Origin of the sequence: Methylobacterium sp. WL9, from assembly GCF_008040035.1 — a bacterium.
GTDB classification, from domain to species: Bacteria; Pseudomonadota; Alphaproteobacteria; order Rhizobiales; family Beijerinckiaceae; genus Methylobacterium; species Methylobacterium thuringiense.
In genome coordinates, this window is record NZ_VRVE01000025.1 from 1 (window position 1) to 46,668 (window position 46,668).

The following is a 46,668-nucleotide window of genomic DNA, read 5'->3' on the forward strand; positions in this document are numbered from 1 at the left end:
GTGCGCACGTTTCGCGGGGCCTTGCGGGCGCTGCCGCGGCGGGCGTCTCGGCCCTAGGCGCAGCACCCGGCACCACCGTGAACGGCAGATCGCCCTGCGCCACCCGGCCACCGAGGGTGTCCCGGAGGAAGAAGGTCAGCACGTAGGAGCCCGGCGCCAGATCGCGGAACGTCATGGCGCTCGTCACGTAGACCGGCGGCGGCTCGGCCCCCTGGAAGGAGACGGCCTCGTCGAGCTCGGTCTTGCGGGGGTAGACGCTCTGGCGCGCCCAGGTCCGGACCTCGTAATCGAGGCCGACGCCGACGCGGCTCTTGCCGGCCTCGCCCGGGGCGACGGTCAGGCCGGCCGCCTCGATATAGACCAGCAGCGTGTCGCCCTGCGGAAAGGCGTTGGAGGACCGCGCCGCGACGTCGCCGAAATCCTTGGCCTTGCGCGACACGAACAGCAGTCGCGGCAGGGCGAGGGGCCGCGCGGCCTGGGCCACCGGGGCCGACGGGGGAGGGGCCGAGGCCACCGGAGGCGCGGGCTTCGCAGGCAGAGGCTTCGTCGGCTCGGACTTGGCGCCCGTGCTCTCCGCGACCCACTTGTCGACGTTCCAGATCTCCTCGTTGCCGTCGACGGTTTCGACGAACTGTTCGAGGGCCTTGCGCAGCATCGTCTTGGAGATCAGCGAACTGTCGTAGGTCGCCTCGATGTTCAGCGACAGCTCGCCTTCGTCGTCCACCATCGCGAACACGAAGTAGCCGTAGCTGTTGGCCGCCAGCATCTTGAGGGCCGGAATGGCCTTCTGTTTCTCGGCCGGGATGTCCCAGTTGGTCGAGATCATGAAGGTCGACTTGTCGTCGGCCAGCCCGATCGCGGCTTGGCTGTCGAAGCGGCCGAGCCCGTCGACGAGGACGAGGCTGTCCTCGACGCGGGCGTCCTTGAAGCCCGCCTCCACCAGCATCGACTTGATCCGGTTCAGCGTCAGGCCCTGCGCCTGCGCGAAGGCCGGCTGGAGCACGAGGAAGAACCCCAGAAGAAGGGAAGCGATCTTCAGCACCGTCGACACTCTTCCTAGGGAGACCGCCCGAGGCGGCTGCTGGCAGATCCAACCCGTGGCGCGAAGCGATCGCGAACGCCCCGGCAGCCATCTGTCACCGACTCGCGAAGCGGGACAATTGGCGCGCGATACTTATGCACGGGCGCGGCCGGACCGCCCGGCCGGAGATTTGTCCGTACGTCCCAAATTTCGTCACGGGACCGTCGACGACGGGATGCCACCCGGAAGAAGCCGCGGCCCGTTAACCGATCTTTAACCGAATGATTGCCGCGGAGAGGCAGCTGTGAGACGTTCGTTAACAGAAGCTTAACGGGGTTCACCGAAGCCATGCGTACCGGCGTTTCGAAGCGGATGACGGCCCCGGTCCGCAGCCTGATCGCAGGTCTCGCGGCGCTCGCCGCCCTCGCGTCCGGCTCCGCCGCCCAGGCGCAGACCCTCGCCTCGCTGCCGTCCTCCGGCCTCGCCGCCTCGATCACCGGAACCGCCCGGCCGATCGCCGCCTGGACCGAGTTCTGCGAGCGCTACGCCAGCGAATGCGCCGTGGATCGCAGCGAGGCCGCGTCGATCACCCTGACCCCGGCGATCTGGCAGACCCTCAACACCATCAACCGCCGGGTGAACAAGGCGATCCACGCCGTCACCGACCAGGACCACTGGAACGTCGCAGACCGCTGGGACCTCGCGGAGGACGGCCAGGGCGATTGCGAGGATTTCCAGCTGCGCAAGCGGGCGCTCCTGGCCGATGCCGGCCTGCCGCGCCGGGCCATGCGCATGACCGTCGTGATCGACGAGAAGGGCGAGGGTCATGCGGTGCTCACCATCCTTACCGATCGCGGCGACCTCGTGCTCGACAACAAGACCAGCGCCGTCCTGCCCTGGCGCCAGACCGGCTACACCTTCATCAAGCGCGAGAGCCAGGACGCGGTCGCCTGGGTCGGCCTCGGCGTCGCCGTCTCGCCGGTGACGACGGCGAACCGCTGATCGCCTGTGGCGCAAGAGTGGCGCGCGGCGGGTCTCCAGCGACATCCTGCGGAGACGGGTTTTCCCGAAACGGGACGGCCGCGCGGCGTCGATCGTAACGAATGCCTTAAGGTTTTGGCCGCAAGGGTTACCGGAGCGTTTCGCAGAAGCCGCGAATGCGCCGTGTCCAGTTCCGCCGCGCCTCCATGCAGGTCCGGCGACGGTCAGGAGCCCCTGCCATGGTCTCGGCTCGCACGATCTCTCGCACTGTGCTGTTCGCCTGCGCGATCGGCTGTGCCGCGCCTGCGCTGGCCCAGGGCGGCGTGAGCGACCGGCACGACGCCTGGCGCACCTGCCTCACCGACGCCTTCACCCTGCGCGCCGCCCTCTCCGGCCGCACATCGGCCGCGGAAGCGGCGCTCGGCGAATGCCGCGCGAGCGAAACAGCCTATCTCTCCGCCTTATCCTCCTCTCCGCTTGTCGACGAGGACGACGTCACGCGCGTCCGTCCGGCGCTTCTGGTGCGCGCGCGGACATGGCTGCTGTCGGGCAAGACGAGCCGGAGCCTGTAGGGCAGGGCCGACCGAGCTGCCGCCGCTGCGGAACGGATCGCCGTCGGATCGGACGGCGCAGGTCGGGTAGGGCGATCCCTACGCCGTCGCGGCGAGCCGAAGCCGAGGCGATCAAGCGCCAACCCTCTGCCGGTCGGGACGTGCCACCCGCAGAACTGTGTTACGGCAGATTTTCGGTGTCGTTTTACTTTCGAGTCCAAATTCGTGCGGCCGCTAGATTTGCAGTTCGACTGGTTTATGAACTGAAAATCGATCCATCTTGGAAGGTGGCAGAAGACTTTCGGTAGAAGAGGCATTTACCCAAAATTAAACTTAACATTCGATAGTCTCGCCCGAGGACGACGTGCGGGGCACGGGCTCGGTAGGGCTTGCGAGTTTGATGACCGATCGAGCCGCGGCGCGAGACGACGTCCGCCGCCAGCATCCCCGGCGCGTCCCGTCTCCGCGTGAGGCCCGGTCCTTCGCGCTCGGCGGCCTGCTCGCCGCCGTCGCCGTCGCGGCTCTGTGCGTGGGTCCCGGACAGGCGGCGCCGGCCGGAACGCTCTACGACGCCTTCCGGGCCGCCTATGCCAACAACCCCACCATCGGCGCGCAGCGCGCCGCCGTCCGGGTCGGCGTACAGGACGTGGCCATCTCCGCCACGGGCTTTGCTCCCGACATCAGCCTGAACTCGGATATCGGCTACCGCGACCGCAACGTCCTATCGCCGGGCTATCCCAGGATAGACCAGGGAAGCCGCCCACGCGGCTACGGGGCCGGCCTGACGCAGAACCTATGGAACGGCTTCAGGACCACGAATAGCGTGGCACGGGACGAGGCCGCCCTGCTGTCGCAACGAGACAGGCTTTCGGAAACCGAGCAATTCATTCTCGCCGACGTCGCGACATCCTATGTGGACGTGCTGCGCGACACCGCCATCCTCGAAATCCGGCAGAAGAACCAGGAACTGCTCGCGGCCCGGCACAGGCAGGCGCTGTATCAATTCGAGGTCGGCCAGATCACCAAGACCGATGCCGAACAGACCGCGGCGAGCCTGGCCCGGAGCAAGGCCGACATCGCCGTCGCCAAGCTGAACCTCGACACGAGCCGCGCGGTCTTCGCCTCGATCGTGGGCTACGATCCGGGACCGCTCGCCCGCACGGGCCTGCCGACGGCCCTGATGCCCAAGAGCCTCGACGGCGCCATCGCGAAGGCGATGAAGCTCAATCCGGCCATTCGCGCCGCCAGGAACGCGATCACGGCGGCCGAGCTGAACATCGCCGTCCAGAAGTCCGGGTACCTGCCCTCGCTCGACCTGTCGGTGTCGGCCGACCGGCGATGGGACCCCGACATCATCCTGCCGAAGAGCCAGCTCGACCAGATGTCGGTGGTCGGGCGGCTCACCGTCCCGATCTTCGACCGCGGCCTGACCCCGGCCGCAGTGCAGCGCGCGGCCGAGATTCGCAGCCAGAAGCTGTCCGAGCTCGACCGGGAGCGCGCCGTCGTGCGCGCGGGCGTCATCCAGAGCTGGGGGCTGTACGTCGCATCCGAGAGCACGATCCGGTCCGCGCAGGCCCAGATCCTCGCCAACGATCGCGCGCTCACCGGAGCCACCCTCGAAGCAAGCGTCGGACAGCGGACCACGCTCGACGTGCTGATCACGCAGCAGGCGCTGCTCGATTCCCGGGTGAGCCTCGAAACCGCCGAGCGCGACCGGATCGTCGCCGGCTTCCGTCTGCTGGCGCTGATGTCGGACATGTCGCTCGACACCATCCGTCCGCAGGATCTCCGCTACACCCCGCCCGCCCGGCCGGTGGCACTGCCGCCGATGGCCAGGAGACTGTCCCTGGGCGACGAGCCGTCCACCCTGCCGACGCTGCGGCCGGCGTTCGATTCCAGCGTCAACTGACAGGGGATTGTCGGTCGGCGTAGGGCACCGAATGCCGGTCCGCCGTCCGCCGCATTGTTGCGGGACAGCAAGAAAAAACCCGCCAAGTCATTGACCTAGCGGGCGAAATTAGATGGCTGGGGGACGAGGATTCGAACCTCGACTAGAGGAGTCAGAGTCCACTGTTCTACCGTTAAACTATCCCCCACCGCCGAGAGCCTGACATCGTCGAAGGATGCGGCTCCCATGATCCGGTACGACGTCAAATGTGTCGGCCGGCGCAGTTCGGGCCGTTTACGGGCTTCACGACCCGTTGTCCAGCCCATGTTTTCGGCGCGCGAAAGCGACCTCACGCGCGGCTTTTCAGAGCGCTTCGCCGGGTCAGTCCGCCAGTTCCGGCATGCGCGGGCGGAGCGAGGAGAGACGGCGTGCGTGCTCGACCACTCGGCGTGCTGCGGCAAGGGCGGTCGCCGATCGCAGGTCGGCCTTCGGCATGCCGTCCCGTTGCGCTGCGCGGGCGAGGGCGCGCAGCTGCCGCGCATCCCCGGCAGCCCGGACACGGATCGCGGCGACGGGTTCGCTGGCCGGCGTGGAAGCCGACGCGCCGAAAGAAGGGGCGGTGATCATGGAGAAGCCCTCAAGACCGGCAGGAGCCGTGTCCCGATGTGATCCGCGCTTCTGACACGCTTTTCAGTGTTCGGCAACAATTCGAGCGATGCGTTTTCTACTGATCCGCCATCGGGATTCGGCGTCGGTTAAGAAAATCAGTATTCGCACACTGCGATTCGGCTCGTCTCGTAACCCTCGGCCGCGATCGGCCACCAGTGCCGAGTCGGGGGGTGCATGGCGCGCGCGCGAATGGCAGAAGGGGGTATGACTCTCGTTCTCGGCATCGCACTGGCCGTCGTCCTTCTGGTGATGGTGTTCTGGCGCCGTCACCTCGGATCATTGATGCAGGTCGCGAGCCTGCTGGGGGGCCTGCTGCTGTTGATCTGGCTGCAGGACAACGGCTACCTCCGCGGCAATGGCGCGCCGCCCCTGCTCGACGGAAGCGCGCTGCCGCAGGATCGGCCGCGTTAGGGCAGGGTCCTGAGGTCGGCCCGACAATATTTTGCTGGATCGGACCGGACGGTCGCCATACCAACCCCATGTGGTATGGATGCGCCGACTGCCTCGAAAATAGGCAGAGGTGCCATTCTCGGGAGATTCGAATGCGAAACCTACTCGTCCTGTTGATCGTGCTCGTCGGCGGCTTCGTGCTCGTCGGAATGTTCGTCGCGCCGAACCAGCCGGAGCTGCGGACCTGGTATCTGGCCAATGCCTGCGAGACCCTCGACAAGGTCAGCCCGCAGATCTGCGATCCGATCCGCAAGGCCGACGGTGCGCCGGCGGACAAGATCTGATCCGGCCGACGACCCCGCCGCCGCGCGTGAACCGCTTTGTGGACTGGTTCTTCCGGGACCGCACCACCGGCACGGTCGTCATCGGGCAATGGCCGAACCCGCCCCTTTGGCTGTTCGGTCTGGCGGCCGGGCTCTCGTGGGTGATCGAGGCGGCGGGGCTTCCCGCGCCGGCCTCGGTGGTCCTGGGGTTGCAGATCGCGTCGGCCGTCTGCCTCGCGTGGTGGGCGCTCGACGAGGTGATCCGCGGCGTCAATCCGTGGCGGAGATGTCTTGGAGGGGGCGTGCTGCTGTTCGGGCTGTGGAAGCTCACGGGCGGCTTGTAGTCCAGTCGTCTCAAGAAAAAGGGCCGCTCGCGCGACCCCTTTCCCCGACGAACGTCAGATCCTCGACGCAGCGTCAGTAGCAGCGCTGAACGAGGACGCGGCGATAGCCGAAAGGCGTCCAGCGCAGGCGCGGAACGGTGTAGCAGCCACCGCCATACCCGTAGTCGTCGTAGCCGACGTTCGAGTAGCCGTAGGGATAACCGTAAGCGCCATACCCGCCGTAGAGACCGCCTGCGGCGAGGCCGAGACCCAGGCCCAACCCGAGGCCGCCATAGCCAAAGCCTCTCCGGCGCCAGCCATAGCCGCCGCCGAAGCCACGACCGCCGTAGAAGCCGGCGCCCCCCGGTATCCACCGAAGCCGCCGCCGCCGAAGCCGCCCGCGACCGGCTGGTCGGCGTGCTGTTCGCCGAGGACGAGCTCGCGCTCGACATGGTGCCGCGGCTCGCCGCGTCCGGCTTTCGCGGCGCGATGATCGACACGCGTGCCAAGACCGGACGCCGCCTGAGCGACCTCCTGGCCCCCGACCGGCTCGCCGCCTTCGTCGCCGCGTGCCGGAGCCATGGGCTGATCTCGGGATTGGCCGGATCGCTGCGCGTGGAGGACGTGCCGGCGCTGGCCGCGCACGAACCCGGCTATCTCGGATTTCGCGGCGGCCTCTGCCAGGACGGCGACCGGCGCAACGCGCTCGATCCCGTGCGGGTGAGCGCCGCGGTGCAGGCTCTGCGCGCCCTCGGGCGGCGCGACGCGGCGTGACCATGGCGGCTCCGGGTCCGGTGAGCGTGGTCAAGGTCGGCGGCAGCCTGCTCGCCGATGCGCCACGGCTGCATAGCGTGCTGGCTCGGCTTGCCGACGGCGCCGAGGGGCGGGCCGTGATCGTGCCCGGCGGCGGACCCTTCGCCGAGGCGGTGCGCACGTCGCAGGCCGCGCTCGGCTATTCGGACGCCCTCGCCCACCGCCTCGCCCTCGACGCCATGGGCCGCATGGCGGAGGTGTTTTGCGAGATCGCGCCGCGGCTCGCCATCGTCCACAGCGTCGAAGCGGCGGCCGCGCACGAGGCCCCCTGCCTCTGGGCTCCCGCCGCGTTGCGCGCCGGTCATCCCGGCATTCCCGAGAGCTGGGACGTGACCTCGGACAGCCTCGCCCTCTGGCTCGCCGCGGCGCTCGGCGCGACGCGTTGCCTGCTGCTGAAATCGGCGCCCTGCCCTGCCGGGGCCTCGCCGGAGGCCCTTGCGCGTCTCGGGCTGGTGGACCGGGCGTTCCCGGACTTCGCGCGGCGCTTCTCCGGCGAGATCTTCCTGCAAGGCCCGGACCTACCGTTGCAGGACGCCGCGGCATGAGCGGCGATTCCTCTTCGAGCAGAGAACATCTCCTCTTCATCACCGGCAAGCTCGCCCACGCCCGGCTGGAAAAGGTCGCGAACACGCTGCCGCCCGAGCGCTTCGCCTGGTCGATCGCCGATGCCGGCGTGAAGGTCGCCGCGCTGATGACGGAAGAGATCATCAAGCGCCGCATCACCATCCCCGAGGGCGCGACGCGCATCGTCCTGCCCGGCCGCTGCCGTGCGAACCCGGAGGTGCTGGCCGAGCACTTCAAGCTGCCGGTCGAGCGTGGTCCGGACGAGATCGTCGACCTGCCGGCCTTCTTGGGTCTTGCCGGACGCAAGGTCGACTTGTCGAAACACGACCTGAGGATCTTCTCGGAGATCGTCGACGCGTCGAAGATGAGCGTCGACCAGATCGTCGCGAAGGGGCTCGACCTCGCCCGCCGCGGCTCGGACGTCATCGACCTCGGCGGCCTGCCCGACACGCCGTTCCCGCATCTCGACGACGCCGTGCGCGCGATGAAGCAGGCCGGCCTGACGGTCAGCGTCGACTCGTTCTCGCTCGACGAACTCACGCGGGGCGCGAAGGCGGGTGCCGACTACCTGCTCAGCCTCAACGAGGAAACCCTCGATCTCGCCTTCGAGATCGGCGCGGTGCCCGTCCTCGTGCCGATGCGGCCGGACGACATGCCCTCCCTCGACCGGGCGATCGAGCGGATGGAGAAGGCCGGCCTGCCCTACATGGCCGACCCGATCCTCGAGCCGATCCATTTCGGCTTCGTCGAGTCGATCGCCCGCTACAACGACGTGCGGAAGCGCTGGCCGGACATCGAGATGATGATGGGCACGGGCAACCTCACGGAGCTGACGGAGGCCGACAGCCTCGGCGTCACGGCGCTCCTCGCGGGAATGTGTTCCGAACTGTCGATCCGCAACGTGCTCATCGTCCAGGTCTCCAATCACACCCGGCGCACGGTGGAGGAGCACGACGCCGCCCGGCGCGTGATGTACGCGGCCAAGGCGGATTCGGCCCTGCCCAAGGGCTACGGCCGGGACCTACTGGCACTTCACGACAAGCGGCCCTTCGTGCAGACACCGGACGAAATCGCAACGCTCGCTGCCGAAGTGCGCGATCCCAACTACCGCATTGCCGTCGCCGAGGACGGCATCCACGTCTACAACCGCGCGATCCACAAGGTCGGCACCGACGCGATGGCTTTCTTCTCGGATCTCGACGTTGCGGCGGACGGCGCCCACGCCTTCTATCTCGGCGGCGAGCTGACCAAGGCGGAGACGGCCCTGCGGCTCGGCAAGCGCTACGTGCAGGACGAGCCGCTCGACTGGGGCTGCGCGGCCGAGCGCGACCGCGAGGACACCACGGCCTTCAAGAAGGCCGGACACACGAAGCACAGCGGCCCCGACGCGCCGCCGCCGGGCACGCGCGATGCGCGGCCCGAGGCGGATGCGGCGAAGCCCGAGACCGTGGACGGCCGCGGATCGAACGCGGTCGACGACGCGTTGAGCACACCGAAATCCGGCCGCATCGTCTGCGGCAAGCTCGTGCCGGACGAGAACTGAGCCTCAGTGCCCTTCATCCTCGAAACCATCGTCACGACCCTGTCGCCGGAGGGCGAACTGCACCTCGTGCCGTTCGGGCTGATCCGCGACGGCGAGGACTATGTGCTGGCGCCGTTCCGGCCCTCGCCGACCATCCTCAACCTCGAGGCCTCGCCGTATTTCGTGGCGTCGTCGCCGACGGACGTGCGCGTCATCGCCGGCGTGGTCACCGGCCGCCGCGACTGGCCGGTGATGGATTGCGACAAGATCCGGGGTAAGCGCCTCGCCTCCTGCTTCGGCCATGCCGAGTTCGAGGTGATTGACAAGGAGGACGACGCACAGCGTCCGCGTTATCGCGGCCGGCTGGTGCATGCGGCGAGCCACAAGCCCTTCCTCGGCTACAACCGGGCGCAGGCAGCGGTGCTGGAGGCCGCGATCCTCTCGACCCGGCTGAAGATGCTGGAACCCGAAAAGATCCTGACCGAGATGGCCTACCACGCCATCGCGATATCCAAGACTGCCGGTCCCGCCGAGCGCGAGGCCTGGGACTGGATCGAGGACAAGGTCGCTGCCGCCCTAGGGCGGACCGACCGCGTCCTCGAACGAACCGAGGCCGGCCGATGACGCGGCATGGGGAGAATACGATGCGCCGGATCGTCTTCGCAGGGATTGCCCTGACGACGCTCGTGGCGGGCGTGGCGCAAGCTCAGCACGCGCCGACGCGCCGCAAGATCGTCGAGGCCATCGAGATCGATGCGGCCGCCGACAAGGTCTGGGCGGTGGTCGGGAACGTGAAGGATTCGAGCTGGGTCGAGCGGGTCGTCGGCACCCGCGAGGACGGCGACGACCCGGCCGTCTCGACGCGGACGCTAACCCTCGGCAGCGGCCGAACCCTCGTGGAGAAGGGCCGCAGATACGACGCCGCCCGCCGCTCCCTCGCCTACTACATTACCAGCAACGACGTTCGCGACCTGCCGGCCGGCGATTACTCGGCCACGATTTCGGTTCAACCGGAGGGCACGGACCGCGCGAAGGTCGAGTGGAACGCCGCGTTCTACCGCGGCTATCCGAACATCAATCCGCCGCCGGAGCTGAACGACGAAAACTCTGAGAAGGCGGTGCGAGCCTGGGTCCATGCCAGCCTTGAGAACCTCAAGGCGCGGGTGGAGAAAGGCGGCTCCTGACGGAGCCTACGAGCACACGAAGATCCGCCGCCCGGATGGCGGCGAAGATGGGAGGAAAGACACGATGCGGTTTCTAACAATGGCCACGGTGGCGGCCCTCGCCACGGTGTCGTTCTCGGCACAGGCCCACGGGCCGAGCCGCCAGAAGGTGTCCGAGTCGATCGAGATCAACGCTCCGGCCGACAAGGTCTGGAAGATCGTCGGCAACTTCCAGGACGGCAGCTGGATCCCGGTGGTCGAGAAGACCGAGGGCAAGGGCGGCAACGAGGTCAAGGCGACCCGCACGCTGACGCTCAAGGGCGGCGCCACGGTGGTGGAAGAGCTCGCCAAGTACGACGACGCGAAGAAGACCTTCATGTACCGGATCGACAAGGTCGACGTGAAGGTGCTGCCGGTGAACGACTATTCCTCGACGATCGAGGTCGAGGATGCCGGCGGCAAGACGAAGCTGACCTGGAAGGGCGCGTTCTACCGCGGCTACATGAACAACGATCCGCCGCCGGACCTGAACGACGAGGCCTCCAAGAAGGCCGTCTCCGACCTCTACAAGGCCAGCCTCACCAACGTGAAGGAAAAGGCCGAGAAGGGCTCGTAGCCTTTTCGTCCCCTCCCCCCTCGGGGAGGGGAATTCTCGCGGTGAATCCGGTCTCCCTATGCTCGCCCTCATCCTGAGGTGCCGCAGGGTAGCGGAGGGCTCCGGCCAGCCGCGCGATCCCCGAAGCCCTCCGTCGAGGCTGGGCTACGCCTCGCACCTGAGGATGAGGTGGTTGGGTGAGATCATGGGTTGCGAACCGTCTACCCAACCCAAGCGACGAGACAGGACCCCGCATGAGCCATCGTCTCGGCCTGCCCCTCTTCTTCTTGACTGTCCTGCTGACCGCGGTGCCCACCTTCGCTCAGGAAGCCTACGTCACCGCCCAGCTCGCCGGTGAGGTTGCCGTGGTCGATCTCGGCCAGGCTAAGGTGATCGCCCACATTCCCCTCGACGGCGCTCCGGCCGGCATCGCCCTCTCGCCGGACCGCCGGACCGCCTACGTCACGCGCCCCGAGGGCCAGTCGGTCGCGGTGCTCGATCTCGACGCGCGCAAGGTGACGGCGAGCCTCGCGGTCCCCGGCGGCCCCCTCGGCATCTGCGTCGACCCGCAGACCGGCACGGTCTACGTCGCCGACTGGTATGCCAGCCGCGTCTTCGTGCTGGCGCCCGCCCCCGAGGGCCTGAAGCAGACCGGCGAGATCGCGGTGGGTAAATCGCCGTCGGGCCTCGCCGTCACGCCCGACGGCCGCAGCCTGCTCGTGGCCAACCGCGAGGCGGATTCGGTCTCGGTGGTCGATCTCGCGACGGCCCGGGAATCGCAAAAAATCGCGGTCGGACAGCATCCGTTCGGCCTGACCCTCTCGGCCGACGGCCGTCGGGCCTACACCGCCAACGTCACCTCGAACGACGTCTCGGTGATCGACGTTGCCGCCCGCCGCGAGATCGGCCGGGTGAAGACCGGCGACCGGCCCTACGTGGTGGCGCTGGCGGGGGGGCGCGGCTTCGTCACCGACCAGTATTCCAACACCGTCACCGCCTTCGGCCTCGACGACCTCAAGCCCGCCGGCACCATCGACGTCGAAGACCACCCCGAGGGCATCGCCGCCGCGAAGGACGGCAAGACGCTCTACGTCGCCAACTGGGGCGACAACTCGCTGAGCGTCATCGATGCCGGAACGCTGAAGGTGACGGGCAAGATCGCGGTGCCGGACGGACCGCGCGCGTTCGGTGATTTCCTGCGGTGAGTGCCAGCGCCGTGAAGGTCATCCGCTCTCGTCTTTGCGAGCCGAAGGCGAAGCGATGACGGAGGTGGCCCTTACCCCTCCTCGCCATCCGCTGGCGAATTCAAAATATCCTCCAGCTCGTCCACGAGCTGGTCGATCTGGTCCTCGCTCGCCAGCACCTTGACGGTGCCGCCGCCTTCCGTGGCGAAGGCGAGTTCGATGGCCTCGCCGGTGCGGGTGGCCAGGATGCGGACGAGTTTCTTGGCAGCGCTCATGCGCGGGGGCCTCGTGCGTGTCGGGTGGATCGGCTCGGCTTCGCGCCGTGAAGGTCTTCCGCAAAGCACGGGCGGAACCGGATTGTCGAGCCGGGGCTTACTGGTCCGGTCGAACCGAGTGCAACCATCGTGATCCTGCTCAGGCCCCTGCTCGCCCTCGTCTTGATGGCCGCCGCGTCCGGCACCCTGGCGCAGACCGAGGTGCCGGCGTCACCGGAGGAGACCACGGTTCCGGGCCCTCCGCCGCCGCTCCCGGACCTGTCCGAGCCGAATTCGCGCAACGCCGAGAGCTTGGCCGAGCCGGGTTCCGGTTCGGCGATCCCCAAGACCCTGCGCGGCTCGGCCGCGAAGGCCGGCGGTCCGGCCAACGATCTCAATGCCGGCGACGCGCCTGCCGGAACGCCACAGCCGGACGCGAACCTCGCCAACGTGCTGGCTGGGACGGAGCTGTTTCACGGCAATTATTGCGGGGCCGGCCAGCGGGGCGAAGGCTTGCCGCCCACCGACGACCTCGACGCGGCCTGCATGCGCCACGACGCTTGCTACGACACGGCCGGCTACGCCTCATGCGCCTGCGACCGGGATCTGGCGCGGGACGCCGCGCTTGTCGCCGATCGGCCAGGCCTTCCGCTCGGCGTGCGGCGCAAGGCCCTTAGCGTGGTCCAGGCCGCGGGCGTGATGGCGTGTCGGGGGCCGTAAGGGTTCTACAGTCCGTTCGGGCTAAAAATGCCGGTGGACTCAATCCTCCGCCAGCAGCCCGACCGCCACGGCCGGCCCGCAGGTCGAGATCCAGCCGGCGTCGCGGTCCGCGAGGCTGTCGGCGATCACGCCGGTGAAGGCCCGGGCTGGGCGGCCGAGACGGCGGGCAAGGCGTTCGGCCAGAAAGCTCCCGGCGCCGCAGATCACCAGCGGCGCGTCCGGCGGGAGGTCGGAGCGGGAGAGCAGCGTCGCGGCGGCGTTGTGGAGGGGGCGGAGCTGGGCCTCGGCGAACCAGGCCGCGAGCGCACGCCATGCCGCCTCGGACCCCTCGGAGTGATCGCGGCCGATGATGCGCGAGAGGCGCGTCTCGGATTCCGCGATCGACTTGCCCTTGAGATCGGCGCTGTGCTGCTGGTCGGCGCCCTCGGGGAGATCGCCGAGCAGGCGGTGGATGTCGGCGGTGGTGGCGAAGGATTCGGCCATGAGCGCCGTGCGCCGACCGGCCCAGGGGGCGTGCGTGGCGAGCGCCGGCAGGGCCGTGCGCACCACGCCGGAATAGACGAGCTCGCCGGTCTCCAGGCGCTCGGCGTCGCTGTAACCGGTGGAGGCGGGCCGGCCGCCGACGATCGGGATCAGGTCGGAGGTGGTCGAGCCGATATCGACCAGCAGCGCATTGGCGACGTGGCGGCCGACGAGGGCGGCGGTGGCGTGCCAGTTGGCCGAGGCGATGTCGGCGGCTTGCGCCTCCGCGGCCTCCAGCGTGACGAAGCCGGAGCGGCCGGCATAGATCCGCACGCGGCCCTTGAGGTTCGCGGCGGCCCAGGCCGCGAGTTGCGCCACGCCGTCGCCGCGGTCCTTGAAGCAATCGGTCAGCTCACCCGTCATGGTGACGGCGTGGTCGGCTTCTTCGCGGGCCCAATCGGGGAGTAGCTTCGAAAAGGTCTCGTCGAGGGCCGGGATACCGCGCCAGAGCTTGCACGGCGCCTGCACCGCCTCGTGCACGCGGCCGCCCTCGACCAGCGCCGCCTTGACATGCACCCCCCCGAGATCCCACCCGATTTTTTTGGGAGTTTGGTCGTGCGCGGGTCGGCTCACGGGCATCTCGCTGGGGGATAAGAAAAATGGCGTTCCGGGTGATTCCGGTGATCGACCTGCGCGGCGGCTGCGTCGTGCGCGCCCGCGCGGGCGACCGCGACGCCTATGCCCCGATCCGCACCCCTTTGGCCAGCGGATCGGCCCCCGCCGACATCGCCCGCGGCCTTCTCGCCGCCTACCCGGCCGAGATTCTCTACGTCGCCGACCTCGACGCCATCGTGGAGGGCCGCGCGCCGGACCTCGCCAGCCTCCGGGCGATCCGGGCGGCCTGTCCCGACGTCGAGCTCTGGGTCGATGCCGGGTTTTCGGATCTGGCCGGGGTCGAGGCGTTCCTCGGCGAAGGGCTCGGCCGGCCGGTGATCGGCAGCGAGAGCCAGACCGATTCCCGCCTGGTCCGTGCGCTGGGCAATCGGGCCGTGCTCTCCCTCGACAGCCGGGGCGACGTGCTGCTCGGTCCGCCGGATTTGCACGCGGACCCGTCGCTGTGGCCTCGCGACGTCATAGTTATGACCCTGGCGAGCATCGGGGCCAATAGGGGGGTGGACACCCTGGCACTCATCCGGGCGATCACCCTGGCACCCACCGTGTCTATCCATGGCGCCGGCGGGGTTCGCGGGCCGGACGACATCCTGGCGTTGCAATCCCTCGGCGCTGCCGGGGCGCTCGTGGCGTCGGCGATCCACGACGGGACGCTGCGCGGGTAGGTTTTCGGCCGCCGTCGGTACCGGCCGGCGCGTTCTATCGGGACAAAAAGAAAGGGACGGCTTGCGCCGTCCCGATCTCGTTAGCGTCCAAGGAAGATGGAGGCCAGTCGCTGGAGCAGGCCCCGCGGAGCAGGCGGAGGCGAACTCTGCCCAGAACTGTCCCCGATCTAAGCGTTCGCTGCGAAGGGGTGGGTCGCGGAGTTGCGCTGCTCGGTGACGACCGAAGCCTTCGGCTCGCCGCGCACAGCGCGCTCGATCGAGAGCTTGGTAGCCTCGTAGTTGTACTTCTGGATCTTGGCGTCGTCAGCCGCTTCCCAGTGGATGAACACGCCGACCAGGATGAACAGGTCGTCGGCTTCGGAAGCCGGGATGGTGCCTTCGGCAACCGCGTCCTGGACAGCCTTGGCGACGCCGTGCTGGGCGGGGCCGAACATCTGGACGGCCTGACGGGCGTCGTTGATGGTGACCTTGTTGAACATCAGCGTGTTGGGCTTGCACGGCAGGTTCGGCGCGATGACTGCGAGCAGGCTGGTGAAGCCGTGCTTGTTGTTCACGAGGCCGTTGCAGAAAGCCGTCTCGGCCGGCGAACCGCGCGGTCCGATGATCAGGTCGATGTGAGCGACCTCATTGCCGTCGCCGACGAGTGCTTCGCCGACCTGAACTTTGTTGATCGTTGCCATTCGGGGGATCTCCCTGGATTCCTCGGAAAAAGGCCGCGCTCCCTCGTGGGCGCAGCCTAAGGCCGTCCTTGTTCTCGGCGCTCGACGAAGGAGCCGAGCCGGTTATCCCGGACAGCGGCGCGGACCGTACAGCGAGCCTCCGCACCGAACAACCCGCGCAAGGCTCTGAAATCGGTAATTTTTTGCCCTTCCGACGCATGGCAGCCGGAACCTTTTGTGCCTTGCCGTTTCGCTAGGCGAGCCACTCTCCGCGTGCCCTGAGCAGCGTGTCGGCAAACAATGTTGCGACAGTGAAATCGGCGCTCGTTCCGGGATTGATGCCCGCCGCCTTGAGCCGACGATCGTAGGCCAGCAGCGCTTCGACCGGCTGCGTTCGGAGATCGAGCCCGCGGAACGTGGTGGCGGTTTCCCGCCGGATCGCCTCGGCCGTGTCCGGCCCGTGCTTGCGGGCGATGTGGCTGTCGGGGACTTCGGCGAGAAAGGCGAGATGGACTGCAGTGGTGGTCCAGGGCGCGGCGAGGCCCTGTGCGCGGGCGGTTTCCAGGGCGGTCAAGCCGACCTCGAACAGGTCGGCGAAACCGGTGACATACGCGCGTGCGATGCGATCGCGGGGGGCAGCCTCCGCCATGGCCGCCCGCAGCGTGACCGCTGGCGCGTCGGCGGTCACGTCGTAGCGGTCGGCCTTGCCGAGCCCGCCGGGATTGGCACGCCGAATCGCTTCGAAGACGTCTGCGCCGTCCGCTTCATCGAGGGCGTCGAGCACCCGGTTCAGGGCGCTTCGGAGTTCGGCCGGAATCTCAGATGCCAGCGCAAGGGGGGCGCAGAGCAGGAGAATGCCGAGATTGGTGTTCTGCCCCACCGCGGCGACGGTCGCCTCGACTCCCCCACGGACACGCTCTCCTACCGAGGCGGCCGCCCTTGCCAGTTGGGGAGCCGACACGGTGGCACTGGTCTCGAAATCCGCGACCTCCATGCGGTGGCCTGCCGCATAGGCGTGAACGTTGCCGACCTTCAGCGCATCGAGTTCGGCGAGGCAGGCGGCTCGGTAGAGGTCGGTGATCACCTCCGCCGAGAGCGCCTTGGTGGCGGGCGACGCCATCACCCCTGCGCCGCCATCAGTCGCGGCGGGCGGGCCGCGCGGAGCGCACCGAGAAAGCCGCGCACCACGCTGCCGGCGATGTCGACCTCGGTGACCTTCTGCAGACCCGACCAGGCCGGCATCGAATTGACTTCGAGGACCAGAAACCCGCCCTCCCCGTCCTCGACCAGATCGACGCCGGTATAGTCGACGCCGATGGCGGCGGCGGCGGCCTCGGCGAGTTCGGCGGCTTTGGGCGGCAACTCCCAGGCGAAGGGCCGGCCCCCGAGATGCACGTTGGTGATCCAGCCGTCGCCTTCGCGGATCATGCCGGCGATGGCCCGGCCTTCGCAGACGAAGACGCGGTAGTCGCGCCAGAGCCCGTCGCGGCGGGCGACGTAGCGCTGCAGATAGTAGACCCGGTTGACCGCCTCCTCGCTCGGCAGATCCTCCGGCCGCTCGATCAGCATCAGACCCTCGCCCTGCGAGCCGAACAACGGCTTCAGGACGATGGGGCGGCCGGGCCGCGCCTCGCGCTCGATCAGGGCGGCGGCCGCCTCGCGCTTGGAGAACACAAACGTGTCCGGCGTCGGCAGGCCGGCGCGGGCGATGGCGAGGCTGGTCGCCGCCTTGTCCACCGAGCGCTCGATCGCGGTCGGCGAGTTCCAGACGGTGACGCCGGCCGAGACCAGCGCGTGCAGCACGCCGAGGCGCATGGTGGTCGCCTCGAAGGTGCCGCCGGCGATCGTCCGGAGCAGCACGCCGTCGGGCAACTGCCCGTCGTCGAAGCCGGGCACACGCAGGGGCTCGCCGCCGCCGGTGACGATAGCGACGTCGTCGAGGGAGAACAGCATGGGTTCAATCCCGAGGGATTCGAAGGCTCCGCGCAGCCGTCCCTTGTGCCAATTGCCGTTATCGGCGGCGAGCCCGATGCGCATGCGTTTCCAGTCTTCTCGCGAACCCTCTCCCCTCTGCGGGAGAGGGCGGCCCGCGAAGCGGGTCAGGAGAGGGGAGCGCCGTTTCCGGGTGGACCTGAGCCGGCCCCTCTGCCGCCCTGCATCCGCAGGGCACCCTCCCCGTACAAGTCGGGCCTGCCCGATTTGTACTTTGCAAAGTGCAGATCACGGGCGAACCCGAGATCTGTCGAGGGGAGTGTTTCGCGTCGCGCTTACGAGAACGACGCGTCCACGAGGCTCGGCTCGAGCCGGCCGCCACGGAAGGTGCTGCCGGTGCGGACCGAGGTGACGATGGCTTCGGCCGGCGAGAACAGCGCGCCGTCGATCTTGTAGAAGTCGCCGTTCACCTTCGAGAAGATCTCGGCGAAGGGGGAGCCGTGATCGCTCGACGAAGTCGAGGGCAGTTGCTCCGCGAGCTGCTTGGCGTCCGCGTCGTCGGCATCGACGAAGAGCTGGACGCGGCCGCCATAGATGATGGCGTCGTTGGTCCGGCCCATCGCCTTGATGAAGTCCGGGTGCGGCGGCGAGAGCGGGGCCGAACCGATGCCGTCGAGGATCGCATGCAGGTCGAAGCCGACGGTGTGGGCCTTGTGCAGCGCGACTTCGAGGACGCGGGCGACGACCTGGGTGGAACCGGCGAGGCTCTGGGTCGGGGCGTAGATGAATGTCAGGTCCTCGGGACGCAGCTTGGTGGCCTCGGCGACCTTGGCCACGACGGAGGCCGGCGGAGCGCTGGCCGATTCGAGGACGAGCACGGTCTTGTCGGCGGAGTCGTGATAGCCGAGCTCCTTGTAGAGCTCCTCGACGACCGCGACGGCGCGGCCGGGGCCCGAGCCGAGGGCGAAGAAGCCAGAATCGCCGGTCTCGTCGGCAAGGCTCCAGCCGGCATACTGGCTGCCGAGGCAGGCCAATACCGGATCGGAGGTGTGGACCACCACCGAGTAGGGCCAAGACGCCACCGGGCCGGTGGGCACGATCGAGACGGTGCCGAGGCCGCCGAGGCAGATCTCGGCGAGGCGGCGGCCGGCTTCGATCGAGCCGCGCACCTGCGAGCCCGCATCGATCATGCGGGCGCCGCTCTCGTGTGCGACCGCGAGGCGCAGGACGTCGGCGTCAGCGACGAGCCGGTCGATGAGCGGAGCCGTCAGCGCGTTGATGCTCGGCGGCTTGATGTCGGTACCCATGAAGATCCGTTCTCCCATCGAGGAGGGCGGCGATCGTGCCGGCCCTCTCCCGCAATGTGTGTCTGACGGCCGCCGTATCCGGCCCGCACGCGGTCACCGTGCAGAACGGTGCGTCGCGCGCGACGGACGAGCCGTCGCGGGGACGGTCCCGCGCGAAATCGGGCCAGTCGAGCGGCGGTACGGAGGCGTAACGCCGCGCCGCGTAACAGATTTCGGAGCCCGCCGCATCCACCGGCGGCGGATCGAGCCGAGGCATGCGTCCGAGGCTTGCCTCGATATGGGCCGCGAGCAGCGGCGCCGGTCGGCGATCGAGGGCGTCGAGGGTTGCGCCGGGCCGTGGGTTGATCTCCAGCAGCCACCAACGGGCGCCGTCCACGAGCAGGTCCGCGCTGGCGATGCCGCGCAGCGCCGTCGCCTCGGCGAGGCGGGCGATCGCATCGGTGAAGACGGCGAGCATGTCGGCCGAAACGGGCGAAGGCTCGTCGCGTCCTGGGGCGACCGCACCGGCGAAGCGGAACGGACGCAGGGCGCTCGGCCGGCTCCATTGCTCGGTGAGCGACAGCACGGCCACATCGCGACCGTCGGCCAGGAAATTCAGCGCGCAGGCGCGCCCCGGCACGCGGGCCTGGAAGTAGTGTCCGGGCGGAGCCGACCCTGCCGTCGCTGAGCGGATGTGAGAGCCGCCGGAACCGCCCGAGCGTTTCGTCAGCCACGCAGCGCGATCGGCCACGGGCTTCGTCGTGATGCGCGGATGCGGGATGGCGAGCCGCTCGCAAAGCGCGGCGAACAGCATGGGATCCTTCAGAGCAGCCACGGTGCCGGGGCCGGCGCCGATGAGGCGGTGGCGCCCGGCGATACGCGCCATCAACGCCGGCGCGCCCTCGAAGCCGCTGCCCAGGATGACGCCGAGGGTGCGGTTGCCGGCCAGTTCGGCCAGCGCATCGAGCCCCGCCAGCACGGTATCGGTGCCGTGCCGGCCGGTGCCGAAGCGGCCGGGCAAGGTCCGGTGTGCCTCGACGAGGTCGAGCGTGTCCACATCTCCGAAAAGATCGAGCACGAACGGGCGCAGGCCTGCCCGGCGCGCGGCCTGAGCGAGCGCCCGCCCGGACTGGGCCGCGATCAGGACCGCATCGCCCTCCCGCATGGTGACGGGGACCGTCAGCCCGCGATCTCGACCGCGAGCTTGTAGGCATCGCGAAAATCGAGGCAGAGCGGCTGGTCGGCGTCCAGCATGCGCCGGAACAGGCGGCACTGTGTCTGGTACTTGACGTTGCCGACGGCGAGCGCACCGATGCCGACGCCCTTGCCGGTGGGGAGCGCCACATCCTTGGCGTTGACGTCGATGCCGGCGATGCCGGCCGGCGGCACGGCATTGACGTCGGACGCGACGAGCAGCTTCGGCGCCGATTCGAGGTCGGTCGCCGACAGGATCGGAATGCCGGCGGGGCCGGCCGAAAGGATTACGTCGGCGTTCTCGATCGCCTTGCGGCGGTCTTCGGGGCTGGTGCCGTCGACGGCGTCGACGTCGATGCCGAAGCGCCATTTCATGGTGAAGGCGATCTTGGAGACGCGCTCCTCGCCGTCGTGGCCGACGAGGACGCTCTTGGCGCCTTCGAGCGCGCCGATCACCGCGGCGACGTAGGCGACGACGCCGGCGCCGCCGAAGATCACGATGCGCTTGCCCTTCAAGTCGGTGCCGAACTTCGCCTTCAGTGCGCGCGAGACCTCGGCGACCATGGCGGCGCCCGTGGTGAAGGAGCCTGCCGGGTCCGCGAAGATGTGGTTGGCGAAGGGCGGCACGAAGGCCTTCTTGGCCCGGTCCACCATGTCGAGGGCGTCCTCGGCGTTCTTGCCGCCGATGAACAGACCGGTGCGCACGCCGTCGTCGGGCGCGCGGGAAAAGATCGAATCCTGGGTGAGGGAGACTACGTCGGCGAGGTTGACCTCGGTGTAGGTGACGATGGTCTCGAAGCCGGCGTCGATCGCCATGTTCACGTCGAACGGGCTCATGTGCTTGAGCGGCGTCAGCATGTGCAGGATCGAGCGGGCCATGGTTGGTGTCCTTGTGTCCCGTGCGGGTCTCTGGCGAACCGCGCGCCGTTGCAAAGCCGATGGGACCGTCGCCGGTCAAGCGCAGGTTTCTTGAGTCGTCGAAAAGAAATTGTCTAGATATCCGAGACCGAAGCGCCTTCGTTTCGCCCCTTGGCGATGACGAAGCGCAGGCGGCCGGGGCGCTCCAGGGATGCGACGAGTTGCTGTGCCTCATGCTCGGAGGGCATGAGCGCGAAGCCGGTCGGCCCCCATGAGCTTTGACCGTAGCCGGACACGCCGCGCGCCGCCACGGCCTGCAGGACCTCGGCGACGGCGGCGCTGGCGTAGCGGCCACCTTGATGGGGCGCGAAATAATCGCCGATCCGCTCCTGGATCGTGGTGATGCCCCGGCCGAAGCCGTCGAGGTCGCCCGTCGCGACGGACGGGAGGACCTGCATCAGCGCGATGCGGCAGATCTCGGCGGCGCGGGCTTCCTCGAAGGGCGGGAGATCACGAAACGCCTCCGATTCGCTGCCGCCATGGACGCCCGTGGCGCCATCGTCGAGGATCAGCACCACGCGCCACGCCTCCGGCCAGGGCATGCGCGAGATCACGGGCGGCGGCGAGCCGCTACCGTCTCGGCCGCCGTCGACGATGAGGCCGCCCTCGGTGAAGGCGGCTAGGCCGACGCCAGAGCGGTTGCCGCGGTCTAGGACGTCGGCGAAGTCGAGGAGGTCGACGGCACGGCCGTTAAGCCGGGCGAGCGCTGCGGCGACGGCAAGGGCGAGCTGCGTGCCGGAGCCGAAGCCGGCATGGGCCGGGATCGCCTCCTCGACCTCCACCGCCACGGCATCGGAGACTTCGAGATGGGCGGCCGCGGCGAGCAGATAAGAGCGGATGCGCTCCGCTTCCGCGCCTTTGGCCGAGGCCCGCGCGGCCACGCTCGCCTTGATCTGCAGGGCCGGCGTGTCGATGGCGAGCCCGATGCTGCCGAAGCGGCGACCGAGACCGCCATGCATGTCGAGGAAGCCGAAATGCAGCCGGGCCGGGGCGCGGACCCTGACGGCGGCGGGAGCACCGGGGCGCGCGACATCGCCCTGCGGAGCCCTGACGGAGCCCGTCGTGCTTGCGCCCATCCTCTCCCCGGACTCGGCCACGACGATCCCCTTCCCTGTCTCGTACGACCGGGCGAGGTGTCGCGCCGGCCGATATCGGGCGGCTTGTCCCACGCGAAGGCGCCGGGAACAACCGGGCCGATGGGCCAAGTTCGCAGCGCCGGACGGTGCCGGATCCGCACGCCGACCTCCTGATCCGACCGGCCCCGTTAAGCCCCGGACTCGGGCCGATCTTACGGTGCGGGCTTGTGAAATCTCCCCCACAGGGCTTGCCGGGCGTCATTGGCGGATGCAAAAGCCGCCTCTGCCGACCGCCGGTCGCGGAATGACTTTTTCGCAGTGTGCCTCTCGCGGCAGGTCGGCTTCGGCCGGTCCGTCACGAGGGTCGGCGACGACGTTTTGGACGGGGAGGACCATGGCAGCCTGGGTCAAGGGAGACGCGGCCGACACGGACGCTGCCGTCGCGGCGGCCGCCGCTCTGCTCAGCGCGGCGCGCACACCGGTTTTCGCCGGGCTTTGCGCCGACGTCGCCGCGGTCCGTGCCGCCTACCGTCTCGCCGACCGCATCGGCGCCTCGCTCGATCCGGCCGCCGGTCCTGGCCTCTATGCCGAACTCGGCTCGCTCAGCTCCGGCGGCGCTTTGACCACCACGGCCCCCGAGACGCTCGGCCGTGCCGACACCGTCCTCGTCGTCGGCAGCCGTCCCTGGGACGGCGACCTCGTTTCCGAGATTGCCGATTCCAAGCCCGTGCGCGGACTCTCGGCCGGTGAGGAGCGCGTCGTGCTTTCCCTCGGCGGGCCGCGCAACGGCACCAGCCGGCATGTCGCCTATGGCATCGGCAATGCCGGGCTCGACGTCGCCATCGGCCATCTGCGCGCTTTCGTGCGCGGCCACCTCGCCGGTGAGGAAGCCTACGGCGACCTCGCGACCCGGCTCGCCGCCGCGAAGTTCGGCGTCGTGATCTACGATGCGGGCGAGATCGGCGAGGCCGGCACCGAAATGCTGCAGGGCCTGCTCAAAGACCTCAATGAGAAGACCCGCTTCTTCGCCCTGGGTCTGGCCGACCCGTTTCAGGGTCGCGCGGTGATGCAGCTCGCGTCCTGGACCACGGGGCAGGCGCCCCGCGTCGGCTTCGGTCGCCACCTGCCGGAGCACGATCCGTGGCGCTTCGACAGCGCCCGCCTAGTCGCCGAGGGCGAGGCCGACGCCGCGCTCTGGCTCGCCTCCCTGCCCGCTCCCCGTCCGGACTGGCTCACCCAGCTGCCCTCTATCGCTATCGTCGGCGAGGATAGCCCCGAGGCGCGGCCGGATACGGCCGAGATCGTCATCACCGTCGGCGTGCCCGGATCGTCGGCCGGCGGCGCCGTCTGGAACGATCGCCGCGGCGTCATCGGCTACGTGCCGGCGACGAGCGGCACCGTGGCTGCTACGGCAGCCGGCGTGATCGCCGAGATTTCCAAGAAGATCGCAGAGAAAGGCGCCTCATGCTGACCCGTATCCACGGCGGCCGGGTCGTCGATCCGACCGACGGGCGCGACGCCGTCGGCGACGTCTGGATCGAGGACGGCCAAGTCGTCGCCCCCTCGGAGCGCAAGCCCGACCGCACCATCGACGCCTCGGGCTGCGTGGTGATGGCGGGCGGCGTCGAGGTTCACTCGCACATCGCCGGCGGCAACGTCGTGATGAGCCGCCTGCTGCTGCCCGAGCTCTATGTCAGCGAGTCGGCGCCGAACGGCCATCCCTTCGCCCATGCCGGCGGCTCGGGCTCATGGGTCGGCGCGAACTATGCGCGCATGGGTTACACGACCGCCGTCGAGCCGGCCCTCCCGCCGTCGAACGCCCTGGCCACCCATCTCGAGCTCGCCGACATTCCGCTGCTCGACCGCGGCGCGCTCGCGGTGATGGGCAACGACGACCACCTGCTGCAGCTGCTCCGCGACGGCGAGAGCAAGGATGCGGTGCGCGATCTGGTGACCCACACCCTGGCCCATGCCCGCGGACTCGGCGTGAAGTGCATCAATGCCGGCGGCGCCTCCGCCTTCAAGGACGGCGTGCTGAAGCTCAGCCTCGACGACGAAATCCCGGTCTACGGCCTGTCGACCCGCAAGATCATGACGGCCCTGCTTGATGCCGTCGAAGAGATCGGCGTGCCGCACCCGCTGCATGTCCACTGCAACAACCTCGGTCTTCCCGGCGCCGACGACTCGTTCGTCTCGACGCTGGAGGCTGCGGAAGGCCGGCGCATCCACTTCGCGCACGCCCAGTTCTACGCTTACGGCGTGGTCGACCCGAACGACCCGAGCAAGGGCGGCTTCCGCTCGGCGGCCGAGCGGATCACCGAGGCGATGGAGGCGCATCCCAACGCCACCTACGACGTCGGTCAGGTCGTGTTCGGCCAGACGGTGACGATCTCACTGGACATCCTGCGCCAGTTCGGTGGCCGCAAGGGCGCCAAGCCGAAGAAGTGGGTGCTGACGGCGGGTGATGCCGAGGGCGGCGGCGTGGTGCCGTTCCTCTACAAGCCCCGCGGCAGCGTCTCCTCCCTGCAATGGGCGATCGGCCTCGAGCTGATGCTGCTCTCGAAGGACCCTGAGCGCACCATCCTGACCACCGACCACCCGAACGGCGGCGTCTTCACCGAGTATCCGCGCATCATCCACCTGCTGATGAGCAAGGAAGAGCGCGAGAAGGAAATCGCGACGCTTCCGGCCATCGTCGGTGAGCGCTCGACCCTGCCGACGATCGAGCGCGAGTATACGCTCAGCGAGATCGCGCAGCTGACCCGCTCGGGACCGGCGAAACTCCTGGGCCTGACCGATCGCGGGCATCTGCGCGTCGGCGCCAAGGCCGACATCGCGGTCTATCGCGACAGCGCGGACCGCACGGCGATGTTCTCGCATGCCCGCCTCGTATTGAAAGACGGCGAGACCATCGTCGAGGACGGCGAGGTCGTGTCCTGGCGCTCCGGCCGCACCCTCGAACTCGACGTCGAGGCGGATGCAGCGATCGTCAAGCGCAGCGAGACCTATCTTCAGGACCGCTTCGGCCAGGGGCTCGACAGCTTCGCAGTGCCCGACGCGGCCTTCCCCGAGACCGAGATTTTCGAGGACGTCGCATGCCGGGCGTGATGCGTGGACGACAGGCGGCGGGCGACTGACATGGCTGACCTCATCCTCAACGGCATCAAGGTCGAAGACACCTTCGCCGAAGCCTTCGACGTTGCCGGCACCGCGATCATCGTGACCAACGACACGCCCAAATGGGCGATGATCGCGGCCACGACGATGACGGGCTTTGCGACTTCGGTGATCGGCTGCGGCGCAGAAGCCGGCATCGACGCCGAGCTGTCTCCGGAAGAGACCCCGGATGGGCGCCCCGGCGTCCGTATCCTGCTGTTCGGCTTCGAGCCGAATGGCCTTAAGGAGCAGCTCCTGAAGCGTGTCGGCCAGTGCATCCTGACCTGCCCCGGCACGGCCTGCTTCGCCGGCGTCGAGGGCCCCACGAAGATCAAGCTCGGCGGGGCGATCCGCTTCTTCGGTGACGGTTTCGCCGTCGCCAAGCGCCTGCCCGACGAGACCGGCAAGATGCGCCGCTACTGGCGCATTCCGGTGATGGACGGCGAATTCCTCTGCGAGGATTCGGTGCGTGCTGTCGACGGTGCCGTCGGCGGCGGCAACCTGCTCTTTCTCGGCCGGACGCATTCGGAGACCTTGAAGGTCGCCGAGATCGCAGTCGACGCGGCCCGCTCCGTGCCCGGCGCGATCCTGCCCTTCCCCGGCGGTATCGTCCGCTCCGGCTCGAAGGTCGGCGGCCGCACCAAGGGCATGATGGCATCGACCAACGACGCCTATTGCCCGACGTTGAAGGGCCGGGCGGGCTCCGCGCTGCCGCCAGATTGCGGCGTGGTGCTCGAGATCGTCATCGACGCACTCACCTCGAAGGCGGTGGCCGAGTCCATGCGCGTGGCGCTGCATGCCTCGACCAAGGCCGGCGCGGCGCACGGGCTGATCGCTGTGACGGCCGGCAATTACGGCGGCAATCTCGGCCGCCATCACTATCACCTCAAGGATCTCCTCGGAGAGGGGCCGATCGTATGAGCACGCTCAAGCTGCGCTCCGAGCCGCCGGAGCGGATCGACCTGCTCAACATCAATCCGCTCGCGCTGAGCAAGATGTCGGAGGCGGATGCCGCCAGGATTCCCGTCGGCACGAGCCGGCGCGGGTTGACCCTCGGCGACGTTTTCTCGATCGCGCTCGACGGCTCGGACAGCCTCGTCATCGAGGGTGGTTCGGGACGGCTCGACCGCGTCGGCGCTTCGCTCTCGCAGGGCACGGTGCGTGTCGAGGGTGACGTCGGCCAGCGCCTCGGCGCCGGCATGGCCGGCGGCAGCCTCATCGTCACCGGATCGGCCGGTCCATTCGCGGCTTCTGGTGCCACGGGCGGCACCATCACGATCGAGGGCGATGCCGGCGACCATGCCGGTGGAGCTGTCTACGCCGCCAAGGCAGGGCTCGACGGTGCGACGCTGATCATCCACGGAACGGCCGGCGACGGCCTCGGTGATCGCATGCGCCGCGGCATCATACTGGTCGACAAGGCCGGCGCCCGCGCCGGTTCGCGTATGATCGCCGGCACCATCGTCGCCGGATCGCTCGGCGCCGAACCGGGCTACGGCATGCGCCGCGGCACTATCGTTGCCGGCAGCCACGGTGCTCTTCTACCGACCTTCGTCGAGACCGGCACGCCGGATCTCGTCTTCCTGCGCCTTCTCGCCCGCTCGCTTGCCGGGCTGCGTACGAAGCACGCGGATTTGCTGAAGGGCTGTATGCGCCGCTATTCCGGTGACCTCGCGACGCTCGGTAAGGGCGAGTTCTTTACGCCCGCCGGCTAAATCGGTCGGCATCGACCTGCAGGATATCTCTTGCCGGTCTGCCGGATCGTCCCAGTTTGCAGGTTGCGGGCAAGAAGAGCCCGCGACCGGGACGCGAGGCTCCTGCCGATGTTTCTACTGATGTCCGTTTGTCTTCTGTCCGCGCCGGCCACGTGCCACGAGGAGCGGATCAACATGTCACTCGGCAACCCCAACCCCTTCATCTGCATGCGCAATTCCCAAAGCGCGTTGGCGGAGTGGCAGGGCAATCACCCCGATCTCTCCATCAAGACCTGGCGCTGCGCCGCAAAGGCGAGCCTGCCCAAGGACTTGTGAGTCAGGTCGACCCCCGGTAGCTGGCGCTTGGCCCGACCGGCCTGCGGTGACACTGTCCCGCATCGGGCGGGGGCCGTAGGGGTCGGAGACCATGCGTTCGCTGAAGGTTCGGTTCGCGCTGCTACTCGGTGGCTCCGCGCTGCTGGTGGTCCTGGCGGCGGCGGGCGTGCTCTGGTCGATCAGCCTGGCAGAACGTACCATCGATCGCGTGCTCGCCGCCCAGCACCGGCTCGAGCTGCTCGCCGAACTTTCAGGACGTCTCACGCAGTTCGGCCTCGCCGCCGTCGAGACCCTCGGCAATCCGGACACGCCGCCCGAGGCGATGGCGGTGACCCGTGACGCGGTCGACAAGGCGCTCAACACCGTCGACGAAGCGATCGGGCGCGGCATGGCCGAGAGCCAGGATCCGTTCGAGCGGATCCAGTACATGGCCCGCACCCGGCCGCTGGCCAAGTTGCGCGCCTCGCGGGTGATCCTCGACCGTCAGGTCAATCTGATCCAGCGCGAATTCGAACCGCAGCGGCGCAAGGACTCGATCCAAGGAGCGCTCAACGCCTTCGGTGCGATGACGGGCCAGCCGCTCTCGCTGTTGATCGAGACCGAACGGCGCTCGATGACCGCGGGTTCGGACGAGGCACGCACGGTATCAGAACGCCTGCGTACGCTCTCGCTCGTTGCCGTACTTCTGGCGCTGGCACTTCTCGCGGTTCTCTATCGCAGCGTCACGCGGCCGACGCTGAAGCGCATTGAGACGATCCGGAAGGCGGCCGGCGCCGTCGGCTCCGGCGCCCTCGACACCCGGCTCTCGGTGGCGACGCGCGACGAACTCGGCCTGCTGGTGGCGAATTTCAACCGCATGGCCGCCCGCCTCGCCCGCCGCGAGGGCCGGCTCGCCGCCGACCGCGCCGCTCTGGAAGATACGGTCGAAGCCCGCACCGTCGACCTGCGTTCGGCCAACGAGCGTCTGGAAATGGTCGACCGCTCCCGCCGCCGCTTCTTCGCCGACGTCAGCCACGAACTGCGCACGCCGCTCACCGTGATCCTCGGCGAATGCGATCTTGCCGGCCGCTCGCAGGGACGCGTCGTCGATTACGGGCCGGTCTTCGCCACCATCCGCAAGCGAGCACAGGGGCTTAAGCGACGGGTCGAGGACCTGCTGCGTGTCGCCCGCTCGGAATCCGGCCAGATCGAACTCGACCGGCGGCCGGTCAGCGCGCTTGCGGTGCTCACCGCCGCCGTCGAAGGCGCCGCCTCCGAGGCTTCCAAACGCCGTGTCGCGCTGACCCTGGAACCGGGCGACCGCGACGTCGAGCTGAGAGCCGACCCGGAATGGCTGCGTCAGGTCGTCGAGAGCCTGACCGACAACGCCTTGCGCCACGCCACCGGGCTGAGCCGGATCGTCATCGCACTGGCCGAACGCGAGGAGGCGGGCGGGTGTCGGGCCAGGGTGACCGTCACCGATGACGGTCCCGGCTTCCCGGCTCAGGGCGAGGGCCTGTTCGAACGCTTCCGGCGGGACAGTCATTCGGGAGAGCCGGGCTTTGGCATAGGCTTGGCTCTAGCGCGCTGGGTGATAGAGCGGCATGATGGTGCCATAAGCCTGGGCTCCGGCGACGATGGTCGTGGAGCGCGCGTGACGATCGACCTGCCCGCTGCCGACATGGCGCTGGAGCATTCGGGTGATCGGCAAAGGTTGAGGACTGGGGTGGCATGACGCGCGTTTTGATCGTCGAGGATGACAGCGACATCCGCGGCATGCTCGCTCGCGGCCTCGAGGCCGAAGGTTTCTCGGTCGGCGTAGCCGAACGGGTCGACGACGCGCTGAGCGCCGCGCGTGACGATTCTCCTGAAGCCGTGGTGCTCGACATCACCCTGCCCGACGGTTCGGGTCACGATGTCTGCCGATCACTCCGCGAGGGCGGATATCCCGGCGCGATCCTGTTCTTGAGCGCTCGCGACGAGATCCGGGACCGTGTCGAAGGCCTCGCTCTCGGTGCGGACGACTACATCGTCAAGCCGTTCATCTTCGACGAACTGCTCGCCCGCCTACAGACGCATCTCCTGCGTCGGCGCGAGGCCGATTCTCCGCGCACCATCGTCACGGCCGGCCGGCTCGTGCTCGATCTCAATGTCCGTCAGGTGAGTTTTGGGGATGCGTCGGCACGCCTCACCCCTCGCGAGGCGGAGCTGTTGGCGCTGCTGATGGAGGAGGTCAACAAGCCGATCGCCCGCGGCGCGATCTTCGACAAGCTCTGGGCGACCCAGGGCGGCCTCTCGCTGAATGTCGTCGATGTCTACGTGGGTTACCTGCGCAGCAAGCTCTCGGATTTCGTCCGTTTCGGCGGTCCCGTGATCGTCACCGTGCGTGGAAAAGGCTTCATGCTCGACCTGCGCGGGCAAGACTTCCGCCATTGACCCCGACCGATCGAACGCACGGGATTTCGGGCATATCCGGCAATTTGGCTCTTGCGATACCCGGCCGAATTGGCGATATACCTCTCGCGCAAGAAACCTAGCGCCGTCAGTGTCTTAGTATCCTCTTATGAGGCGTGCAGATGCTGCTGACGTCTTAGAAAAAATCTGGAGAGATGCCATGAAGTGGGCCGCCCCCGTCGTTTCCGAGATCTGCGTCGGCATGGAAGTCACGAGCTACGAGTCGGCTGAGATCGACACCTTCAACTGAGGTGTAGCGCCGGCCGAGGATTGCAGACAGCGGGTCCAACCATGCGTGTCGTAGTTCTCGGCTCGGCTGCGGGTGGCGGCGTTCCCCAGTGGAACTGCCGCTGCTCTATCTGTTCTCTCGCGTGGGACGGCGATCCCCGCGTCAAACCCCGGACGCAGTCGAGCATCGCGGTTTCTCCCGACGGAGAACGCTGGCTCCTTGTCAACGCCTCCCCCGATATCCGCCAGCAGATCCAGGCCAACCGCGCGATGTTTCCGCGCGAGGGCCTGCGGCATTCGCCGATCCATGCAGTGCTGCTGACCAATGGCGATGTCGATCATGTCGCCGGCCTGCTGACGCTGCGCGAAGGTCAGCCCTACACGCTCTACGCGACGCCCGGCATCCTTGGCTCGGTCAGCGACAACCGCGTCTTCGATGTGATGGCGGCCGATGTGGTGACGCGCCAGCCGATCGCCCTGAACGACACTTTCGAGCCGGTGCCGGGCCTGACGGTCACGCTGTTCTCCGTCCCCGGCAAGGTGCCGCTCTGGCTGGAAGACGCCAGCATGGAGATCGGCGCCGAGACCGAAACCACGGTCGGTGCGATGATCGAGGCTGGCGGCAAGCGGCTTGCCTACATTCCCGGCTGCGCCCGCGTCACGGATGGGCTCAAAGAGCGGATCGGGGGGGTCGACGCACTGCTGTTCGACGGCACGGTGCTGGAGGATGACGACATGATCCGCGCCGGGGTCGGCACCAAGACCGGCTGGCGCATGGGCCACATCCAGATGAACGGCGAGACCGGCTCGATCGCCTCGCTCAGTGGCTGCACCATCGGCCGCCGCGTGTTCGTTCACATCAACAACACCAACCCTGTACTGGTCGAGGGCTCGCCGGAGCGCGCGAGCGTCGAGGATCGGGGGTGGACGGTGGCTCACGACGGATTGAGCCTGTCGCTGTAGTCGGCCGACAGCTTCGCTCTGCGTCATTCCGGGGCCGCGAAGCGAAACCCAGAGCCGACGACTCGCCGTAGCGTGTCGGGCCGGTTCCGGTTTCTTGCCTGCGGCGAGCCCTGGAATGACGGTCTGGGCGAAGCCAGCCCACTTCATAAGAGCTTTATCAGCATGGCCGCTTCGGCCCCACGAGCTAAAATACCTTATCGCTGAATGGCTTGGTACCATTTTCAGCCATAGCTCCCGCATTCGGGAGCATCTGGAAATTCCGCTCGAAGTGGATATATTTTGCACGATACAATTGGGTCCACTACGTTGATGCCTTGGTATTCCGTTGGACCCATCTAAGAAACGTTCCAGGAAACGCACGAGACGGACCGCGACGACGCCATGACCGCGATTTTCCCGACCCCGGCAGCCGACGAAGACCAGCGGCTCCTGAGCCCCGACGAGCTCGAGGCGGCGCTGCGCGACATCGGTGCGCGCCGCTACCACAACCTGCATCCGTTCCACCGCCTGCTGCACGACGGCAAGCTGAACAAGGATCAGGTTCGGGCCTGGGCACTCAACCGCTACTATTATCAGGCGATGATCCCGGTGAAGGACGCCGCCGTCCTCGCACGGATGCAGGACGCACAGCTGCGCCGGATCTGGCGCCAGCGGATCGTCGACCATGACGGCGACGCGCCGGGCGACGGCGGCATCGAGCGTTGGCTCAAGCTCGCCGAGGGCGTCGGCTTTTCGCGCGATTACGTGCTGTCGACGAAGGGCATCCTCTCGGCGACGAAATTCTCCGTCGAGGCCTATGTGCATTTCGTGGCCGAGAAGCCGCTGCTGGAGGCGATCGCTTCTTCGCTCACCGAGATGTTCTCGCCGACGATCATCTCCGAGCGCGTCGCCGGGATGCTGAAGAACTACGACTTCATCACCAAGGACACGCTCGCCTACTTCGAGAAGCGCCTGACCCAGGCGCCGCGCGACGCCGATTTCGCCCTCGAATACGTCAAGCAGCACGCCACCACGCCGGAGCTTCAGCGCAAGGCGATGGCGGCGCTGACCTTCAAGTGCACCGTGCTCTGGACGCAGCTCGACGCGCTCTACTTCGCCTATGTCGCCCCCGGCATGGTACCGCCGGAGGCTTGGCAGCCGGGCGAAGGCCTCGTCGCGGAGAAGACGACGGCGCCTGCGGGGGGTAAACATGGCCCTTTCGTCGGCAGTGACGTGCCGCGCCTGCCGCGTGGCGTGCGTCTGCGCTTCGACGATGTCCGCGAAAAGCACGTGCTGCTCGCGCCCGAACGCACCTTCGATCTCGACGACAACGCCGTGGCGGTCCTGAAGCTTGTCGACGGCAAGCGCTCGGTCGGCGACATCGCGGGCGAGCTTGCAGCCAACTACGCTGCCGACCGTTCCCTCATCGAGGCCGACATCGGCACGATGTTGGCCGAACTCGCACAGAAGAGGGTCCTGGAGCGATGAACGCACCGACACCCGCACTCGTCCCCGCCGAAGTCATCCCGGCGCCCGTGGGCCTGCTCGCCGAGCTGACCCATCGCTGTCCGCTGCGTTGCCCGTACTGCTCCAATCCGATGGAGCTCGACCGGCGCTCGGCGGAGCTCGACACGGCGACGTGGCTGCGGGTGCTGACCGAGGCCTCGAAGCTCGGCGTGCTGCATGTGCATCTCTCCGGCGGCGAGCCGACGGCGCGCAACGACATCGTCGAGATCACGGCAAAATGCGCCGAACTCGGCCTGTATTCGAACCTCATCACCTCCGGTGTCGGCGGTGCTCTGAGCAAGCTCGATGCGCTCTACGATGCTGGCCTCGATCACGTGCAGCTGTCGGTGCAGGGCGTCGATGCGGCCAACGCCGAGAAGATCGGCGGCCTGAAGAACGCCCAGCCGCAGAAGATGCAGTTCGCGGCGCGCGTCACCGAACTCGGCCTGCCGCTGACGCTGAATTCGGTGATCCATCGCGGCAACATCCACGAGGTGCCGGGCTTCATCGATCTTGCGGTCAAGCTGGGGGCCAAGCGGCTGGAGGTCGCCCACACCCAGTATTATGGCTGGGCTTTCGTGAACCGTGCCTCGCTGATGCCGAACAAAGCCCAGGTCGACGAGTCGATCCGCATCGTCGAGGCGGCGCGCGAGCGGCTCAAAGGCGAACTCGTCATCGATCTCGTCGTGCCGGATTACTACGCGAAGTACCCCAAGGCCTGCGCCGGCGGCTGGGGCCGCAAGCTCATGAACGTCACGCCGCAGGGGAAGGTCCTGCCTTGCCACGCGGCCGAGACGATCCCCAATCTCGAGTTCTGGTACGTCACCGATCATTCCCTCGGCGAGATCTGGACGCAGTCTCCGGCCTTCAACGCCTATCGCGGCACCTCTTGGATGAAGGAGCCCTGCCGCTCCTGCGACCGGCGCGAGAAGGATTGGGGCGGCTGCCGTTGCCAGGCCCTGGCTCTTACAGGCGATGCCGCCGCGACCGATCCAGCCTGCTCGCTCTCGCCGCTTCACGCGAAGATGCGTGAATTGGCCACGGAGGAGGCTGCCGAAAACCCGCCGGACTACATATACCGGACCATCGGGAGCAATGTGCAATCTCCCCTCAAGGAAAAGGCACCGCTTTGAAACCGATCGTCCTCGCCTCGGCTCTCGCCCTGGCCTTCCTTCCGTCGCTTGCCGACGCGCAACCGACCGACACGCCCGCGCCCACGAAGGCCGCGGTCCCGGCTAGGCCTGATCCGTCGGACGTGCTGTTCGACCAGCGGCAGATGAAGAACACCCAGCCGGGCAGTACCATCCGCTACGCTTATGTCCGGCGCAGCGGCATCACGCGTGGCCCCTACGGACCGCCGCTCGACGACGAGATCAAGCTCAAGATCGAGCCGGGCAAGACCGCCGAGAATCGCGACATCCAAGTGCAGATGTTTTCGGGCGCGAACCGCGCGCCGGCCGGCCCGTTCGAGGACATGCCAGGCAATCCGATCCTGCCGCTGTTCCTCGAGAACCATCTCAAGGGCCTTGCTGCTTTGCTCGAAGCGAACCCGCGTTACATCAAGAACGCCATCCGCAAGGGGCTTCGCGACAAGTCCACGATCACGGCGACGAAAATTGACTTCAAGGGTCGTCAGATCGATGGCTGGAAGATCGTGACCAGCCCCTTCGTCGGCGATCCGCTGACCGACCGGATGCGCGGTTTCGACAAGATCACCTACACCTTCGTCACCTCGCCGGAGGTTCCGGGCGAGATCGTCTCGATCGAGGCGCAGGCCAAGAAGCCGGATGGCGGAGAACTTCTCGAGGAGACGGTGAACTATGATCAGAACGCTGGTTAAAGGCGTCGCCACTTTCGCTTGCCTTGCCGCCTTGGCGGGATCGGCGTCCGCCGAGGGTACCGAGAACGACTATCCGACCGATGCGCGCGTGGACTACGTCTTCGGCTGCATGGCCGCGAATGGCCAGACCCGCGAGGCGATGGAGAAGTGCTCCTGCTCGGTGGACCAGCTCGCCGCGATCCTGCCCTACGACAAGTACGTCTCGGCGAGCACGATCCTGTCGATGCGCCAGGGTGCCGGCGGCCAGCGCCAGAATGCCTTCAGGGCCACCAAGATGTACGAGGACAAGGTCGCGGATCTGCGCCGCGCCCAGGCGGAGGCCGAGATCCGCTGCTACCGCGGTGGCGCTTGAGAAGGCTTCGTCGGTTGTTCCGGGTCGTCGTAGGCGAGCCCGGAACAACCGCCATGTCCTTATCGGTTCGATGATCGTCGTAGATCGAAAACGTTGTCACTGGGGTCTGGAATTCCGGAGCGATCATCGAGACATTGCCGGATAGACCCGGGCAGGGCATGACCGCGCTCGAGTGTCCCGCCGGAGCTTTCGTGTCCCCTCCCCTTGCGTCCCCGGCCCAAAGCCGAAGCTTGTCCGATCTGCTGCCCGGTCTCGGTCGGCGCTGCCTCGTCATGGGTATCCTCAACGTGACGCCGGATTCGTTTTCGGACGGCGGCAAGTTCGAGAAACCCGAGGCGGCGCGCGCACAGGCTGAAGCCCTCGTCGCCGAGGGCGCGGCGCTGGTGGATATCGGCGGCGAATCGACCCGGCCCGGCCATGTCCCGGTCTCGGCCGAGGACGAGCAGGCCCGCGTCGTCCCGGTGATCGCGGCGCTGGCCGGACGACTCGCCGTCCCGATCTCCATCGATACCTACAAGGCCTCGACGGCGGGTGCCGCCTTGAGGGCCGGCGCCGCCATCGTCAACGACGTCTGGGGTCTGCAGCGCGACCCCGACATCGCCCGGGTGGCGGCCGACCACGGTGCGCCGGTCATCGCGATGCACAACCGCGAAACCATCGATCCGGGCATCGACATCATCAGTGACATGCTGGCGTTCTTCGAGCGCTCGTTGTCCATCGCCCGGCGCGCCGGCATCCCCGATGCGGCGATTGCGCTCGATCCGGGTATCGGCTTCGGGAAGTCCTGGCAGCAGCATCTCGAGGCGCTGCGGCGGCTGCCGGAGATCAGGGCGCTCGGCTTCCCGCTCCTCGTCGGCGTCTCACGTAAATCTCTGCTCGGCCGGCTCCACGACAAGGAGACCGATCCGGGAGACCGCCTGTTCGGCTCGATCGCCGCCCATGTCCTGGCCGGCACCCTCGGCGCCGACATCCTGCGCGTCCACGAAGTGCGCCCGCATGTCGAAGCCCTTCGCGTCGTCGACGCCGTGATGCGTCCGGAAGCAATCCGTGGCTGATCGTATCCTCGTCCACCGCATCGCGGTCTTCGCCTATCACGGCGTCCTGGCCGAAGAGGCGCGGCTTGGCCAGCGCTTCTATCTCTCGCTCGATTGCGGGCTCGATCTCTCGCAGGCGGGGGCCTCGGACGACGTCGCCCATACCGTCAGCTACGCCGACCTCACCGAGATCGCCGTCGAGATCGCGTCGAAGAAGCGCTTCGCCCTGATCGAAGCCCTGGCCGAATCGATCGCAGCCGAGATTCTTTCGCGCTTCCCGATGATCGCGCGGGCGACCGTGCGGGTCGACAAGCCGAGTGCGCCGGTGGCTGCGGTCATCGACGGCGTCGGCGTCGAGATCACCCGGTTCCGAACGGGGGCCGCACGATGACACGCGCCTATCTCGGCCTCGGCAGCAATGTCGGCGACAAGGCGGCGATGCTCGCGGAGGCGGTGACGCGGCTCGGCAAGACACCGGGTATCCGCGTCGTCGCCCGCTCGCGCGATTATCGCACGCCGCCCTGGGGTGACACTGATCAAGACTGGTTCCTGAACGCGACGCTCGGAGTCGACACCGACCTGACGCCGCATGATCTGCTGGAAGCCGGGCTGGCCATCGAGGCCGCGCTCGGCCGCGTGCGCGAACGCCGCTGGGGGCCTCGCCGCATCGATATCGATGTGTTGTCCTACGAAGGGGCCGAGGTCAGCGACGAGCGGCTGGTGTTGCCGCACCGGTTCGTGCGCGAGCGCGCCTTCGTACTGGTACCGCTCGTGGAAATAGCGCCGGATCTCGTCATCGGCGGCGAGACGGTCAGCGAAGCGCTGGCCAAGCTCGATCGCGCGGGCATCACGCCGCTGGCGTGAGCCGGGCCGCTATGCGGTCCGGCCGTGTTCACTCGTTCGAGGATTGCAGGGGCTTGTTCTCTTCCTCGTCGAGAAGCGGCACCTCGTACGCGCGCAACACCTTCTCGATGTCGGCCTTGCGCTTGCGAAGTGCCGTATTGAGGCTTCGCTTCCAGTCGTTTTCGTTCTGGCGCACACCCATGGAAACCCGGAAGGCCATGGGTGGCCGGTCCGGTTCCTTCAGCAGCGGCACGACGTCCATCTCCACGCCGCTCTGCTTGGCCAGCCAGCCGCCGGATGGTCCCCAGAGGATCGCGACATCAAGCTTCTTCGATGCGACGTCGGCAATCACCTCGGCGGCGACCGTCTGGAATTTACGGTCCGCGCCGAACGAATACGGGGTGTAGGAGTGGGTCTTGCTCGTCATCCCGAGTTCGCCGATCCGGTTGGCTGGCGGCGTTCCCGCGATCAGTCCGATCTCCTTGCCCTTGAGTTTCGGATCATCGAGCGAGGTCACTCCGGCCAGTTCACCTCGGCGGGAGATGAGGGCGTAGGCAGAGCGGTAATAGGGGTTCGTCGGCTGGATGATGTCGCCGCCGGACGTGCCGATGATGACGTCGCACAGACCTGTACCGAGCGTGTTGCGGACGAAGCCGGGGCCTTGCGTCAGCCAGTAGTAGCGGAGCTTTACCTTCAGCTCGTCGGCAATGATCTCTGCGATCTTGTTCTCGAAACCGTCGCCCTTGCGTTCGGAGAACGGCATGTTGCCGGGGTCCGAGCAGACGCGCAGGACGTCGGTGGTGACGAGATCGGGAAGATGCTGCGCAAACGCGTCGCGCGCCCCTGCCGAAAACAGCAGGAGCGCGCCGAGCGCAGCCTTGAACGGTGCGCGGATGATCATCAGCCGCCCAGGCAATCCTTTTCGGTCGCCTTGGCCGAGTCCGGCTTCTCTTCCTTCTCGCCGGGACGTGCGCGTCCCCAGGCGCCGGAGGCGCGAGCGCGCAAGTAGACGTAGAGATCGTCTGCGTAGCACATCACGTTCTTGTTGTCGGCAAAGGCCGGCATGACCTTCTGGTCCGACGAGCTCACGTCCTGCTTGCCGCCGGCGAGGATGCCCATGAACTCGCTGTAGCTCAGATGCTTCAGGCTGTCCTTGAGGGCGGGCGCATAGGTCGAACCCATGGCGTCCGGGCCGTGGCAGACGTGGCATTCGGCGTGATAGCGGCGGTAGCCGGAATACGTGAACCAGTCGACTTTCTTGCCGTCGCTGGTGATGTGGAAGGTCGGATCGCCTGCCTTGTCCTTGTACTTGCCGCCGTCGACCGCAGTGGCCGCGCTGGCAGCGAGAACCTTGTCGTCGAGTTCCTTGGCATTCGGATCGAGCTTGTTGGCCAGTTCGGCGTTGGCGGGCTTAGCATCTTCCGCGCGAACGGCCACGGACGAGATCGTCCCGAGAGCAAGGACGGCTACGGCCATCCGGAGCGCGGACTTGTTCGTGTAACGCAACGAGTTTCTCCCAGTGTTTTTGTTGCGCTGCAACATAAGCGGCCGCGACAACCTTTGACTTAAGGACATAATCATAAAGATGCCGGCGCGGAAACCCGCGCCGGCATCTCTTAGTCATGCGTTACGTGCGGCTTAGTTGTTCGGCAGAGCGAACACGGTGAGCTGACCACCGAGGTTGGTGTAGCTCGAGAGGGCGGCGTAGCCGCCCACTGCGCCGAGGCCGGCATTCGGGTCGGTCAGACCGGCCGCGAGGCCGATGCCTGCCCAGCCGCCGACGCCCGACAGGACGCCGATGTGCTGCTTGCCCTTGTGCTCGTAGGTCATCACGTTGCCGATGATGCCCGACGGGGTCTTGAACTTGTAGAGTTCCTTACCCGTCTTGGCGTCGACGGCCTTCAGGTAACCTTCGAGCGTGCCGTAGAAGACCACGTCGCCGGCCGTTGCGAGAGCGCCGCCCCAGGCGGAGAACTGCTCGGGGTTCGACCACTTGATCTTACCGTTGACGCCGTCCCAGGCGATGAAGTTACCCATGCCGCCATGGCTGTTCGGCGCGGGGTACATCGACAGGGTGGCGCCGACATAAGGCTGACCCGGGGTGTAGGAGACCTTGAAGGGCTCGTAGTCCATGCAGACGTGGTTAGTCGGCACGTAGAACAGCGAGGTCTTCGGCGAGTAGGCCGCAGGCTGCTGGTCCTTGGAGCCGAGAGCCGCCGGGCAGATGCCCTTCGAGTTCACGTCTTCACCGTTCTGCTCGGTCGAGTACTTGGAGACAACCTGCGGACGACCGGTCTTGAGGTCGACCTTGGTGGCCCAGTTCACGGCCGGATCGTACTTCTCGGCGACCAGCAGCTCGCCGGTGGCGCGATCGAGGGTGTAGCCGAAGCCGTTACGGTCGAAGTGGGTCAGGAGCGGGCGCTCCTTGCCGTCGACCTTCTGATCCGTGAGGATCATCTCGTTGATGCCGTCGAAGTCCCACTCGTCGTGCGGGGTCATCTGGTAGACCCACTTGGCGACGCCGGTATCGGGGTTACGACCGAACACGGTCATCGACCACTTGTTGTCGCCCGGACGCTGCTTGGGGTTCCAGGTCGAGGGGTTGCCCGAGCCGTAGTAGAACAGGTCCAGCTTGGGGTCGTAGGAGAACCAGCCCCAGGTGCAGCCGCCGCCGGTCTTCCACTGGTCGCCTTCCCAGGTCTTGATCGAGGAGTCCTTGCCGATGGGCTTGCCCATGTCGGTGGTCTTCTCGGGGTCGATGAGCAGCTGGTCGTCGGTGCCGACCGAGTAGGCGCGCCAGGCCTTCTTGCCGTCCTTCAGGTTGTAAGCGGTGACGTGGCACTGCACGCCGAACTCACCACCCGAAATGCCGACGATGACCTTGTCCTTCACCGGGAGAACGGTGGCGGTGTTGGTCTCACCCTTGGACGGGTCGCCGTTCTTGACGGACCAGTTGACCTTGCCGGTCTTCGCGTCGAGCGAGACGAGGGTGGTGTCGGCCTGGTGCAGGAGGATCGTGCCGTCGGCATAGGCGAGACCACGGTTGACCGTGTCGCAGCACATGACCGGGATCACGGACGGATCCTGCTTGGGCTCGTACTTCCAGACGATCTTCGAGCCCTGGTCGAGGTCCAGCGCGTAGACGATGTTCGGGAAGGGGGTGTGGACGTACATCATGTTGCCGACCACGAGAGGCGAACCCTCGTGACCACGCAGAACGCCGGTGGAGAAGGTCCAGGCAACCTGGAGGTTCTTCACGTTGGAGGCGTTGATCTGATCGAGCTTCGAATAGCGCGTGTTGGCGTAATCGACGGTCTGAAGCGCCTGCTCCGCCGGGTTGGCGATGGACTTCAGAACGCTTTCGTTGGCCATGGCCGGCGTCGCAATCGCGATGCCCGCACCAAGTGCGAGAAGGTGTACCGCTCTCATGGATTCCTCCGGCAAGCCATTACTCCGCGACCTTCGGCATGATGCCGTGGACGTGGATCGGCCTGCTGTTTGCGACAGGGATCGAATTTCGCTTCGGCAGCTCGCGAGAGAACCCTCAACGCACTGTGTTTAAGGCCTTTCCGGGCAAGAACCGCCATCCCTGGGCGGCCCCGCTGAAACCGAAGCTTGAACGAACTCTAAGAAAAAATCGGACGCCGTCAACTCGCTTCCGCAAGCTGCGTCGAAGGCACGGTCAAGTCGTGATGAACGAAAACTCAACGGCCAAGCTGAACGTGCCACCCACAATTCTTATGTTGCAGCGCACTATAACGAATTTCCGGTAGAAATTTCCGTATAGGCATTTTGCGCAACCGCATGCACGGATAGCATGTGCCGTTCCAGCGGGGCGATACGCTATGATCCAGGCGCTCGACCTTTACCGATTCCTACCAGTTCCGCCGGTCGCAATTTGCCGAATTATTCCGTGCAGTGCGGTAAGGAGCGCGTAAGCGGTCCGGTCGTATTCAACCGGAGATCGCCATTGGAACCCAGGTTGCGTGTGCCAGAAGCGCATCTGCGCCCTCTCGCCGCATCGGTGACTCAGTGGTTTTCGCGGAGGCAATCGTGTGGAATTCGCCCTCGCAGCCATGCCGAAGCCCGATCCGGCGGCCGTTTCCCATCATAAGAGACGCCGCAGGCCGCCGGAGACGTGGCCGATTCTCCGGCGGCGGAGCGCCGACCTACCAAGCGAGCGTCTCCCCCGTGTAGTCGAGATAGGCCACACCGGGCTCGCCGAGACGGCGTTCGATCACGTCGGCCATGCCGGTGACGCTCGTATCGACGTCGATATCCGCGTCCGCGCCGCCCATCTCGGTGCGCACCCAGCCCGGATGCAGCAGCAGCACGCCGAATGGCCGCTCGCGGTGGCGGATTTCGAAGCTGCGGGCATTGGTGTTCAGCGCGGCCTTGCTCGCCCGGTAATTCTCCCAGCCGCCGCTCTCGTTGAGTCCGACGCTACCGAGGATGGAGCTCATGAATGCGAGGGTGCCGCCCGGCGCGACCGTGTCGGCGAAGACCTCGGCGAAGCGGATCGGGCTGACCGCATTGGTGAGGTAGACCTGGGCCGCGACATCGCGCGGGACTTCGTGCAGCGGATCGTGCGCCTGCGTCGCAACTCCGGCGACCACGAAGACCAGATCGAATTTTTGGGAGCTCAGCCGGCCATGCAGCGCGACGACGGCGGCATCGTCGTCGATATCGGCCGTTTCGATGGTGAGGGCGCCGGTCCGGAGCTTCGCCAGGTCCGGCGAGGCCTTGCGCTGGGTCGCGGTGACGCGCCAGCCGCGCGTCAGGAAGGTCTCGACGAGTCCGAGTCCGAGCCCGCGCGACGCCCCGACGATGAGCGCATTCTTCTGTGAGTTCGCCATGGTTCCGTCTCCTGCGTAACCGAGTTCAAGGATCGGTCCGCTGACGGGCAGATTGGTGCGGACGCGTCGCAGGGGAAGGCCGCAGCCGGCGATGGCCCGTGTGCCGGCGCACAGGATCGGGTGCGCGTTCAGTCGCCCGTCTGCACCGACCAGGTGGCGTGGCGAATGCCGGGCTGTGCCGCGAGTTCGGCAACCACGGCGTCCAACTCTTTAGAGTCGACCGCCGTCGCGGTGAGCGTTGCGACGACCTCGACCACCTCGTCGCCGCGCTCCTCTACCTCGACGCCGCTGACCGGATAGGAGGCCGCCTCCAGCCGCTCGACCAAAAGGTCGCGCGCCGGTCCGGCGGTCTCGGCCTCTGTCGTCACCTGCACCTCATAGGTCGCCTCGGTTGCACTCTCGTCGATCGGGATGCGGTTGATGAGGTTCACCAGCGGGCGCAACAGCGTGTTGCCGGCGAGTACCGCGACGGCGACGAAGCAGGCCTCCAGCGGCAGGTCGGCCCCGGCGAAGGCGCCGACCGCGGCCGAGCACCAGAGCGTGGCGGCCGTGTTGAGGCCGCGCACGTTCATGCCCTCCTTCATGATGACGCCGGCGCCGAGGAAGCCGATGCCGGAGATCACGTAGGCCACGGTGCGCACCGCCCCCTCGCTGCCGGTGAGCCGCATGCCGAGATCGACGAACGCGGAAGCCCCCACCGAGACGAGCACGGCGGTGCGCAGCCCCGCCGTCCGCTGCCGATACTGCCGCTCGGCGCCGATGACGGTGCCGAGGCCGAAGGCGACGGCCAAGCTGATCGCCGAATTCAGCGCTTCGGGCGTGGCGACGGTGAAGGGACCGGGCATTCCGCTCTGATGGTGGAGCCGTGTGACGTTTCGGTGAAGGCCGACGCGGCCGATCCCGCCTTCGGGCAAATTGACCGATCGATGTTTGCCGATCCAACCCGGGATTGACGTGCGCCCGCAGCAACGGGCACATCCGCTGAATGTGGTCCTCCTAAGAAACCACAACGAGGAGACGCGTATCATGCGGGTGATCGGACCGGTCCTGTCCCATCGGACGAAGCGCTCATGAGCGGCGCGACCCTGGCCGAGCGTCCTGCGGCGGCGCCCAGCCCCGCCGACGACCACCTGCGTTCCCGCATCTTCGCCCTGCGCGACGGCCTCGAACACGGGCTGATCGGCTGCACCGGCCTCGTCGAGCGTCTTCTGATCGGCCTGCTAGGTGGCGGCCACCTCCTGATCGAGGGCGCGCCGGGTCTCGCCAAGACCCGCGCGGTCAAGCGGCTCTCGGAGGGGCTCGACGGCTCCTTCGCCCGCGTCCAGTGCACGCCGGACCTGATGCCCGCCGATCTCACCGGCACGACGGTGTGGCGCCAGGATGCCGGGATTTTCGAGTTTCTGCCCGGCCCGCTGTTCCATTCTCTTATTCTGGTGGACGAGGTGAACCGCGCGCCGCCCAAGGTGCAGTCGGCCCTGCTCGAATCCATGGCCGAGAGCCAGATCACGGTAGCCGGCCATACCCACAAGCTGCCCGACCCCTTCATGGTGGTGGCGACGCAGAACCCCATTGAACATGCCGGCACGTTTCCGCTGCCGGAGGCCCAGCTCGACCGCTTCCTGCTCCACGTCGTCGTCGAGATGCCGGACGAGGCCTCCGAGCGGAAGATTCTCGACCTCGTCGAGGGCGAGCTGAACCATCACGCCGAGCCGATCGCCGTGAAACTCTCGGTCGAGGAAATCCTCGCCGCGCGCGAAGCGGCGCTCGCCACCTACGTCTCGCCCGCGCTCAAGGATTATCTCGTCCGCATCGTCGCCGGCACCCGCAACGAATCCGTCTCGAAGGAACTGCGCGCCGCGATCGAGCATCCGGCCTCGCCGCGCGGCACCCTCGCCCTGATGGTCGCCGGCAAGGCCCGCGCCTACCTGCATGGCCGCGACCACGTCATCCCGGAGGACATCGCGGCGCTCGCCAGCGACGCCCTCGCCCACCGCATCGGCCTGACATGGCGCGCGGCCGCCGAGGGCCGCACGGCGCGGAGCATCATCGAAGGGCTCGTGGCGCAGACGCGGGCGCTCTGAATCATGTCCGGTTCGGCGGCGCCCACCACCGACCCCTATCAGGCCTCCGGAATCCACCTCTCCGGCGAGACGCTGATGGGCTTGCGCCATCTCGCCCGGCGCGGCGTCTCGCCGGCCTCGCGTACGCTGGCCGGCCTGCCGGGCGGCATCGTCACCAAGAAGCGCGGGCGCGGCTCGGAGCCCGACGACGTGCGGCTGTGGTCGGAGGGCGACGACATGCGCTTCATCGACCGCAACGCCACCGCGCGCACCGGTGAGTTGCATGTGCGCACCCATCACGACGAGCGCGACCGCACCGTGGTCCTGCTCGTCGACTTTCGGCCGTCGATGCTGTTCGGCACCCGCCGGGCGCTCCGCTCGGTCGCGGCGGCGGAGGCGTTGGCCCTCCTCGGCTGGCGCGTGGTCGGCGACGGCGGCCGTGTCGGACTGATCGTCGCCGGTACGGGCGAGCCCGTGGTGATCCGCCCCAGCGGTGGCGAGCGCGTCATGACCGCCGTCACCGGCGCCATGGCCCAGGCCCATGCCGTCGCCTTGGCGGCCTCGGCCACGGACGACCCGCCGCTCGGCCCGATCCTGAACCTCGCGCGCTCGCTGCTGCCCTCCGGCGGTCACCTCGTCATGGCGACCGCCCTCGATGCGCCGGGCGCGGATTTCGACAACGTGCTCACGGTCCTGGCCGAGCGCCTCTCGATCCGTCTCCTGCTGGTCTCGGACGCCTTCGAGCGCATGCGCGCTCCCGGGTTCTATCCCTACGCCATGCCGGACGGGCAGCGCGGCACCATCGAGGCCGAGCGCGCCGAGCCCGGCTCGAAGGCCGCCGACGACCGCCTCGCCGAGATGCACCACCGCGGTATCGAGGGCCTGCGCATCGACGTCGAGACCGGACCCGAGGCGTATGCGCCGTTGATGGAGCGGCTCGATGCGATGCTGTGATGCGCTCGCGACCACCGATGCATCCCCTCTCCCCGCGAGGCGGGGAGAGGGCCGCGACGACCTCATCGTCGGCGCGGCGAGGCGGCAGCCGAAGGTGAGGAGGTGCTTCCGGAGGAGTAACATCCAGAGACGCCCCCTCACCCTCGCTTCGGCTTCGCCTCCGCTTCCTGCATGGACGACGAGGTCCATGCAGGCCTCTCCCCGCATACGGGGAGAGGGGGAGGCGCCGCGATGAACCCGGAACTCACCACCCTCCGCGGCCTGCACTTGCCCACCGGCGGCGGCAGCGTCCTGCAGGGGGAGATCGTCGCCGCGATTGCCCTTGGCTTCGCTGCCGCGCTGATCGTCGGGCTCGCGCGGATCCTGCGCGCCCGGATGCGCTCTACCGTGCGCCGCGCCGCGCTGCGTGAACTCGCAGTCGCGAGAAACCTCGCGCCACAGGCGCGGCTGACGGAGCAGGCGCGGCTGCTGCGCCGGGTCGTCCGTACGATAGCCGGCGAGGAAGCCGCGTCCACTCGCGGTACGGCCTGGGCCCAAAAGCTCGACGGCACCTTCGCCACCGACTTCTTCAGCCGCGGCGCCGGCCAGGCCTTCGTCGATGGCCTGTATCGCCGACCGGTCGCTGCAGACCCCGCCGCGATCGACGCAGAACTCGCCCGTCTCTTCTCCCGGATCAAGGCGTGACATGCCGTCCTGGCTCTCCGCCCTCGTCTCGGCCTTCGACCTCGCGGCGCCCTACGCGCTGCTGCTCTTGGCTGCTCCCTTCGTCTTCGCTCGCCTCATGCCGGCCGAGCGCGAGGGTACGAGCGGGGCGCTGCGCGTGCCTCCCTCCCTCATCGGCGGGGCCGATCGCGGCGAGAGCCTGATCGCGCGCGGGCGGCGGCGGATCTGGCTGGTCTGGACGCTCTGGGCCGCCCTCGTCGTCGCCTTGAGCGGCCCGCGCCTCGTGCTTTCGGCCAACGCCCTGCCGGCCTCGGGCCGCGAGATCATCCTGACCCTCGATCTCTCCGGCAGCATGGAGCGCCGGGACTTTTCTCTCGACGGCGAGACCGTGAGCCGGCTGGCGGCTGTGAAGCGCGTCGGCGCGGGCTTCATCCGCCGCCGGGCCGGCGACCGGATCGGCCTCGTCGCCTTCGCCGACCAGGCCTACGTCGCCGCCGCGCCGACCTTCGACACGGCCTCGGTGGCGCGGACGCTGGAGGAGGCGACGATCGGCCTCGTCGGGCGCTCCACCGGCATCGGCGACGGCCTCGGCCTCGCCCTGAAGCGCCTCGCCCCGGCCCAGATCGCGAGCGCCGACGGCGACGGCCCGCCGCCGGCCTCGGACAAGGTCGTGGTGCTGCTCTCCGATGGCGCCAACAATGCCGGGCAGACCTCGCCGAAGGACGTAGCCGCCCTGGCCAAAGAACTCGGCGTCCGGGTCTACACGATCGCGCTGGGGCCGATCGACATGGCGAACAATCCCGACAACGAGCAGGACGTGGTCGACGTCGATACGTTGCGCGACATGGCCGAGGTCAGCGGCGGCAGGGCCTTCCGGGTCAAGACCACGGACGACCTCAACGCCGTCGCCGATTCCATCGACCAGCTCGAGGGCGGCCGCGCCCAGGCGCCACCCGTGCCGCTCCGCCGCGACCTCTGGCCCTGGCCGGCTGCGCTGGCGCTGCTCTGCGCGTGTGGGCTGCTCGCGGTGAGGCGGGACGCGTGATGGCGGCAGTTCATCGCGTTTTTAGCGGCGCCCTTCCTTCCTCCTTGTGGGGAGGGACCGAGGGTGGGGGTGGTTCCGCTGGCCTGTGTCGGCGGCTGGCGGAGCCACCCCCACCTCCAACTCTTCCCCACAGGGGGAAGGAGAGCCACGTCCGGCCGCTACCCCGTCGCGACCGATCGGTGGCGCCATGAGCTTCGACACCTACGCCCTCCTCCGCCCCCTCTGGCTCCTCGCCATCCCCGTGATCGCGTTCCTCGCGCTCCGCGCCGCCTGGCGCTCGGCGCCCCTCGGCGATTGGGTGAAGGCCGTCGATCCCGCGCTGATGGCGATGATGCAACGGCGCGGGGCCGTGCTCGGTGGGCGGCGGCAGGCCAACGTGGTCGCGGCGGTGGCGGCCGGGATCGTCGCGCTGGCGCTGACCGGGCCGGCCTACGAGCGCCCCGATGCTTCGACCTTTCGCAACCTCGACGCCACCGTCGTGGTGCTCGACCTGTCGCGCTCGGTCACCGAAGGCGGCCGCTTCAAGGAGGCGCGGCAGGCGGCCGAGGCGGTGGCGCAGGCGGCGGGCAGCCGCTCCGTCGCCCTCGTGGTCTATGCCGGTGATGCCTACACCGCCGTCTCTCCGACCACCGATCGCGACGCGATCGCGACGACGCTGTTCGCCCTCGATTCCGAAACAGTGCCCGATCGCGGCAGCCACCCCGAGCGCGGCCTCACCCTCGCGCGAAAGATCCTGGACGAGGCGAACGTCGTCGCAGCCGACGTGGTGCTGATCACCGATGGCGACGGCGTCGGGCAGGCGGCCGAGCGCGAGGCCGCAGCAATTCGCGAAAAGGGTTGGCACCTGCACGCGCTGTTCGTGCCGGCCGGCAAGGCGTTGGCCCCCGGCGCGCCGCGCCCC

The 46,668-nt window shown here is 68.0% G+C and carries 50 protein-coding genes, 1 tRNA gene and 3 pseudogenes; 36 read left to right on the forward strand and 18 right to left on the reverse strand.

The window, feature by feature from the left end; translation table 11 throughout:
* A pseudogene (locus tag FV217_RS10065) lies at nt 1-1,042 on the reverse strand (hypothetical protein); the annotation flags it as partial.
* A 327-nt stretch (nt 1,043-1,369) separates the two neighbouring features.
* On the opposite strand from FV217_RS10065, the gene FV217_RS10070 reads away from it, so the two are divergent.
* The 3 genes from FV217_RS10070 to FV217_RS10080 all read left to right on the forward strand — a co-directional run bounded on the left by FV217_RS10070 (nt 1,370) and on the right by FV217_RS10080 (nt 4,462).
* Nucleotides 1,370-2,023 carry a transglutaminase-like cysteine peptidase gene (locus FV217_RS10070; protein ID WP_147817054.1) on the forward strand — a complete coding sequence of 218 codons (654 nt, stop codon included), beginning with the start codon at nt 1,370-1,372 and terminating at the stop codon, nt 2,021-2,023.
* A gap of 218 nt (nt 2,024-2,241) precedes the next feature.
* Entirely contained in the window at nt 2,242-2,574 is a 333-nt protein-coding gene (locus tag FV217_RS10075) for a hypothetical protein (protein WP_147817055.1), read from the forward strand.
* Nucleotides 2,575-2,953: 379 nt separating this feature from the next.
* A complete protein-coding gene (locus FV217_RS10080; RefSeq protein WP_147817056.1) occupies nt 2,954-4,462 on the forward strand; it encodes a TolC family outer membrane protein in 1,509 nt (502 codons plus the stop codon).
* 113 nt (nt 4,463-4,575) lie between these two features.
* Here the strand turns inward: FV217_RS10080 and FV217_RS10085 are convergent.
* Nucleotides 4,576-4,649: transfer RNA gene (locus FV217_RS10085), tRNA-Gln, on the reverse strand.
* Nucleotides 4,650-4,822: 173 nt separating this feature from the next.
* On the reverse strand, nt 4,823-5,068 hold the full coding sequence (locus FV217_RS10090; RefSeq protein ID WP_147817057.1) for a hypothetical protein: 246 nt from the start codon (nt 5,066-5,068) through the stop codon (nt 4,823-4,825).
* 246 nt (nt 5,069-5,314) lie between these two features.
* On the opposite strand from FV217_RS10090, the gene FV217_RS10095 reads away from it, so the two are divergent.
* The 3 genes from FV217_RS10095 to FV217_RS10105 all read left to right on the forward strand — a co-directional run bounded on the left by FV217_RS10095 (nt 5,315) and on the right by FV217_RS10105 (nt 6,167).
* The gene (locus FV217_RS10095) at nt 5,315-5,521 is read left to right on the forward strand and encodes a hypothetical protein (RefSeq protein ID WP_147817058.1); all 207 of its coding nucleotides are present in this window, start codon (nt 5,315-5,317) and stop codon (nt 5,519-5,521) included.
* Between the two features lie 131 nt (nt 5,522-5,652).
* Complete coding sequence (locus FV217_RS10100) at nt 5,653-5,844, forward strand: hypothetical protein (RefSeq protein ID WP_147817059.1); 192 nt, start codon at nt 5,653-5,655, stop codon at nt 5,842-5,844.
* A gap of 26 nt (nt 5,845-5,870) precedes the next feature.
* A complete protein-coding gene (locus tag FV217_RS10105; protein ID WP_147817060.1) occupies nt 5,871-6,167 on the forward strand; it encodes a hypothetical protein in 297 nt (98 codons plus the stop codon).
* A 73-nt stretch (nt 6,168-6,240) separates the two neighbouring features.
* On the opposite strand, the pseudogene FV217_RS10110 reads toward FV217_RS10105, so the two are convergent.
* Nucleotides 6,241-6,545: pseudogene (locus FV217_RS10110) on the reverse strand (hypothetical protein); the annotation flags it as partial.
* Between FV217_RS10110 and FV217_RS10115 the strand changes: the two are divergent.
* The 7 genes and pseudogenes from FV217_RS10115 to FV217_RS10145 all read left to right on the forward strand — a co-directional run.
* Nucleotides 6,519-6,920 (forward strand): annotated as a pseudogene (locus tag FV217_RS10115) ((5-formylfuran-3-yl)methyl phosphate synthase); the annotation flags it as partial. The pseudogenes FV217_RS10110 and FV217_RS10115 overlap by 27 nt on opposite strands.
* 2 nt (nt 6,921-6,922) lie before the next feature.
* The gene (locus tag FV217_RS10120) at nt 6,923-7,504 is read left to right on the forward strand and encodes a uridylate kinase (protein ID WP_147817061.1); all 582 of its coding nucleotides are present in this window, start codon (nt 6,923-6,925) and stop codon (nt 7,502-7,504) included.
* Nucleotides 7,501-9,066, forward strand: coding sequence for a DUF6513 domain-containing protein (locus FV217_RS10125; RefSeq protein ID WP_147817062.1), 1,566 nt, complete (start codon nt 7,501-7,503; stop codon nt 9,064-9,066). Before FV217_RS10120 ends, FV217_RS10125 begins: the two co-directional genes overlap by 4 nt.
* A gap of 6 nt (nt 9,067-9,072) precedes the next feature.
* Nucleotides 9,073-9,669 carry a DUF447 domain-containing protein gene (locus FV217_RS10130; protein ID WP_147817063.1) on the forward strand — a complete coding sequence of 199 codons (597 nt, stop codon included), beginning with the start codon at nt 9,073-9,075 and terminating at the stop codon, nt 9,667-9,669.
* Nucleotides 9,670-9,689: 20 nt separating this feature from the next.
* The gene (locus FV217_RS10135; RefSeq protein ID WP_147817064.1) at nt 9,690-10,229 is read left to right on the forward strand and encodes an SRPBCC family protein; all 540 of its coding nucleotides are present in this window, start codon (nt 9,690-9,692) and stop codon (nt 10,227-10,229) included.
* Between the two features lie 64 nt (nt 10,230-10,293).
* Nucleotides 10,294-10,824: an SRPBCC family protein gene (locus FV217_RS10140; RefSeq protein WP_147817065.1), complete on the forward strand. Its 531-nt coding sequence runs from the start codon at nt 10,294-10,296 to the stop codon at nt 10,822-10,824.
* A gap of 233 nt (nt 10,825-11,057) precedes the next feature.
* Nucleotides 11,058-12,008 carry a YncE family protein gene (locus FV217_RS10145; RefSeq protein WP_147817066.1) on the forward strand — a complete coding sequence of 317 codons (951 nt, stop codon included), beginning with the start codon at nt 11,058-11,060 and terminating at the stop codon, nt 12,006-12,008.
* Between the two features lie 71 nt (nt 12,009-12,079).
* Here FV217_RS10145 and FV217_RS10150 read toward each other — a convergent pair whose 3' ends face one another.
* Complete coding sequence (locus FV217_RS10150; RefSeq protein ID WP_147817067.1) at nt 12,080-12,262, reverse strand: hypothetical protein; 183 nt, start codon at nt 12,260-12,262, stop codon at nt 12,080-12,082.
* A gap of 147 nt (nt 12,263-12,409) precedes the next feature.
* Between FV217_RS10150 and FV217_RS10155 the strand changes: the two genes are divergently transcribed.
* Complete coding sequence (locus tag FV217_RS10155; RefSeq protein ID WP_147817101.1) at nt 12,410-12,961, forward strand: hypothetical protein; 552 nt, start codon at nt 12,410-12,412, stop codon at nt 12,959-12,961.
* A 39-nt stretch (nt 12,962-13,000) separates the two neighbouring features.
* Here the strand turns inward: FV217_RS10155 and FV217_RS10160 are convergent, their stop codons facing one another.
* Nucleotides 13,001-14,056 carry a hydantoinase/oxoprolinase family protein gene (locus FV217_RS10160; RefSeq protein WP_246682758.1) on the reverse strand — a complete coding sequence of 352 codons (1,056 nt, stop codon included), beginning with the start codon at nt 14,054-14,056 and terminating at the stop codon, nt 13,001-13,003.
* 26 nt (nt 14,057-14,082) lie between these two features.
* Here FV217_RS10160 and FV217_RS10165 point away from each other — a divergent pair, with 26 nt between their 5' ends.
* Entirely contained in the window at nt 14,083-14,760 is a 678-nt protein-coding gene (locus FV217_RS10165) for a HisA/HisF-related TIM barrel protein (protein WP_147817069.1), read from the forward strand.
* 167 nt (nt 14,761-14,927) lie between these two features.
* On the opposite strand, the gene fae is transcribed toward FV217_RS10165, so the two are convergent.
* From fae to FV217_RS10200, 7 genes are all read right to left on the reverse strand, one after another.
* Nucleotides 14,928-15,440 carry a 5,6,7,8-tetrahydromethanopterin hydro-lyase gene (gene fae, locus FV217_RS10170; protein ID WP_147817070.1) on the reverse strand — a complete coding sequence of 171 codons (513 nt, stop codon included), beginning with the start codon at nt 15,438-15,440 and terminating at the stop codon, nt 14,928-14,930.
* Nucleotides 15,441-15,672: 232 nt separating this feature from the next.
* On the reverse strand, nt 15,673-16,539 hold the full coding sequence (locus FV217_RS10175) for a triphosphoribosyl-dephospho-CoA synthase (protein WP_147817071.1): 867 nt from the start codon (nt 16,537-16,539) through the stop codon (nt 15,673-15,675).
* On the reverse strand, nt 16,539-17,456 hold the full coding sequence (locus tag FV217_RS10180) for a RimK family alpha-L-glutamate ligase (protein WP_147817072.1): 918 nt from the start codon (nt 17,454-17,456) through the stop codon (nt 16,539-16,541). The genes FV217_RS10175 and FV217_RS10180 overlap by 1 nt, the downstream gene beginning before the upstream one ends.
* 230 nt (nt 17,457-17,686) lie before the next feature.
* Nucleotides 17,687-18,658: a methenyltetrahydromethanopterin cyclohydrolase gene (mch, locus tag FV217_RS10185; RefSeq protein ID WP_147817073.1), complete on the reverse strand. Its 972-nt coding sequence runs from the start codon at nt 18,656-18,658 to the stop codon at nt 17,687-17,689.
* On the reverse strand, nt 18,588-19,802 hold the full coding sequence (locus FV217_RS10190) for an ATP-grasp domain-containing protein (protein WP_187272515.1): 1,215 nt from the start codon (nt 19,800-19,802) through the stop codon (nt 18,588-18,590). Before FV217_RS10190 ends, mch begins: the two co-directional genes overlap by 71 nt.
* 14 nt (nt 19,803-19,816) lie before the next feature.
* A complete protein-coding gene (locus FV217_RS10195; RefSeq protein WP_147817074.1) occupies nt 19,817-20,710 on the reverse strand; it encodes an NADP-dependent methylenetetrahydromethanopterin/methylenetetrahydrofolate dehydrogenase in 894 nt (297 codons plus the stop codon).
* Between the two features lie 113 nt (nt 20,711-20,823).
* Nucleotides 20,824-21,846: a beta-ribofuranosylaminobenzene 5'-phosphate synthase family protein gene (locus FV217_RS10200; RefSeq protein ID WP_348641959.1), complete on the reverse strand. Its 1,023-nt coding sequence runs from the start codon at nt 21,844-21,846 to the stop codon at nt 20,824-20,826.
* Nucleotides 21,847-22,219: 373 nt separating this feature from the next.
* On the opposite strand from FV217_RS10200, the gene FV217_RS10205 reads away from it, so the two are divergent.
* From FV217_RS10205 to folK, 16 genes are all read left to right on the forward strand, one after another.
* The gene (locus tag FV217_RS10205; protein ID WP_147817076.1) at nt 22,220-23,296 is read left to right on the forward strand and encodes a formyltransferase; all 1,077 of its coding nucleotides are present in this window, start codon (nt 22,220-22,222) and stop codon (nt 23,294-23,296) included.
* Nucleotides 23,290-24,933, forward strand: coding sequence for a formylmethanofuran dehydrogenase subunit A (locus FV217_RS10210; RefSeq protein ID WP_147817077.1), 1,644 nt, complete (start codon nt 23,290-23,292; stop codon nt 24,931-24,933). Before FV217_RS10205 ends, FV217_RS10210 begins: the two co-directional genes overlap by 7 nt.
* Nucleotides 24,934-24,963: 30 nt before the next feature.
* Nucleotides 24,964-25,902, forward strand: a complete 939-nt coding sequence (gene fhcD, locus FV217_RS10215) for a formylmethanofuran--tetrahydromethanopterin N-formyltransferase (protein ID WP_147817078.1) — start codon at nt 24,964-24,966, stop codon at nt 25,900-25,902.
* The gene (locus tag FV217_RS10220; protein ID WP_147817079.1) at nt 25,899-26,696 is read left to right on the forward strand and encodes a formylmethanofuran dehydrogenase subunit C; all 798 of its coding nucleotides are present in this window, start codon (nt 25,899-25,901) and stop codon (nt 26,694-26,696) included. The genes fhcD and FV217_RS10220 overlap by 4 nt, the downstream gene beginning before the upstream one ends.
* Before the next feature lie 174 nt (nt 26,697-26,870).
* Nucleotides 26,871-27,011, forward strand: a complete 141-nt coding sequence (locus FV217_RS10225) for a hypothetical protein (RefSeq protein ID WP_238230609.1) — start codon at nt 26,871-26,873, stop codon at nt 27,009-27,011.
* A 91-nt stretch (nt 27,012-27,102) separates the two neighbouring features.
* The gene (locus FV217_RS10230; protein ID WP_147817081.1) at nt 27,103-28,725 is read left to right on the forward strand and encodes an ATP-binding protein; all 1,623 of its coding nucleotides are present in this window, start codon (nt 27,103-27,105) and stop codon (nt 28,723-28,725) included.
* Entirely contained in the window at nt 28,722-29,426 is a 705-nt protein-coding gene (locus FV217_RS10235; protein ID WP_147817082.1) for a response regulator transcription factor, read from the forward strand. The genes FV217_RS10230 and FV217_RS10235 overlap by 4 nt, the downstream gene beginning before the upstream one ends.
* Before the next feature lie 178 nt (nt 29,427-29,604).
* A complete protein-coding gene (gene pqqA / locus FV217_RS10240; RefSeq protein WP_007564431.1) occupies nt 29,605-29,694 on the forward strand; it encodes a pyrroloquinoline quinone precursor peptide PqqA in 90 nt (29 codons plus the stop codon).
* A gap of 41 nt (nt 29,695-29,735) precedes the next feature.
* A complete protein-coding gene (gene pqqB / locus FV217_RS10245) occupies nt 29,736-30,635 on the forward strand; it encodes a pyrroloquinoline quinone biosynthesis protein PqqB (protein ID WP_147817083.1) in 900 nt (299 codons plus the stop codon).
* A 381-nt stretch (nt 30,636-31,016) separates the two neighbouring features.
* A complete protein-coding gene (pqqC, locus tag FV217_RS10250; protein ID WP_147817084.1) occupies nt 31,017-32,102 on the forward strand; it encodes a pyrroloquinoline-quinone synthase PqqC in 1,086 nt (361 codons plus the stop codon).
* On the forward strand, nt 32,099-33,253 hold the full coding sequence (pqqE, locus tag FV217_RS10255; protein ID WP_147817085.1) for a pyrroloquinoline quinone biosynthesis protein PqqE: 1,155 nt from the start codon (nt 32,099-32,101) through the stop codon (nt 33,251-33,253). Before pqqC ends, pqqE begins: the two co-directional genes overlap by 4 nt.
* Complete coding sequence (locus FV217_RS10260) at nt 33,250-33,960, forward strand: hypothetical protein (RefSeq protein WP_147817086.1); 711 nt, start codon at nt 33,250-33,252, stop codon at nt 33,958-33,960. The genes pqqE and FV217_RS10260 overlap by 4 nt, the downstream gene beginning before the upstream one ends.
* Complete coding sequence (locus FV217_RS10265; RefSeq protein ID WP_147817087.1) at nt 33,941-34,312, forward strand: hypothetical protein; 372 nt, start codon at nt 33,941-33,943, stop codon at nt 34,310-34,312. The genes FV217_RS10260 and FV217_RS10265 overlap by 20 nt, the downstream gene beginning before the upstream one ends.
* Before the next feature lie 272 nt (nt 34,313-34,584).
* Nucleotides 34,585-35,367, forward strand: coding sequence for a dihydropteroate synthase (gene folP, locus FV217_RS10270; RefSeq protein WP_238230674.1), 783 nt, complete (start codon nt 34,585-34,587; stop codon nt 35,365-35,367).
* Nucleotides 35,360-35,737 carry a dihydroneopterin aldolase gene (gene folB, locus FV217_RS10275; RefSeq protein WP_147817089.1) on the forward strand — a complete coding sequence of 126 codons (378 nt, stop codon included), beginning with the start codon at nt 35,360-35,362 and terminating at the stop codon, nt 35,735-35,737. The genes folP and folB overlap by 8 nt, the downstream gene beginning before the upstream one ends.
* The gene (gene folK / locus FV217_RS10280) at nt 35,734-36,210 is read left to right on the forward strand and encodes a 2-amino-4-hydroxy-6-hydroxymethyldihydropteridine diphosphokinase (RefSeq protein WP_147817090.1); all 477 of its coding nucleotides are present in this window, start codon (nt 35,734-35,736) and stop codon (nt 36,208-36,210) included. Before folB ends, folK begins: the two co-directional genes overlap by 4 nt.
* A gap of 28 nt (nt 36,211-36,238) precedes the next feature.
* Here folK and xoxJ read toward each other — a convergent pair whose 3' ends face one another.
* From xoxJ to FV217_RS10305, 5 genes are all read right to left on the reverse strand, one after another.
* On the reverse strand, nt 36,239-37,090 hold the full coding sequence (gene xoxJ / locus FV217_RS10285) for a rare earth element methanol dehydrogenase accessory protein XoxJ (protein WP_147817091.1): 852 nt from the start codon (nt 37,088-37,090) through the stop codon (nt 36,239-36,241).
* Complete coding sequence (locus FV217_RS10290) at nt 37,090-37,665, reverse strand: c-type cytochrome, methanol metabolism-related (RefSeq protein ID WP_147817103.1); 576 nt, start codon at nt 37,663-37,665, stop codon at nt 37,090-37,092. The genes xoxJ and FV217_RS10290 overlap by 1 nt, the downstream gene beginning before the upstream one ends.
* A 162-nt stretch (nt 37,666-37,827) precedes the next feature.
* Nucleotides 37,828-39,618 carry a lanthanide-dependent methanol dehydrogenase XoxF1 gene (gene xoxF1 / locus FV217_RS10295; RefSeq protein ID WP_147817092.1) on the reverse strand — a complete coding sequence of 597 codons (1,791 nt, stop codon included), beginning with the start codon at nt 39,616-39,618 and terminating at the stop codon, nt 37,828-37,830.
* Nucleotides 39,619-40,358: 740 nt separating this feature from the next.
* The gene (locus tag FV217_RS10300; RefSeq protein ID WP_147817093.1) at nt 40,359-41,045 is read right to left on the reverse strand and encodes an SDR family oxidoreductase; all 687 of its coding nucleotides are present in this window, start codon (nt 41,043-41,045) and stop codon (nt 40,359-40,361) included.
* Nucleotides 41,046-41,173: 128 nt separating this feature from the next.
* Nucleotides 41,174-41,890: an MgtC/SapB family protein gene (locus FV217_RS10305; RefSeq protein WP_147817094.1), complete on the reverse strand. Its 717-nt coding sequence runs from the start codon at nt 41,888-41,890 to the stop codon at nt 41,174-41,176.
* 225 nt (nt 41,891-42,115) lie between these two features.
* Between FV217_RS10305 and FV217_RS10310 the strand changes: the two genes are divergently transcribed.
* The 5 genes from FV217_RS10310 to FV217_RS10330 form a co-directional block, all read left to right on the forward strand.
* On the forward strand, nt 42,116-43,126 hold the full coding sequence (locus FV217_RS10310; protein WP_147817095.1) for an AAA family ATPase: 1,011 nt from the start codon (nt 42,116-42,118) through the stop codon (nt 43,124-43,126).
* A gap of 3 nt (nt 43,127-43,129) precedes the next feature.
* Nucleotides 43,130-44,059 carry a DUF58 domain-containing protein gene (locus FV217_RS10315; protein WP_147817096.1) on the forward strand — a complete coding sequence of 310 codons (930 nt, stop codon included), beginning with the start codon at nt 43,130-43,132 and terminating at the stop codon, nt 44,057-44,059.
* Between the two features lie 231 nt (nt 44,060-44,290).
* Nucleotides 44,291-44,743, forward strand: a complete 453-nt coding sequence (locus FV217_RS10320; protein WP_147817097.1) for a DUF4381 domain-containing protein — start codon at nt 44,291-44,293, stop codon at nt 44,741-44,743.
* A 1-nt stretch (nt 44,744) separates the two neighbouring features.
* Nucleotides 44,745-45,767: a VWA domain-containing protein gene (locus FV217_RS10325; protein WP_147817098.1), complete on the forward strand. Its 1,023-nt coding sequence runs from the start codon at nt 44,745-44,747 to the stop codon at nt 45,765-45,767.
* 187 nt (nt 45,768-45,954) lie between these two features.
* Nucleotides 45,955-46,668 (forward strand): VWA domain-containing protein (locus FV217_RS10330; RefSeq protein ID WP_147817099.1); only part of this gene is annotated, 714 nt, incomplete at its 3' end.

Bases quoted from the DNA above. Each gene is read 5' to 3' on its own strand.
- FV217_RS10290 (WP_147817103.1), bottom strand. From the start codon at position 37,665: ATGGCCGTAGCCGTCCTTGCTCTCGGGACGATCTCGTCCGTGGCCGTT.
- xoxF1 (WP_147817092.1), bottom strand. From the start codon at position 39,618: ATGAGAGCGGTACACCTTCTCGCACTTGGTGCGGGCATCGCGATTGCG.
- FV217_RS10070 (WP_147817054.1), top strand. From the start codon at position 1,370: ATGCGTACCGGCGTTTCGAAGCGGATGACGGCCCCGGTCCGCAGCCTG.
- folK (WP_147817090.1), top strand. From the start codon at position 35,734: ATGACACGCGCCTATCTCGGCCTCGGCAGCAATGTCGGCGACAAGGCG.
- FV217_RS10210 (WP_147817077.1), top strand. From the start codon at position 23,290: ATGCTGACCCGTATCCACGGCGGCCGGGTCGTCGATCCGACCGACGGG.
- FV217_RS10305 (WP_147817094.1), bottom strand. From the start codon at position 41,890: ATGCCCGGTCCCTTCACCGTCGCCACGCCCGAAGCGCTGAATTCGGCG.
- FV217_RS10265 (WP_147817087.1), top strand. From the start codon at position 33,941: ATGATCAGAACGCTGGTTAAAGGCGTCGCCACTTTCGCTTGCCTTGCC.
- pqqB (WP_147817083.1), top strand. From the start codon at position 29,736: ATGCGTGTCGTAGTTCTCGGCTCGGCTGCGGGTGGCGGCGTTCCCCAG.
- FV217_RS10220 (WP_147817079.1), top strand. From the start codon at position 25,899: ATGAGCACGCTCAAGCTGCGCTCCGAGCCGCCGGAGCGGATCGACCTG.
- pqqA (WP_007564431.1), top strand. From the start codon at position 29,605: ATGAAGTGGGCCGCCCCCGTCGTTTCCGAGATCTGCGTCGGCATGGAA.
- FV217_RS10320 (WP_147817097.1), top strand. From the start codon at position 44,291: ATGAACCCGGAACTCACCACCCTCCGCGGCCTGCACTTGCCCACCGGC.
- FV217_RS10165 (WP_147817069.1), top strand. From the start codon at position 14,083: ATGGCGTTCCGGGTGATTCCGGTGATCGACCTGCGCGGCGGCTGCGTC.
- FV217_RS10310 (WP_147817095.1), top strand. From the start codon at position 42,116: ATGAGCGGCGCGACCCTGGCCGAGCGTCCTGCGGCGGCGCCCAGCCCC.
- FV217_RS10325 (WP_147817098.1), top strand. From the start codon at position 44,745: ATGCCGTCCTGGCTCTCCGCCCTCGTCTCGGCCTTCGACCTCGCGGCG.
- FV217_RS10300 (WP_147817093.1), bottom strand. From the start codon at position 41,045: ATGGCGAACTCACAGAAGAATGCGCTCATCGTCGGGGCGTCGCGCGGG.
- pqqC (WP_147817084.1), top strand. From the start codon at position 31,017: ATGACCGCGATTTTCCCGACCCCGGCAGCCGACGAAGACCAGCGGCTC.
- FV217_RS10190 (WP_187272515.1), bottom strand. From the start codon at position 19,802: ATGCGGGAGGGCGATGCGGTCCTGATCGCGGCCCAGTCCGGGCGGGCG.
- pqqE (WP_147817085.1), top strand. From the start codon at position 32,099: ATGAACGCACCGACACCCGCACTCGTCCCCGCCGAAGTCATCCCGGCG.
- FV217_RS10195 (WP_147817074.1), bottom strand. From the start codon at position 20,710: ATGGCCCGCTCGATCCTGCACATGCTGACGCCGCTCAAGCACATGAGC.
- FV217_RS10150 (WP_147817067.1), bottom strand. From the start codon at position 12,262: ATGAGCGCTGCCAAGAAACTCGTCCGCATCCTGGCCACCCGCACCGGC.
- FV217_RS10315 (WP_147817096.1), top strand. From the start codon at position 43,130: ATGTCCGGTTCGGCGGCGCCCACCACCGACCCCTATCAGGCCTCCGGA.
- FV217_RS10175 (WP_147817071.1), bottom strand. From the start codon at position 16,539: ATGGCGTCGCCCGCCACCAAGGCGCTCTCGGCGGAGGTGATCACCGAC.
- fhcD (WP_147817078.1), top strand. From the start codon at position 24,964: ATGGCTGACCTCATCCTCAACGGCATCAAGGTCGAAGACACCTTCGCC.
- FV217_RS10205 (WP_147817076.1), top strand. From the start codon at position 22,220: ATGGCAGCCTGGGTCAAGGGAGACGCGGCCGACACGGACGCTGCCGTC.
- folP (WP_238230674.1), top strand. From the start codon at position 34,585: ATGGGTATCCTCAACGTGACGCCGGATTCGTTTTCGGACGGCGGCAAG.
- FV217_RS10225 (WP_238230609.1), top strand. From the start codon at position 26,871: ATGTCACTCGGCAACCCCAACCCCTTCATCTGCATGCGCAATTCCCAA.
- FV217_RS10100 (WP_147817059.1), top strand. From the start codon at position 5,653: ATGCGAAACCTACTCGTCCTGTTGATCGTGCTCGTCGGCGGCTTCGTG.
- FV217_RS10080 (WP_147817056.1), top strand. From the start codon at position 2,954: ATGACCGATCGAGCCGCGGCGCGAGACGACGTCCGCCGCCAGCATCCC.
- FV217_RS10140 (WP_147817065.1), top strand. From the start codon at position 10,294: ATGCGGTTTCTAACAATGGCCACGGTGGCGGCCCTCGCCACGGTGTCG.
- fae (WP_147817070.1), bottom strand. From the start codon at position 15,440: ATGGCAACGATCAACAAAGTTCAGGTCGGCGAAGCACTCGTCGGCGAC.
- FV217_RS10095 (WP_147817058.1), top strand. From the start codon at position 5,315: ATGACTCTCGTTCTCGGCATCGCACTGGCCGTCGTCCTTCTGGTGATG.
- FV217_RS10135 (WP_147817064.1), top strand. From the start codon at position 9,690: ATGCGCCGGATCGTCTTCGCAGGGATTGCCCTGACGACGCTCGTGGCG.
- FV217_RS10145 (WP_147817066.1), top strand. From the start codon at position 11,058: ATGAGCCATCGTCTCGGCCTGCCCCTCTTCTTCTTGACTGTCCTGCTG.
- FV217_RS10120 (WP_147817061.1), top strand. From the start codon at position 6,923: ATGGCGGCTCCGGGTCCGGTGAGCGTGGTCAAGGTCGGCGGCAGCCTG.
- FV217_RS10090 (WP_147817057.1), bottom strand. From the start codon at position 5,068: ATGATCACCGCCCCTTCTTTCGGCGCGTCGGCTTCCACGCCGGCCAGC.
- FV217_RS10125 (WP_147817062.1), top strand. From the start codon at position 7,501: ATGAGCGGCGATTCCTCTTCGAGCAGAGAACATCTCCTCTTCATCACC.
- FV217_RS10230 (WP_147817081.1), top strand. From the start codon at position 27,103: ATGCGTTCGCTGAAGGTTCGGTTCGCGCTGCTACTCGGTGGCTCCGCG.
- mch (WP_147817073.1), bottom strand. From the start codon at position 18,658: ATGGGTACCGACATCAAGCCGCCGAGCATCAACGCGCTGACGGCTCCG.
- FV217_RS10180 (WP_147817072.1), bottom strand. From the start codon at position 17,456: ATGCGCATCGGGCTCGCCGCCGATAACGGCAATTGGCACAAGGGACGG.
- FV217_RS10075 (WP_147817055.1), top strand. From the start codon at position 2,242: ATGGTCTCGGCTCGCACGATCTCTCGCACTGTGCTGTTCGCCTGCGCG.
- xoxJ (WP_147817091.1), bottom strand. From the start codon at position 37,090: ATGATCATCCGCGCACCGTTCAAGGCTGCGCTCGGCGCGCTCCTGCTG.
- FV217_RS10235 (WP_147817082.1), top strand. From the start codon at position 28,722: ATGACGCGCGTTTTGATCGTCGAGGATGACAGCGACATCCGCGGCATG.